Origin of the sequence: Lentisphaera marina (genome assembly GCF_028745505.1) — a bacterium.
GTDB lineage: Bacteria > Verrucomicrobiota > Lentisphaeria > Lentisphaerales > Lentisphaeraceae > Lentisphaera > Lentisphaera marina.
The window spans coordinates 634,388-692,058 of the sequence record NZ_JAQZZL010000001.1; the positions used below are offsets into that span (position 1 = coordinate 634,388).

42 protein-coding genes and 2 pseudogenes (2 of these 44 running past the window's edge) are annotated in these 57,671 nt (G+C 42.1%); 12 read left to right on the forward strand and 32 right to left on the reverse strand.

Features of this window, described 5'->3' with window-relative positions; genetic code table 11:
* On the forward strand, positions 1-74 hold the 3' portion of the coding sequence (locus PQO01_RS02775) for a protein kinase domain-containing protein (RefSeq protein WP_274312519.1). The gene continues 1,972 nt to the left of window position 1, outside the view; the window shows 74 of its 2,046 coding nt (coding positions 1,973-2,046); the start codon falls outside the window, past its left edge; the stop codon is at positions 72-74.
* A 483-nt stretch (positions 75-557) separates the two neighbouring features.
* On the opposite strand, the gene PQO01_RS02780 is transcribed toward PQO01_RS02775, so the two are convergent.
* The 20 genes from PQO01_RS02780 to PQO01_RS02875 all read right to left on the reverse strand — a co-directional run bounded on the left by PQO01_RS02780 (position 558) and on the right by PQO01_RS02875 (position 28,684).
* Positions 558-2,069: a DUF1501 domain-containing protein gene (locus PQO01_RS02780; RefSeq protein ID WP_274312520.1), complete on the reverse strand. Its 1,512-nt coding sequence runs from the start codon at positions 2,067-2,069 to the stop codon at positions 558-560.
* 14 nt (positions 2,070-2,083) lie between these two features.
* Complete coding sequence (locus PQO01_RS02785) at positions 2,084-4,804, reverse strand: PSD1 and planctomycete cytochrome C domain-containing protein (RefSeq protein WP_274312521.1); 2,721 nt, start codon at positions 4,802-4,804, stop codon at positions 2,084-2,086.
* A 15-nt stretch (positions 4,805-4,819) separates the two neighbouring features.
* Positions 4,820-7,315: a 3-keto-alpha-glucoside-1,2-lyase-like domain-containing protein gene (locus tag PQO01_RS02790; protein ID WP_274312522.1), complete on the reverse strand. Its 2,496-nt coding sequence runs from the start codon at positions 7,313-7,315 to the stop codon at positions 4,820-4,822.
* 9 nt (positions 7,316-7,324) lie between these two features.
* Positions 7,325-8,536 (reverse strand): c-type cytochrome, encoded by a 1,212-nt coding sequence (locus PQO01_RS02795; RefSeq protein WP_274312523.1) that lies wholly within the window; start codon positions 8,534-8,536, stop codon positions 7,325-7,327.
* Positions 8,537-8,617: 81 nt separating this feature from the next.
* Positions 8,618-10,681: a serine/threonine protein kinase gene (locus tag PQO01_RS02800; RefSeq protein ID WP_274312524.1), complete on the reverse strand. Its 2,064-nt coding sequence runs from the start codon at positions 10,679-10,681 to the stop codon at positions 8,618-8,620.
* Position 10,682: 1 nt separating this feature from the next.
* On the reverse strand, positions 10,683-11,285 hold the full coding sequence (locus PQO01_RS02805) for an RNA polymerase sigma factor (RefSeq protein ID WP_274312525.1): 603 nt from the start codon (positions 11,283-11,285) through the stop codon (positions 10,683-10,685).
* Between the two features lie 159 nt (positions 11,286-11,444).
* Positions 11,445-13,487, reverse strand: a complete 2,043-nt coding sequence (locus tag PQO01_RS02810) for a protein kinase domain-containing protein (RefSeq protein ID WP_274312526.1) — start codon at positions 13,485-13,487, stop codon at positions 11,445-11,447.
* 7 nt (positions 13,488-13,494) lie between these two features.
* A complete protein-coding gene (locus PQO01_RS02815) occupies positions 13,495-14,100 on the reverse strand; it encodes an RNA polymerase sigma factor (RefSeq protein WP_274312527.1) in 606 nt (201 codons plus the stop codon).
* A 147-nt stretch (positions 14,101-14,247) separates the two neighbouring features.
* Positions 14,248-15,003: a type II secretion system protein gene (locus tag PQO01_RS02820; RefSeq protein WP_274312528.1), complete on the reverse strand. Its 756-nt coding sequence runs from the start codon at positions 15,001-15,003 to the stop codon at positions 14,248-14,250.
* A 273-nt stretch (positions 15,004-15,276) separates the two neighbouring features.
* The gene (locus tag PQO01_RS02825) at positions 15,277-16,026 is read right to left on the reverse strand and encodes a type II secretion system protein (RefSeq protein ID WP_274312529.1); all 750 of its coding nucleotides are present in this window, start codon (positions 16,024-16,026) and stop codon (positions 15,277-15,279) included.
* 88 nt (positions 16,027-16,114) lie between these two features.
* On the reverse strand, positions 16,115-17,533 hold the full coding sequence (locus tag PQO01_RS02830; protein ID WP_274312530.1) for a DUF7133 domain-containing protein: 1,419 nt from the start codon (positions 17,531-17,533) through the stop codon (positions 16,115-16,117).
* Positions 17,533-18,819 carry a c-type cytochrome gene (locus tag PQO01_RS02835; RefSeq protein ID WP_274312531.1) on the reverse strand — a complete coding sequence of 429 codons (1,287 nt, stop codon included), beginning with the start codon at positions 18,817-18,819 and terminating at the stop codon, positions 17,533-17,535. Before PQO01_RS02835 ends, PQO01_RS02830 begins: the two co-directional genes overlap by 1 nt.
* A 7-nt stretch (positions 18,820-18,826) precedes the next feature.
* A complete protein-coding gene (locus tag PQO01_RS02840; RefSeq protein WP_274312532.1) occupies positions 18,827-19,858 on the reverse strand; it encodes a 3-keto-disaccharide hydrolase in 1,032 nt (343 codons plus the stop codon).
* A 145-nt stretch (positions 19,859-20,003) separates the two neighbouring features.
* A complete protein-coding gene (locus PQO01_RS02845) occupies positions 20,004-20,762 on the reverse strand; it encodes an AraC family transcriptional regulator (RefSeq protein WP_274312533.1) in 759 nt (252 codons plus the stop codon).
* 126 nt (positions 20,763-20,888) lie between these two features.
* A complete protein-coding gene (araD, locus tag PQO01_RS02850; protein ID WP_274312534.1) occupies positions 20,889-21,578 on the reverse strand; it encodes an L-ribulose-5-phosphate 4-epimerase AraD in 690 nt (229 codons plus the stop codon).
* Positions 21,571-23,244 (reverse strand): ribulokinase, encoded by a 1,674-nt coding sequence (locus PQO01_RS02855; protein WP_274312535.1) that lies wholly within the window; start codon positions 23,242-23,244, stop codon positions 21,571-21,573. Before PQO01_RS02855 ends, araD begins: the two co-directional genes overlap by 8 nt.
* 100 nt (positions 23,245-23,344) lie before the next feature.
* Positions 23,345-24,598 carry a hypothetical protein gene (locus tag PQO01_RS02860; protein WP_274312536.1) on the reverse strand — a complete coding sequence of 418 codons (1,254 nt, stop codon included), beginning with the start codon at positions 24,596-24,598 and terminating at the stop codon, positions 23,345-23,347.
* Positions 24,599-24,607: 9 nt separating this feature from the next.
* Positions 24,608-26,791 (reverse strand): DUF6797 domain-containing protein, encoded by a 2,184-nt coding sequence (locus tag PQO01_RS02865; RefSeq protein WP_274312537.1) that lies wholly within the window; start codon positions 26,789-26,791, stop codon positions 24,608-24,610.
* On the reverse strand, positions 26,694-27,770 hold the full coding sequence (locus PQO01_RS02870) for a hypothetical protein (protein ID WP_274312538.1): 1,077 nt from the start codon (positions 27,768-27,770) through the stop codon (positions 26,694-26,696). The genes PQO01_RS02865 and PQO01_RS02870 overlap by 98 nt, the downstream gene beginning before the upstream one ends.
* A 161-nt stretch (positions 27,771-27,931) precedes the next feature.
* On the reverse strand, positions 27,932-28,684 hold the full coding sequence (locus tag PQO01_RS02875; RefSeq protein ID WP_274312539.1) for a DUF1559 family PulG-like putative transporter: 753 nt from the start codon (positions 28,682-28,684) through the stop codon (positions 27,932-27,934).
* Positions 28,685-28,976: 292 nt separating this feature from the next.
* Here PQO01_RS02875 and PQO01_RS02880 point away from each other — a divergent pair, with 292 nt between their 5' ends.
* Positions 28,977-30,053 (forward strand): TIM barrel protein, encoded by a 1,077-nt coding sequence (locus PQO01_RS02880; RefSeq protein ID WP_274312540.1) that lies wholly within the window; start codon positions 28,977-28,979, stop codon positions 30,051-30,053.
* 174 nt (positions 30,054-30,227) lie between these two features.
* A complete protein-coding gene (locus PQO01_RS02885; RefSeq protein WP_274312541.1) occupies positions 30,228-31,649 on the forward strand; it encodes a sulfatase family protein in 1,422 nt (473 codons plus the stop codon).
* Positions 31,650-31,658: 9 nt separating this feature from the next.
* On the opposite strand, the gene PQO01_RS02890 is transcribed toward PQO01_RS02885, so the two are convergent.
* A complete protein-coding gene (locus PQO01_RS02890) occupies positions 31,659-33,527 on the reverse strand; it encodes an alpha-L-fucosidase (RefSeq protein WP_274312542.1) in 1,869 nt (622 codons plus the stop codon).
* Positions 33,528-33,741: 214 nt separating this feature from the next.
* On the opposite strand from PQO01_RS02890, the gene PQO01_RS02895 reads away from it, so the two are divergent.
* Complete coding sequence (locus PQO01_RS02895; RefSeq protein WP_274312543.1) at positions 33,742-35,250, forward strand: alpha-L-fucosidase; 1,509 nt, start codon at positions 33,742-33,744, stop codon at positions 35,248-35,250.
* Between the two features lie 53 nt (positions 35,251-35,303).
* On the opposite strand, the gene PQO01_RS02900 is transcribed toward PQO01_RS02895, so the two are convergent.
* The 3 genes from PQO01_RS02900 to PQO01_RS02910 form a co-directional block, all read right to left on the reverse strand.
* Positions 35,304-38,066, reverse strand: coding sequence for a DUF1588 domain-containing protein (locus PQO01_RS02900; protein ID WP_274312544.1), 2,763 nt, complete (start codon positions 38,064-38,066; stop codon positions 35,304-35,306).
* A 92-nt stretch (positions 38,067-38,158) separates the two neighbouring features.
* The gene (locus tag PQO01_RS02905; protein WP_274312545.1) at positions 38,159-39,397 is read right to left on the reverse strand and encodes a DUF1552 domain-containing protein; all 1,239 of its coding nucleotides are present in this window, start codon (positions 39,395-39,397) and stop codon (positions 38,159-38,161) included.
* Positions 39,398-39,471: 74 nt separating this feature from the next.
* Complete coding sequence (locus PQO01_RS02910) at positions 39,472-40,275, reverse strand: glycerophosphodiester phosphodiesterase (protein WP_274312546.1); 804 nt, start codon at positions 40,273-40,275, stop codon at positions 39,472-39,474.
* Positions 40,276-40,579: 304 nt separating this feature from the next.
* Here PQO01_RS02910 and PQO01_RS02915 point away from each other — a divergent pair, with 304 nt between their 5' ends.
* From PQO01_RS02915 to PQO01_RS02930, 4 genes are all read left to right on the forward strand, one after another.
* Positions 40,580-40,795: a TA system antitoxin ParD family protein gene (locus PQO01_RS02915; RefSeq protein WP_274312547.1), complete on the forward strand. Its 216-nt coding sequence runs from the start codon at positions 40,580-40,582 to the stop codon at positions 40,793-40,795.
* Complete coding sequence (locus PQO01_RS02920; RefSeq protein ID WP_274312548.1) at positions 40,792-41,064, forward strand: type II toxin-antitoxin system RelE/ParE family toxin; 273 nt, start codon at positions 40,792-40,794, stop codon at positions 41,062-41,064. The genes PQO01_RS02915 and PQO01_RS02920 overlap by 4 nt, the downstream gene beginning before the upstream one ends.
* 474 nt (positions 41,065-41,538) lie before the next feature.
* On the forward strand, positions 41,539-43,059 hold the full coding sequence (locus PQO01_RS02925) for a sulfatase family protein (protein WP_274312549.1): 1,521 nt from the start codon (positions 41,539-41,541) through the stop codon (positions 43,057-43,059).
* 274 nt (positions 43,060-43,333) lie between these two features.
* Positions 43,334-45,805, forward strand: a complete 2,472-nt coding sequence (locus PQO01_RS02930; RefSeq protein WP_274312550.1) for an SUMF1/EgtB/PvdO family nonheme iron enzyme — start codon at positions 43,334-43,336, stop codon at positions 45,803-45,805.
* Here PQO01_RS02930 and PQO01_RS02935 read toward each other — a convergent pair.
* The 8 genes and pseudogenes from PQO01_RS02935 to PQO01_RS02970 form a co-directional block, all read right to left on the reverse strand.
* Positions 45,794-46,861 carry a sialate O-acetylesterase gene (locus PQO01_RS02935; protein WP_274312551.1) on the reverse strand — a complete coding sequence of 356 codons (1,068 nt, stop codon included), beginning with the start codon at positions 46,859-46,861 and terminating at the stop codon, positions 45,794-45,796. The two genes, PQO01_RS02930 and PQO01_RS02935, sit on opposite strands and share 12 nt — an antisense overlap.
* A 472-nt stretch (positions 46,862-47,333) precedes the next feature.
* The gene (locus tag PQO01_RS02940; RefSeq protein WP_274312552.1) at positions 47,334-48,416 is read right to left on the reverse strand and encodes a GntR family transcriptional regulator; all 1,083 of its coding nucleotides are present in this window, start codon (positions 48,414-48,416) and stop codon (positions 47,334-47,336) included.
* Positions 48,409-49,476 carry a GntR family transcriptional regulator gene (locus tag PQO01_RS02945; RefSeq protein ID WP_274312553.1) on the reverse strand — a complete coding sequence of 356 codons (1,068 nt, stop codon included), beginning with the start codon at positions 49,474-49,476 and terminating at the stop codon, positions 48,409-48,411. Before PQO01_RS02945 ends, PQO01_RS02940 begins: the two co-directional genes overlap by 8 nt.
* A 223-nt stretch (positions 49,477-49,699) precedes the next feature.
* Positions 49,700-51,331 (reverse strand): sulfatase, encoded by a 1,632-nt coding sequence (locus PQO01_RS02950; protein WP_337994445.1) that lies wholly within the window; start codon positions 51,329-51,331, stop codon positions 49,700-49,702.
* Positions 51,332-51,512: 181 nt separating this feature from the next.
* Positions 51,513-51,959, reverse strand: a pseudogene (locus PQO01_RS02955) (transposase); the annotation flags it as partial.
* A 233-nt stretch (positions 51,960-52,192) separates the two neighbouring features.
* Positions 52,193-53,512, reverse strand: a complete 1,320-nt coding sequence (locus PQO01_RS02960; RefSeq protein ID WP_274311999.1) for an IS1380 family transposase — start codon at positions 53,510-53,512, stop codon at positions 52,193-52,195.
* An 86-nt stretch (positions 53,513-53,598) separates the two neighbouring features.
* Positions 53,599-54,261 (reverse strand): transposase, encoded by a 663-nt coding sequence (locus PQO01_RS02965; protein WP_274312554.1) that lies wholly within the window; start codon positions 54,259-54,261, stop codon positions 53,599-53,601.
* Between the two features lie 133 nt (positions 54,262-54,394).
* Positions 54,395-55,804, reverse strand: a complete 1,410-nt coding sequence (locus PQO01_RS02970; protein ID WP_274312555.1) for an MFS transporter — start codon at positions 55,802-55,804, stop codon at positions 54,395-54,397.
* A gap of 258 nt (positions 55,805-56,062) precedes the next feature.
* Between PQO01_RS02970 and PQO01_RS21585 the strand changes: the two are divergent.
* The 4 genes and pseudogenes from PQO01_RS21585 to PQO01_RS02985 all read left to right on the forward strand — a co-directional run.
* A pseudogene (locus PQO01_RS21585) lies at positions 56,063-56,233 on the forward strand (type II secretion system protein); the annotation flags it as partial.
* 15 nt (positions 56,234-56,248) lie between these two features.
* Positions 56,249-56,845 carry a hypothetical protein gene (locus tag PQO01_RS02975; protein WP_274312556.1) on the forward strand — a complete coding sequence of 199 codons (597 nt, stop codon included), beginning with the start codon at positions 56,249-56,251 and terminating at the stop codon, positions 56,843-56,845.
* 29 nt (positions 56,846-56,874) lie between these two features.
* On the forward strand, positions 56,875-57,459 hold the full coding sequence (locus tag PQO01_RS02980; protein ID WP_274312557.1) for a hypothetical protein: 585 nt from the start codon (positions 56,875-56,877) through the stop codon (positions 57,457-57,459).
* 72 nt (positions 57,460-57,531) lie between these two features.
* Positions 57,532-57,671, forward strand: the 5' end (the start) of a protein-coding gene (locus PQO01_RS02985) for a hypothetical protein (protein ID WP_274312558.1). 769 nt of this gene lie beyond the right edge of the window; 140 of the gene's 909 nt are visible here — the first part of the coding sequence; the start codon lies at positions 57,532-57,534; its stop codon lies beyond the right edge, outside the window.

The following is a 57,671-nucleotide window of genomic DNA, read 5'->3' on the forward strand; positions in this document are numbered from 1 at the left end:
TTCACAAAGGGCAATTAACAAAAAGCGAGCTTTATCACCTTCCGAAAACAATTAAACTAATAGAAGTCGATTAATCTAAAGACAAGATGAATTGAGTGGCGCTTCCATCTCCCCAGTTAATAAGGTGCTCAGTATATGTTATGTCTGGTATTCATCAAACCTGCCTGAGTTAATGATTTAAGGAATGAGTCAACCAAATTGGCTAAAATTTTCCGCGTTGGAGGTCATCTATCACAATAAAAAAAATCTAAGTATTTTACCAAGTTCGGTATCATCAATATTCTTATCGCCGGCCTTTTCTTGATAATGCTAATAGCAGTGGTTTTGATGCTATCAAAGATGGATCATAAATGTGTCATGGTTTCACCATGAGAATTGGTTCATCCATTATTCCTGGGATTTACATACCAGGCTAGCATGTACCATGGCCTTGCCATGAATGCATTTTACAAATTAATAATCAATCCCACAGGGATGAAACATATTAGCCCCACGTGTGAACGTGGGGTGTAAATATGAACAAAAATAGGTGTGCCTTAAGGTACACAACATGTTTTTTAAGAAATGATGTCGTTAATCACGTGGCCGTGTACATCGGTGAGGCGGAAGTCGCGGCCTTGATAGCGGTAGGTGAGCTTTTTGTGGTCAATTCCGAGAAGATGTAGGATGGTGGCGTTTCGATCGTGGATGTGCATGGTTCCGGGGACCCATTTTTCATCTTTGCTGGGCTGAGGTTTAAGGATATTCCCGTCGGCATCGGTGATGTTGTAGCCATAGTCATCGGTTCGACCATAAGTGATGCCGGGTTTGATACCGCCACCGGCCATCCAAGTGGTGAAGCAACGGGGGTGATGATCGCGGCCGTAGGTATCTTTTGTGAGGGTTCCTTGGCAATAGGCTGTCCGACCGAATTCTCCGCCCCAGACAATGAGAGTTTCATCCAGCATGCCTCTTTGTTTGAGGTCCATGATGAGGCCATAGCAGGCGCGATCGATATCACGGCATTGATCTTCATGCTCGGCAGGAAGTCGCCCATGAGCATCCCAGCCACGGTGGAAAATTTGTATGTTGCGAACTCCGCGTTCGGCGAGACGACGGGCATTGAGACAGGAGGCAGCAAAGGTGCCAGGCTCGCGGGCATCTTCTCCGTAGAGTTTGTAGGTGTGTTCTGATTCCTGTGAGATATCCATCAGTTCCGGCACGGCAGTTTGCATACGGTAGGCCATTTCGTGCTGACGAATTCTTGCGAGCACCGCATCATCACCATAAGCTTTGTAGTGCTCTTGATTAATTTTCGCGAGAGAATCCAATTGCTTACGGCGCGTGGCGCGGTTGAGTCCTTTAGGATTATTGAGATAGAGAACGGGATCTTTTTCACTGCGGAGGAGCACGCCTTGATGATCGGAAGGCATAAAGCCACTGCCCCAAAGACGGCCGAATAGGCTTTGTTCGGCGTGTTTACTCTTGGCGTGCATGACGATGTAACCAGGTAGGTCCTTGTTCGCACTACCCAGGCCATAACTGAGCCAAGCGCCAAGACTGGGACGTCCGGGGATTTGGCTACCGGTTTGGATGTAGGTAATGGCTGGATCGTGATTGATAGCCTCGGTGAAAGTACTATTGACTATGCACATCTCTTTGACGGCCTTGGCGGTGTTCGGCAGCAGTGAGCTGACGTAAACGCCATCTTGATTATTTTCGTACTTGGTGAATTCGTATTTACTGGGGCATACGGGGAAGCTTTTTTGTCCAGCGGTCATACCTGTGACGCGCTGGCCATCGCGAATTTCTGCTGGTAGTTCTTTGCCAAACATGTCCCGCATCTTGGGTTTGTAGTCCCAGGTATCGTGATGACTGGGGCCACCACTCATAAACAAGTAGATAACGGTTTTGGCTTTGGCTTTGTGGTGAATGCCGCCATTGAGTTCGGGGCGACGTTGAAAGTTGGGATTTTCTGCTGCCGCTAAATCCGCCATAGCCATGGTTCCGAGCCCTAGGGCGGTTTTACCAAAGAGTTGACGACGGGTCATATTTAAGTCGAGTTCGCGGAGTGGGTCATTGTGTATCATATCTTATCTCCTAATTAATAGACCAAGAGGGCGAGGTCAGAGGCCAACAGGGTGGCGGCGAGCTGGGACCAAGCGGCTTGTTCGATGGTATTGATTGTTGAATCGTTGGCAGAATCACCTACGGCAAGGATATCTTTAGCTTTTGCGGGTGTCGCTTTAAACTCAGTTTTTAGATCTTTTAAAAGCTCAAGGCAGACCTGCTTTTCGTGGGAACTGGCGGAACGACTGGCGAGTAGCGTGAAGATGAGGTCGAGGCGTTCTTCATCGCTTTGCTTCTCATTAATGAGTCGCTCGGCGAGTTTACGCGACATCTCAATGCGCATGGTTTCGTTGAAGAGGGCAAGTGATTGTAGCGGAGTATTTGAGCGATTGCGTTTGACGCAACTAACTTCGCGATCGGGAGCGTCGAAGAGGCTCATCATGGGGTGGGGGCTAGTTCGCTTCCAGTAAACGTAGAGGCTTTTGCGGTAGAGTTTTTTACCCTTATCGCGTTCATAAATTTTGGTGTTACTACTGGGGTGAGCCATGGCCAGCCACATGCCTGCGGGCTGATAGGGCTTCACACCTTCGCCACCCATTTGCTTGTCTAGGAGCTGACTGGACCAAAGGCCGATATCGCGAATGATTTCGGCATCCATGCGATAGGATGGCCCACGGGCAAAGAGTTTGTTTTCCGGATCATTGATATCTTTTCTAAAAGCCGATGACTGACGGAAGGTTTTTGACATGAGCATCTTTTTGAGGGTCTTTTTCAGGTCCCAGTTATCTTTATGGAATTCCAAGGCAAGGAAATCGAGGAGTTCTGGATGAGTGGGGTGATCGCCCTGAAGGCCAAAATCCTCGGGGGAACGCACAAGGCCATAGGCAAATACGCGTTGCCAGATGCGATTCACCAGAACACGCGCAACGGTGGGATGCTCGGGAGAAGTGAGCCATTGAGCCAGGCCGAGGCGATTCTTCGGAGCACTGTCAGGCATTTTTCCAAAGATCGCAGGGACGTCGGCTTCAAGAGCTTCACCTTTTGGCATATTGTATTCGCCTCGATCAAGCAAGTACGTAGGACGAACTTTACCTTCTTTAGCTACCATAGTCGTAGCAAAGCGATGCTCAATTTTCTCAAAGGGAGTTTGAGGGACGAGGTGCATGCCAGTGGAGAACTTGAAGCGCTTGAGATCAATGGCGTGGGTGGCGATATGGAGCTCAATTTTTAGTTTGTCACCGGCTTGTGTATTGAGTCGCTCTGCTAAAGTGAGAGTCGCATTATGATTAAAACTCTTAGTGAGGTCAATGCGCCAACCGGGATTAGACTTTTTCTTGAGAATATTATCTACATTAAAGCGATTGTGAGAAGAGGTGCCGGATATAGAATCGAACTCGAGTTCTTTTTCTTTTCCATCATTGAAAAGAAATGTGGCTTTAATTTTTTTAATATAAAATTGTTTGGTCTTTGGATTGTCATTTTTTAGCTGCTTATCATTGAGGATTTCCAACTTTAAGCCATCAACTTGTTTATCGAGCTGACTCATTTCAAATGTATAAGTTTGATACTTGGCCTTGGGAGTGGCCGTCTTGCTGTTTTGAGTTTCAATTGCAGTAAAAACGGGCTTGCGGGAAGTTTTGCCCTGGGCTCGGAGTTTGTTCCATGCCTTCCAGTCATGGATATTGGAAGGGGCTTTTACAACAGGTGCATAATCATAGCGATTGCCATCTACCGGAGATTCAGCCGTATTATTGAAGAAGGCCATGAGCTTGAAGTACTCATCGTGGTAGATGGGGTCGTATTTATGGGTGTGACAGCGAACGCATTGCATGCTAGTGCCGAGTAGCACTGTACCGAGGTTCTCGACTCGATCAAAATTGTTTTTGGCCTGAAACTCCTCGGGGATGGCACCGCCTTCTCCGGTGGTGGGATTCATGCGGATAAAGCCCGTGGCCACCTGCTGTTCAAGGCTAGGATTGGGAAGTAAGTCACCCGCCAGTTGCCAGGTGATGAAGTCTTTCATTGAGAGGTTTTCGTTTAAGGCCATGATTACCCAGTCGCGGTAGGGGTAGATGGCGCGGCGATTATCCAGGTGCAGGCCATGGGTGTCGCCATAGCGGATGGCATCGAGCCAGTAACGAGCCTGATGCTCACCATAACTTGAGGATGCTAGGAGACGATCCAAATAGCTTTCGTAAGCTCGGGGACCTTGGTCATTTAAAAAAGTATTGAGTTCATCGATTGAGGGTGGTAGGCCTCTAAGCGTTAGAGAGGCGCGGCGAGCTAAAGTCCTCTTATCGGCCTCTGGAGCAAAAGTTTTTCCTTTTGGGAATTCGGCTTTAATGAATTCGTCAATGTTTTTGTGCTCACGATCTTTTATAGGCGGGACATAGGCCCAATGTTTTGCGTACTTCGCACCGCCCTTGATCCACTGAGTCAGGATTTCGCGTTCTTCTTTTGTGAGCTGCTTCTCCGCATCTTTTGGGGGCATGGGATCGTCTTCGTCAAACATGCGATAGATGACTTCGCTTTCCTCAAGATTATCGGGATCAATGGCTTTGTAACCGTCGAGATCTTTGGTGGCATGTTCAAAGCTGTCGAGACGTATGTCCTTTTTCTTGGCATCAGGGCCATGACAGGCAAAGCATTTATCGGATAAAATGGGTAGGACTTCTTTGGCAAAATCAGGTTTTTTGGCATGTGCGGAAAGAGCTACACAAGAAATAATAAAAATTGTGATGGAGGATTGATACATTTTTCTTCTTTGGGATTATTTATCTTTATGGTCAATTTGACGGTCTTTGTTTTTGTCTAGGCCGGGGAATTGATCACTATAGATTTTACGATGCTCTTCGCGGTCCAAGCTCTGGCTCTTGTCCTTGTCAGCACCTCTGAAAGCACCTTCGTGGGGGAATTCTTCCGGACTTAGTTTGCCATCTTTATTTTTGTCGTCGTGATTAAATTGCTTAGTCCAAAAGCCAAGAAATTCTTTTTCAGTTATGACTTCATTGGCGTTGCTATCCATCATGCTCACCATATGACGGTTGAGCACTGTAATAGGCTTGATTATTTTGACATTATGATTGATCTCGGTTTCGCTTTTAAAGCTGCTTCTGAAGACCTCTAGGCTTTTGTCGTAATCGACATTGGGGACAATCCACATATTGCGAAAGAAGACATCTGAGCCCTTGTGATCCTGAATCATGAGCGGGCGTTTACCGTGTGCTTGATAAGCTTTATTCACCTGTCCGTAGAACCAAGCATCGTTGTGAATCAGTTCACCATTGTGGAAAATAGTGGCGCGCATGGGTTCCACAAGTTTTCCGTCATTATCGAAAATGGGAGCTTTCATCAAGATGTCGTAGCTCTGCCATTGTCCCGGAGGTCGACTAGCGTTGACTAGTGGCGGAGCCTGACCCCAGATGGAGCCACAGCTACCATCTGCAGTGGTGGGGTTTTTGTATGAATTCATGACCTGAATTTCATAGCCCGACATGAGGAAGATACCCGAGTTGCCATAGAGCTGACCGACGGATTTTGGATCATCGGATTTAGCCGCCATAAATTCGATGTGAATTCGTGCGTCACCGTAGGCATCTTTAGTAGCAAAGTTACCCTTGCCACGTTTCCAAAGACCCTTGGTTTCGGTTTCCCAATTGGGGTTAGACCACTTTGCGTCATCTAGTATGGTGGCATTTTTAGGTGTTTGAACTGCGGTTTCCGCAAAACTTTTTGGAGTGACGACTGCGGGGGCAGGGCGACGGCCATCATTTTTTCTCCAGCCGGCTCCGGGGATGAGGGGCTTAAGGCGCTTTGGCTTTTTTTGCGAAGTCAGCAAATTGTTGACGGTGTAAAAGATCGAGCGATTAAGAAGTTTTTTGTTATTTGCGGAGTTCATTTCTGGAAAGTTGATTTCGTAGACTTTATGCTTTTCTAAGGCAACTTTTATCTCGAGTACTTTCTTATCCTTGGAGAGCTTCATGGATTGAACTGGAAGATTTTTTTCATCTACACGATCAGAGCCATAGATGGCTGAATAATTGTAATGCCAGCTCTTCACTGCAGGGGTGACTTTTTTAGTCAAAGGCTCAGTGAAAGTAATTTTAAAACCATCTTTAGTTATATTGACTTCATAGATTTCAAAGGGAATTGTTTTGCCATCCCAAGACACTTTTTGCAGGGCAGTTCTCTTGCCACCCTGACTGCGCCAGCCACGACCAACTTGAGCCGTCCAAAGATTGCCATCTTTATCAAATTCCATTTTAACCGTTCCTGACTGCGTTCCCTTGAGAAACTGCACACACCAGCCCTGATAAGCCCCACCAACTTCTTCAATACCGCAGCGAATGAGGTTGGAGACTGATTGGTCACCGATGAAGAATTGATCTTTGAAAAAGCCAAACTTACCCTTGGTCGTATCCCACACGGGACTACCTGGCGAGTTAGAGATGTATGTGCGTGGTAGCCATATGGTGGGCATGGTACGAATTTTAGCAAAGTCCTCGTTTTTCATACTGAGGATTTTTTCTTCGCTGTAATCCGGGCGAGCAGCTAAACTGCCTGGATGGCCGTAAAACTTACCTTCTTGAACATGAAATAGGGCGCAGTCAGGCATCCAATCACCCTGATTATCCGTGATAAAAAGTTCATCCTGAGGGCTCATGCCGATACCACAGGGCGAGCGAAATCCACTGGCAATGGGATGGAAGTGACCTTGGCGATCAGAGCGGTAGACCCAGCCTCGGTAGGGCGCTGTGTAAACCATGACGCCGTGTTCACCAGGACGACCGGCGCGGACTTCTAGGCCTTTGCCGTCCACTTTGCGGGCGCTGAGGTTGAGGGAGGCGTACTTCCGACCCAAAGAATCAACCACTGGACCGAAATGATATTCGTGGTAACCCTTGGTATAACCGAAGTCAGCAGTAACGGTCTCAAATAAATCGGCTTTGCCGTCAGCGTTGGTGTCTTTGACGCGGGTGAGTTCGGGTTTTTGGGCTAGGTAATAGGCCTCTTCTTTTTTATCATAATAAATGCCATTGGGCTCCATGAGGTCTTCGGCAAAAAGGTGCCATTTCCCCTTAGTATATTCCCAGATTTGTCCTTCCCAGGTACAGATGGCAATAGTATCGTCATTCTTTTCACATACACCCAGAAGTGAAATAGAACCCTTGGGAAGAGTAATAGTATCCAGTTTGTAACCATCCGGGATTTGAGCAAAAACTGGAGTGCAAAGCACAGATAAAACGGTGAGTAAAAACTTTTTCATCATGGACTCCTAATTAAAATCTATTTTAAAATTGCTGTTAGTTTTGGGGCTACCGGTCATTTCGTGGACGAGTTCAAAGCCAGGAATGGCTTCTTTTGATTCACCTTTAAGTGAAAAACCTGTAGCTCCCAAAGGTGAAATAGTGACCTTGTGTTCTTTGCCGCCAATAGCAGTTTTGATAAGAACAGATCCGCCTTTTGATTGATAGGAGAGCATTTTAATTTTGTGCTTCGTATTGTAGCCGTGAAAATTCGAGGGGAGTTCTTGACCCATTATACTAGAAGGCAATGCACTTCTTGCATTGAGTGATGGCGTTTGATCTACGAAGGAGTTTTTCCATACTTTTTCAATCTTGCCACTATAGGGATTGTAGGCCACAAGAACTTTATTTGGCAGCAAGCACAAAAGCGTTCGCGGCGATATATCATGAACGTATTTGCGAATGACTTTGGCTTCAGCTCCGGCGCGAACCATTTTGGGTTCGGAACCTTCAAGGCTCTTGCCCATCAGAGTGAAATGACCTTTGCCTTCTTGAGTCATAGTCGCATGAAACTTGAGGGAGTGCTGCATTTTTTCATCGTGAAGGATTTCGATTTTGTGAACACCCTTGGTGAGTTTGAAGTCCTGAGCCTTGTTGAGAGATTTATTATTTTCATCCTGAAAGAGAACTTCTTTGCCGTTGATGTAAACCGCCGTGCGGCCAGCTTTACGAATACGCAGGCCGTATACACCATCTTCTTGGATGTAGAGATCGGCTTTTAAATGGGCGACGGCATCGTAACGGTTCTTAAAGTAGATGAGGTTTTCTTTGATTGATTTCTGCTCAAGTGATTCCACTGTTTTGAGGAGGTCGAGACTGAGCTTTTTCCCTTTGAAATGAGCTTTAGGGTAAGAGGACAACGCGAGTGAGCGCAGGCCTTTTTGCTTTGAAAGAATGAAGTCACGAGCTGCTTTTAAATCGTCTTCTTTAAAGAGCTGTTTGTAGGGAGCCATCTCTGTATTGGGAATGCCCTCCGATATGCTGTGTAAAACAGCATGCGGTGAATCGCCGTGTTTCCAGAAATCGTCGATGAGACTGGGACCAATACCACCATTCATATCTAGGCCGTGACAGATGTGGCAGACCTGTTTATATATTTCTTCGCCGCGCTTAATGGAATCGGCTACTAGAGTTTGGCAGAGAGTCCCAAGACTTATAAAAGTAAAGAGAAATTTTTTCATAAAATGCCTTTGTATTGAATTAGATTTTTTACTTCTAAAATTCTATACAAGATCAAAAGCCGAGGCGTTACAAAAAAATTATTATTGCGGTTTTTTATGAATGATAATTTCAATATTAGAGGGTATTTGAGCCATTTCTCTTTTGGAAAACTGCCCCTCATGTAAATGAAGTTTTTTGAGTTTAGTCAGTAAAGCGATTTCCTGACTATTGACGATTAGAGTGTGTTGAATATGTAGTTCCTCAATGGGCAGGTCCGTGATAGGCTTGATGTGAAATAGTGTATTGCCAGAGAGCTTGAGGACCTTTACTTTTTTAGATGGGAAAGTCTGCAGTTCAATGATTTTTGTGTTACTTAGGTCAGCTGCTTCAAGTGGCATAGCTCTCAAACCGATAGAGTTATAGATAGCGGTGTTGGACAAATCGATTGATTTAGCCGGAAAATTCATCAGACATAAATGGGAAGATAACCAAAGATTATTAGAGACGTCCAAATGACCGGTGGATTTATTGAAGTAGAAGTTGAGTAAGGCAGCTTTTTTAGGGCCGTGATTTAAAGTAATGACACCCTTACAAAACTTAATTCTATCATCGATATCAAGGTTCTGAAAGGCTTTGTAATGAATGATTTTGAAGTAGATATGACCATTATTGAGGGGTTTGAAATCTGTGAGTAAGTTAAGGTATTGGGAAATATTTAGGGCTGTGGAATCATCGGCTTTGATCTGACTGTATTTCAAGGCCAATTTTGTCATGGGATGTGTCGATGAATAAGCGGCTTTTTCATGCACTTTTAAAAAAGCTTGATATTCTTCTCTGATAAAATGGTTGTTAGCTTTGACGCGCCAGGCTTTTTGTAAATTTGGGTTACGATTGACTGCGTTGTCCGCAAAGCGCAGGCTCTCATCAAATTTACAGATATCAAAAGCATCTATGGCTCTTTCCAGAAACAAAGGGGCCGCATCGACGCCCATTTGTTTATTAAATTCCTGCTCGAGTTTGAGTTTTTCCTTGAGTTGGACTTCATTTTCTTTGGCAAGTTTAAGGTTATTGGACAGGGCTAGCAATGCGGTCGCTAGGATAAGTAAAGTGAAAATAGCCAAGGTGCTAAAAGCTTTGTGTCGCAAGAGTAAGAGTTTTAAGGCTTTGGCAAAAGAAGCTTCCTCTGCATCGGGCATAAAACCATTGCGATAAGCCAAAATATCTTTCTGTAAGTCCTGCACATTTGCATAGCGATCTTCGGGCTGTAGAGCCATCGCTTTTAAACACACGGCCTCAAGTGATATGGGGATTTGGGAATTGAGAGAAGTCGGTATGGGGAATTGGCATCGTGCCGTTTTGTCTAAAATCTCATCAATTGATTTGCCTTTAAAGGGTTTCTCTAGGCTTAGAAGAGCATAAAGCAGTGTGCCCAAAGAAAAAATATCGGTGTGAAAACCTTTGCGCATTTTAAGTTTGCTCGTTTGCTCGGGTGCCATATAGCCCGGCGAGCCCTTGACCGTTCCATGTATGGTATGATTTTCAATGTCGTGGTCCAATACTGAGCAGTATTCTAGGAGCAACTCGTCGCAGCAGGAGGCTTCCACATCGGCTAGCCCCCAGTCACAAAGCACTACGTCACCGTAACTACTTATACGAATATTATCTGGCTTGATATCTAAGTGAACCACTCCGACTGAGTGTGCGTAGGCAATAGCATCGCAGACTTTTAAAAAGATATCTAGGCGATTATTGAGCCCAGAGAATTCATTTTGTTTACCGGATTTTAGTTCATCTATGACTTCACTGAGTGACTGCCCGGCAATAAACTTCATCGTGAACCAAGGCTTATCTTGGTCGAGTCCGATATTATATACTGGAACTATATTGGGATGCTGAAGTGCCGCATTGAGCTTGGCTTCGCGTAAAAAGACTTCGACTTTTTGTGGGTCGCTACCATCTTTTAAAGTAGCCATGGCAACGCGACGATTAGTTTTGCGATTGTAGCAAAGATCAATACGCTTGAGGCCCCCTTCACTATAAAACTTAAAATCGGAGTAGACATCTTCAGTATTTTTGAGGGATTCACTTAGATTGGTCTCGGAACTATCGAAGGCCTCATCAAAAATATCCCCTAGTCCATCAGCGAAATTATTTTCGGGTGACATTTTAGCTTTCCAATTCAGAGTTGAGGCGAATAATTTCTTTGTGCATGGCTTTGCGAACGCGCATCTTGAAAACGCGCACCGAACTCTCGGATAGATCAAACTGATTTGCGAGTTCCGCATTGGAAATTTCATCTTTGACTGATGCCTCAAACACTCTTTGTGTTTGTTCTGAGAATTTGTTTTTTAAATTATCCCAGGCCAATTGGGCTATGTGATTCTTCCATTCGCGTTCGGAAATGATGTTGACTTCCGCCTCGGTCATGAGCTCTAATTTACCAATTATATCATCGTAATTGACATTGCTCTTGGAGTTTCTACTGGCTTTACTTTTAAAAAAATTGAAGACCGTATTGCGGATCATGACTCCCAACCATGTACGGAAGCGGCACTTATACTTTTCACGATCGTATTTAGAAATGTTTTTCCAGATCTTAACCAAAACATCTTGCATGAGCTCTTCAGAATCCTGAGAGCCTACATTAAAGCGACGAATAATTACAAAAATGTAGGGACTATAGTAGTGGACGAACTCTTCCCAGTTTTTCTCATCACGGGAATTTTGAAGCTTTTTTAAAAGTGTATAGCGCGTGTTGTTATCGGTCATATCATTTTTTAGGCTTAAAATTAAAGGAGAGACTCTAGGCAGAAGAATAGTAGTCTAATTATACATCGAATTTAATAGGTACTTACAAAAAAAACGATTTTTTATAAACTAAGAAGTGACTGATTATATTTCCAAGCAAAGCGAAAATTCTTTGAAAACTTATTTCTCGATGAGTTCTATATCTGGTCGCAACCATTTTAGCTGTGCTCTAGAAAATTGTTTTTTCTTGATAGTGATTTGTTTTAGCGTGGGGATTTTTGGAACGAAATTGAGGTATTTTATGGGGGTGTAACTAATGTCCAAACTGATAAGAGGATATTGTTCCAAGGGGTCAAGATTGTGAATAATATTTCCCGAAATATTAAGTGACTTTAGGTTTTTGCACTTCAAAGATTTAAGCTCAACAATTTGGGTATTACTTATATCTAGGTACTCGAGGTGATGACTCATAAAATTATTGCCATGATTAATTGAGGTATAGGAGGCATTAATTTTTTTGGCTGGAAAATTCCGTAAACAAAGTGCGATTTTAATCCATGGATTATTGGAGATATCCAAACTTTGAGTTTGAGGGTCGTAATTAAAGTTAAAAGCGTCTTGTGCCGTTCTTTTGTTCCTAAGGCCTATGACGTATTGGCAAAACTCAAGCCGTTCATCTAGAGAGATATCGCTGTAAATAATATTGTGAAGCAGTAAAGAAAAAGTTGTCATATCTTTAAAGCTGTGTAATCGCCTTAATAAATCGAGGCGCACTTCTTGTCGGGAATCAGTCGCTTCCGCTAATAAGGCTATTTTAGCTAAGTTGATCAAGCGACCTTTACTAACACCAGCTTTTGCTAGAGAATCAAGGCATTCTTGGTAATCTTCCATCGCAAAATTAAACTTAGCTTTTAATTCCCAGGCGGGCTTCATTTGATTGTCGCGTTCTAAGGCTTCCTTACAAAAACGTAGACCAGTTTGAAAGTCAAAAACTTTTAGGCTTTCCTCGGCACGCTCAAAAAAGAGAGGTGCAGAATCTTTCCCTCTCTGTAGGTAGAGATCCTGTTCCAACAGTAATTTTTCATTTTCCTTTTCAACAAACTGCTTAGAGAGGTCCAGATTGTGAACAAATACTAGAGCTAAAATTATCATTAGAGATAGTAGACTCATGACTAAGCCACTTCTCAATTTGTGGCGGTAAACCATCAGTTTGAGAAGTTTCAAAAAGGAGGCGTTTTCTGCGTAAGTTGCAAAACCATTGCGGTAGGCGTCGATATCTTTTTGTAAGTCTTCTACCGTTTGGTAGCGGTCTTCGGGCTTGAGCTGCATGGCCTTGAGGCAAACGGCTTCTAGAGAATCAGGAAGATCTGTTTGTAGTTTGGAGGGTTTGATGAAATCACATTTAGCCGTTGTATCAATGATGTCTTGAATATCGAAGCCTTTGAAGGGCTTGTCTAAAGTCAGTAAGCTATAGAGCAGGGTGCCAAGAGAAAAAATATCGGTGTGACGCCCTTTTCGAATTTTGACTAGAGATGTTTGTTCTGGCGCCATATAACCTGGAGTACCCTTCACAGATCCATCCAGCGTTTGATTGTTGAGGTCATGCTCGAGAATTGTACAGAACTCCAGTAGCTTTTCATCACAGGAAGTGGCCTCGATATCGGCTAAGCCCCAGTCACACAGAACGACATCACCATAATTACTGATGCGTATATTGTCGGGTTTTATATCTAGGTGCAATACTCCCAATGAGTGAGCATAGGCAATGGCGTCGCAAACTTTCATAAAAATATCGAGTCTATGACTGAGGGAGAAATTTGAGTTGTGATCTTCAAGATTTTTTGTTTCGGAAATAATATCAGCCAGAGATTTCCCTGCAATAAATTTCATGGCAAACCAAGGTTTCTCTTCCTCTATGCCCATTTCGTAGATGGGCACAATATTGGGATGCTGTAGGGCAGCATTTATTTTTGCTTCGCGTAAAAAAGCTTCTACTTTTTGAGAATTGGAAATATCTTTGAGTGTGGCCATCGCAACGCGCCTCCCCGTGCGGCGATCAGTGCAAAGAAAAATTTGTTTAATGCCACCTTCGCTGTAGGCATCATAATCGACAAAATTGTCACCCTCAAATTGCAGGGAATTAATGAGTGTGTTGTCCCCGGTCTCAAAGGCCTCGACAAAGAGCTCATTTATATCATCAAAAAAATGCTCCTCTTCCCGCATAAGTTCCTTACCAGCTGAGTTCTGAATTGAGGCGAACGATTTCTTTGGAGAGGGCTTTTTTAACACGCATTTTATAGACGCGAACACTCGCTTCTGCAAGCTCATATTTTTCGGCTATCAGAGAATTACTCATATCGCTTTTGAGTGTTTCTTCAAAGATTTGTCTATTGATGGTACTCAGTTCATCTTTGATGTTTTTCCAGGCGAGATTAGCAATGTAGTTTTGCCATTCTTTTTCAGCTATTTTATCAACTTCTGCTTCGTTGACTAAATCCATTTGCTCCAGGGCATCATTATAGCAGACATTTTGTTTGGAGTTCCGAACGGATTTTGATTTGAGGAAGTTAAAGACTGTATTGCGAATCACGCTACATAGCCAAGTGCGGAATTTACTTCTTTGTGCAGCTGGATCATAAGTACGGATTCCTTTCCATACTTTTATGAGCACATCTTGCATGAGGTCTTCGGAGTCCTCTATGTCGACTCTGAAGTTTCTGATGATTACATAAATGTAGCCAGAGTAGTACTCGACAAATTCTTCCCAAGAATTTTCATTTTTTGGGTCTTTGATTTTTTGTAGCAGTGTGTAGCGCGTATTATCAGTGTTTTTCACAGTTTAGTCTTTGTTTAAGTAAAAGTATTTTTCAATATACCGTTTACAGATTTCAAAACAATTTTCTTCTTATTTGAACTATGATACAAGTGACTGACCCTTGCTGTTACAAAGGGTTTTAAAAATACTCATTAATTTGCATGGAATTTATTTCATCGTGTCCCAATAAGTCCCATATACAGCTGAATTGGGGTTGGAATCCAAATCAATAAAAGTACCATCGCTTTTTTGTAGAGTTTGAAAGATTGTCATGGGGTCGGCATGACCATCGGCCATGAGGTAATTAGTTTTAGCTCCATGGTGACCAGAGTTACCCAAGATATCAAATTCAACCCCAGTCAATTTTTGATACTGCCCTTTGGCATAGTACTTATCATCGGCACCACCGAGGCGGACGTATAGCCTTTCGGTAAAAGCAATTCCACTTGAAGGGGAGCTAATCTCAGTCATTTTGCGACCATGAACTCCACGGCGACGGTGCCTATTACCCCCAGTACTAACCCATTGACTAATGACATAGTCACGAGGAAAAGCGTCATTGAAGAATGGGTGATCAGGGGTGGCAGGATTTGTGGGGCAGGTATAAAGGTCGGCACTCCCTTGGTAAGTATCTGAAGATAAATAGGAGGCAGATCTTTCAGTATCTGTGAGTGTCTCTCTTCCATCATAGCCAGATAAATGGTCATCATACGAAACGCCACCAGAATATATGCCAGGGAATTTATGGTCATTGTCCCCTGAAAAGGAAAAGCTACTAATGCCAATCTGCTTTAGATTACTCATACAGATAACCCTTCTTGCTTCACTTCGGACTCGGGCTAACTGCGGAAGTAATAAACTTGCCAAAATTGCGATAACCGCAATGACCACCAATAATTCAACAAGTGAAAATTTTTTCTTCATACCAAGCTCCGAGAGTAGTGTTTTCATAAAAACATTTTAAATAGTTCACTAGTTTAAGTATAGGATATCAATTGAGAATTAAATTGAATTATACAGTCAATGTTTTGTATTAAATATATATGGTTACAGTTGTTTATGTGTTAAAATTGGTGATGATTGTGGTTCATCTAGTCTTGTCAGTTTGTTTTATTAACTGGCAAGGGATAAATGTCGCTTGTTACAAAAAAATGAGATAATTTTAATTTAGTTTATTTATTGGTGTTTTAACCGCTTTTAACGGCCTGCATCCCACATGGTATTACGAGCATCAGAAGATGAAGGAATTTGGTCTAAAAGTGTGCCATAATAATTTAGAACTTGAGCATGACCGTCTGTAAACAAATAATTGAATTTTTCAAAATGGGGGAGTGGGTTTGTTGAAGTGGGGTTAGTTTGCATGCTGTAATGAGTTCCAGCAGTAATACTGCCCCAATGCACGCCCATGCGATTATTTTTATGGAATTGCTCACTAAGAAGAATTGTACTAGAAGGAGAACTCAAAGAATTTATTGCTCTAGAGATTTTTACATTATCATTTTGACCTCCAGATATGCCTGGATTTGATTTTTCAACATTAGCATTAGCGGTTCTATAAGCAGATATCCCATATGAACGTTTTGGGTTACCATTTCTACCCGCAATAGTATCTTCAGGACATAAATATAAAGGGTTGATTTGGTCAACTGTATTCATGGAAGTTGTCATTTCTGAATACGTCATACTATCACGACCATCATAACCTGCAATGAGGTCATCCCAACTGATGATATCGCCTCCATTTCTCCTAGTGTAAGGGAATTGACCGATATTATCGTCGGAGGTATACATCGTAAGAGAAATACCAAGTTGCTTGAGTTGGTTCAAACACGTAACTTGTCTTGCCTTAGCTCTCGCCTTACTTAGGCTCGGTAAGAGCAAGCTGGCGAGAATGCCGATAATGGCGACGACAACCAGTAGCTCAATCAGTGTAAATTTTTGCTTCATATTATTCATCCTTGTCAGTGGTTTTTAATAACTGACAAGGAATCAAATGAGCTGTTACATAAAATATGAAATCATTTGATTGATTTGATTAATCTAAAAGATTTACGATGGTGTAATAGGCTTTTGTGTTGCCGAGTTTTTCGCCTTTAGAATTGCTGATTCCGCTAAAATCCAGGCAATAAACTTTTTCTTTGACGAGGGGGCATTCGATGGTCAATGTTTTACCATCGGTGGCTAGTTTTACGGAACTCGCATTAATGTCTTCCAGGTCACTTTTTGGTGCGCCATATTTTCTGGAGTACTCATACCACCAGCGGGAGATCTTGCTCTGATCAATTGATTTTTCATCGATTTTTTCGGTGAACTGAACAGTGAAGCCGGACTTGGTGAGTTTTACATCGAGGATCTCAAAGGGAATGGTCTTTTTATCCCAGACGACTTTTTGTAGGCCAAAAGTTTTGGTGCCTCGTGCGGTCCAGCCACGGCTGGTTTGACCACTCCAGAGATCGCCATTTTTATCGAATTTGAGGCGGATATTGCCGCATTGAAGACCTGAGATAAAGTCGATGACACAACCTTGGTAGCGGCCTTTTACTTTCTGCAGGGTGACGCGGAAAATATTGGAGCGCGTTTGATCGCCAACGAAAAACTGATCCTTGAAGGGGCCGAATTTTCCCGAGCTATCAATCCATTCGGGGTTGCCGGGAGAGTTGGCAACTTCTTCTTGGGGAATGTAAACGACGGGAAGAGTGCGGAGCTTATCAAATTCTTCGTCAGTCATTTTTTTGAGTTTTTCTGGAGTGAAGTCATCGCGATCTTGAAGTGAAATGGGGTGACCATAAAACTTACCGGGGAGGATTTGGTGCATAGTTGAGGTGGCAACGTAATCACCCTGATTATCGGTGTAAAAGATTTCGCCGGCAGGATTTCTGCCCAAGCCAGCAGGAGAACGGAGACCGGAGGCAATGGGAGTGAATTTCCCCTCAGGTGAGACTTTGTAGGCCCAGCCACGCCAATCACCTAAACTGGCCATGGCACTGAGTTTGAGGCCTTTGGCAGTTGGACCAGCGGCAGTACCGAGGGTTCCGATGTAGTTGCCGTCATTATCTTTTACACCACCAAAGTTAAATTCGTGGTAGTTATTGTGGAACTTGAACTCTCGAGTGAGTGGAATGTAAAGGTCTGCTTTGCCGTCATTATTTGAGTCGATGAGGCGCGTCATTTCCGGTTTTTGAGTCACGACAATGGAGCCATCGTCATCCAGTACTAGACCACAGGGTTCGTGAAGACCCTCGGCAAACTTGTGCCAAGTTTTATTTTTGTAAACCCAAACATCCCCGTAGCGAGTGGCGCAATACATATTGCCATCTTTATCGGTGTCGAGCCCGGTAATGTGAAAGAGAACATTCGGGGGTGTTTCGATAGTTTGAATGCTATAGCCTTTTGGACTGGCGATAGAGCTCATAGCTAGAGTGAGTAATAGGAGTGAGGAGATGAAGTATTTCATTATTTTTTCTCCTTTACGGGAATTGCGATGGTGAACTGATTTTGTTTATCGGGGCTAGGAATAAAGCTATTGCCCTTAATTGTGCCATCCTTTGAACTCACTTTTAAACCCTCGGGGATAAGTAAACTCAAGCTCTTATTATTAGGGTTTTCTAGAGTGTAGGTAAGTAGTAGTGACTCGGCATTGAGCTTGCTACTAATTTCAAGTTTGGCTTTAGCATCACTAAAGATGAATTTAGGCTGAGGATAGGACGAATAGCCGCGATAAGTCATTTTTATATCTTGTTGATTGATTTGGGCTTTGATGGCATCTCCAAGTTTAATCTGAGTCTTAGCAAGGGGGATTGAGTCGTGTTGGCCACGCTCATTGATATTGGGGCCAATATCAAGAGATTTTCCTTCCCAAAAGGCCGTGATTTTGGCATTGTTTGGATCAATAATATAAGTCGTGCGGTCAGCGTGATTAATGGCAATGCTCTCTGCAGCATAATTTTTTATGCGTTTGCGAATGATTTTAAAGGAATCACCGGCTTCAACAATGTGGGCTTTATTGATGGAGCGACGATAGGAGTCAATAGCTAAGGGGATTCTAACTTTGCCAATGAGATCCATATTGAAGCTTGCAAAGCGGAAAATTTTGATAAAGCGCAATTCAAAATCATGGGCTCCTGCACTGAGTTGTAGAGATTCTTTAAAGCGTTTACGTTTGTCGAGTGTAAGAGGAACTTTCTCACCGTCAATAAAGAGTTCAAAACCCTCGCTTTGACGGAACATACCTACGAGCTTGAATGAACCCGCAGCATGTTCAGGAATAAGTAATTTTCCTTTATAGGACATGGCGAATTGATCGACTTCGGGCAATTGAAAGTTGGGGTAGGGGAGTTGAGCCTTTCCAGTTTTACTGGGTGTAGCGCTGTCCCAGTTTATGCTAGTTTCCATATTCACATCGTGATAAATTTTGTATTCTAAATCCCTGAGTCCTTCCTGGCGCGACATAATAAAGTTGGTGATATCTTGAATTTGATCGTCATTGTAGAGCGCACCAAAGGCAATCATCCCTTTATCGGGAAAACCATCTTTGATTGTTTTGGAAATATCCTGTGGAGTACTACCGTGGATCCATTCGTGATCTTTTAGGTTGAAGCCGACACCGCCTTCTAGGTCTTTTCCATGACAGGAAAAGCAGATGTTATCATAGAGTGCCTTGCCGCGATTGACTGAATCATTATCAAAGGCAAAGAGTGAACTTGCTGTTAGCAAAAGAGATGGAAGTAAAGTTTTTATCATGATGAACCTACTTTTTGATTAGCCAGATATTGCGGTATTGAATTTTATTGCCGTGCCCCTGTAGACGAAAGGGACCAGGTTTACCCTCGGGAGTTTTGCGGTGTCCGCCAGTTTGCGCAGGAATTTCTGTTTTGTCGTGGACTAGAACGCCATTGTGCTTAACCGTGATGTAAGCACTTTTTATTTTTTTACCGTCTTTAAAAACGGAGTTCGTAAAGTCTATATCATAGGTTTGCCAGGTGAGGGGTGGGTAACACATATTGATGCGAGGTGGGGCTGTTTTATAAATACCACCACATTCACTATGGATGCCATCAAGTCCAAAGGAATCGAGAATTTGTAGCTCGTAATCCCAAACATTATAGATGCCGCTATTACCGCGCTTAGCGCCGCGGTAAGAAGGCATGTAGGGCGTCATGAACTCTACGTGAAGGTGATAATTATTGAATTTTTCTTTTGTGTAGAGATCCTTCGCATCAGTGTGAAGTGAGCGAGTTTCTTTATCTATTCTCCCACGAGTAAATGCATCAATATTACTCCCATCAAATAAAATAGTGGCGCCGTCGGGTGCTTTTGTCCCCATAGTAGGACTCGAGCGATGAACTTTTTTAAGTTCGTGACTTTCATCCTTGAGTGTAATAGTAAAAGTATTTTCATTGATTTTACCTGAGCCCTGAGTGTGTCCCGTTGGAGGGAATTTTTTCACAGGAGTAAAGAGCTCTGGCTTTGGAGCATAGTACTTTTTTGGGCCCTTTTTAGGGGATGTGAATGTTACAGTTTGTCCTTGTTGAACGCCATTCATGATAGTTTTATTTTTTTCGTCCCAACCATTACCTGGAAGACCTCCGGGATAGATGACTGCAGAGAATGAATCATCTCCTAAAGCAATAATTTGAGCGCCGTAAGACTCGCCTTGGTATTCACCTTGAATTTGGTAGTCTGCTAAGGTTTTAGCAAGCTTTGGGTTTGTCCAAACAGTTTGTTCATCTGCGAGTAAATTTAGGCTGAGTATCGTCAGCAAAAGAGTAATGAACTTCATGAGTTTTCCTTAATATTAATTCAGTATACTCATTTAAGACAAGTAAATGAATACTCATGTTACAAGTCCTTTAAAAATACTGGATTTAAATTCTTCTCAAGTCAGAGTGAGAAGAGAGGAAAATTCCTATGGGTTGATTGATGCCTTATTGATGAAATTTCTTTCTATAAGCCTTAGGAGTAACCCCAGCCAACTTTTTAAATTCACGGGTCATATGGCTTTGATCAGAGAAGCCACAGTCAAAAGCAATGGAGCTCAAGGGCTGAGCAGATTCTATGAGTAAGCGAGTGGCCATTTTATAGCGAACTTCTTTGATATAAGCGCCAGGAGTAAGGCCGAATTGCTTTTTAAAGCGGCGTAGAAAAGTACTGACCGACATGCAGGCTTCTTGAGCTAAATCTTCTATTTTGATGGTTTTATTAAAATCCCGTTCAATGATATCTAGGACGGGCTGAAATTCCTGTAGGGGACTAAGTGCATCAAGTGTTTTCACACTATCGCGAGTAATGCCAATTAAACCAATGATTTTGCCATTTCTATCTATGACGGGGAGTTTAGTGGAGACGTGTAAACTAACTACACCATCTCCTGAACTTACGGGTTCACTTATTTCACAAACTTTTTCCCCTGCAAAAATTCGTGCATCATCCATCTCGTAGCGAACGGCCAGCTCACGGCTGACCATATCGTAGTCGGTTAAGCCAATAATATCTTCTAATTTATCATAACCGAATAACTTGAGAAAGGCTTTATTGGCTTTGATAAAGCGACCTTGGCAGTCCTTAACAAAAAAATAAGTGTCACTCATATATTCAAAAAGCTGCGAGACACAAAAGGGCTCTGCGCTATCTAAAAAGTCCTTAGCGTATTGAATTTTCTCTGTACTGCTCATCGTCATGAACATAAGTTGACTCTTAATTTGGGAATTAAAACCTCTGAAGAATGAGAGCATGAAAATTTATTTCAAAACTTTAATCTACATACTTATTTCTCGACTTATTTTCTTGCGATGAGCGTTGATAGATAATTCTTATTGACCGTAATAGGCATCTGAGCCGTGTTTGCGTTGGTAGTGTTTTTTTAAGATATGAGCAGGTATAACGGGGAGTTCTTGACTTTGCAGACTTCGCACCGCCATTTCCGCGCAAGATTCCAAGGCGACACTATTTTTGAATGATTCCATGGGCGTTTTTCCCCAAGTGAAAGGAGCATGATAATGAAGTAGAGCGGCGGGAACTTCGAGTGCTTTTATTTCATGTTGATTAAAATGTTCGACAATGACTTTGCCGGTATTTTTCTCATAATCATCTTCGACTTCGTCTTCATTTAAGGCCCGAATTAATGGAACACTTCCACAAAAGTGATCGGCGTGAGTCGTCCCTGAACAAGGAAGTTCACGGCCGTGCTGACATAAAGTTGTGGCAAATAAACTATGGGTATGGGTGATGCCCCCTAATTCAGGGAAAGCACGATAAAGGTAAAGGTGAGTAGCAGTATCCGAAGAAGGCTTGAGTGAGCCCTCAATAATATTGCCCTCTAAATCGAGTACGACTAAATCATCTACAGTCATTTCTTTATATGAAACTCCGCTAGGTTTGATGACGACATGACCGCTTTCACGTTCAATGCCACTAACGTTACCCCAAGTGAGTTTAACTAAACCACTGGACTCGAGAAGCTTATTGGCTTTTAAAACATCTTCTTTAAGTTGCTCAAGCATGGTGAGCTTCTTTTTGAATCTGAATTAGTCTTTTCATGACTCCAAATAAATCATCTTGGCTACCTGCAACACCAAAGGCTTCGTAGAGCTGGCTATAAAGTGCATAGAGTTGTTCATATGTTTTTACTTCTGTGCTTTCAGGTAGGTATTCACGACGACAATCATTGGTCATTTGTTTTTGTAGCTCAAGGACAGCCATATTTTTACTTGCGGCCGCCGCAAAAATGCCCGCGCCAAGGGCACAAGTTTGTTCGCTATCGGCGATGCGCACTGGGCGATTAAAGACATTGGCATATATCTGCATCATCAATTCGTTTTTTTGAGCTAAGCCACCACAGCAAATGATTTCTTTCACTGCAGTTCCAGACTCTTCCAATCGTTCAATAATTTTGAGGGCGCCAAATGCCGTGGCCTCAATCAAGGCACGGTAAATTTCATGTACTTTTGTGTGCAGGCTCTGACCTAGCATTAAGCCACTGAGCTGCATATCGACTAAGGTACAGCGATTGCCATTATTCCAATCTAAAGATAGTAAGCCACTTTGACCCGCAGACATTGCCGCGGCTTGCGCAGTCATGTTTTTAAAGACCTCATCACGGTTTTTTCCGTATTCATTTGTTCCCAAATGATTGACTAACCACAAGAAAAGGTCTCCCACCGCGGATTGACCCGCCTCAATTCCTATAAAACCAGGAATCACAGAGCCTTCAACGAGGCCGCATACGCCAGCAATGGGCTGCTTCGACTTTGAAATCATCAGGTCACAAGTGCTCGTTCCAACAATCTTTACTAAACTGCCTTCCTTAATACCTGCACCAACAGCACCCATGTGAGCATCAAATGCTCCCACGGCAATGACCGTGCCGGTTTTTAGGCCCGTGCGTTCGGCCCATTCTTCACAAACGTAACCCGCAATCTGATCAGACTCTAAGGCCTCATCATAGAGTCGATCTCGTAAATCACTCAAAGCAGGATCTAATTCATTTAAAAATTCTTTGTCTGGTAAGCCTCCCCATTCATTTGCATACATGGCTTTGTGTCCAGCTGCACAAATACTGCGCTTTATAGCCTTGGGCTCGCGAATTCCAGCTAAACTTGCGGGTAAAAAATCACAGAGTTCAACAAAGCTATGAGCTTTCGCATAAGTAGCTGGATCGATATTTTTTAGACGCAAAATTTTGGCCCAAAACCACTCACTTGAATAAGTCCCACCACAGCGCTCGAGATATTGCGGACGAAGTATTTTGGCTTTTTCACTTATTAAATTCGCTTCTTGGTGTGATGTGTGATCCTTCCACAACCAAGCTTGAGCGTTGAGATTTTCTTTGTCTTCTAGACCTAATGCTTGCGCATTGTGATCAATGGGAATGACGGTACTTCCAGTTGTCGCACAGGTGAGCGCAATGACGGCCTCACTGCGAAAGTCACTAAGATGAATTTTTGCTTGTTCGATGACAGATGAAATAATGAATTCCAAACCATCCAGATAATCGGCAGGACTTTGGCGTGCCAGATGGGGTGCCTTTGCACTCAAAAGTACGCCTTGTTCTCCACTGGGGTAATTATAAACGGCAGAGAAGAGTTCATCTTTCGCGCCCACTTCAATAAGTACAGAGCGACAAGAGTTGGTGCCATAATCTAAACCAATCACATATTCTTTCATCATTAATTCACCATCATATTAAATATCATAAATTAATCATATAATTATAATTATATTGTCTATTTAGTTCAATTTTTTGAATATAATCGTCATCGGTTTTTGTTTATAGTTGGTGAATAGTGTTATTAATTTCGAAATTAAAAGCCTCACCTTCACTTGTTTTGAGCTTAGCTTTGATCGACATACACCGACTCGGTTTTAAATTAGGACAAGTTAAGCTGAGCGTTTTTTTGTCTTGGCTCAGGGTGATCTTTGTGATATTCACTTGCTGCACGTTTTTATGTGGTGAACCATAACTTTTAGTTCGTTCAATATGCCATGACTTGATTTCAATATCCGATTCAGAAACTTGGCCTAGTGATTCAGGGAAATCCAAGATGATTTGCTTGTCAGCAGTTCTAAGTCCCGTGGGCATGAAGAGCTTTTTATTCGTATATCGAACGCGATAAAAACCGCCAAATTGACGTTTATTAGATGCCCAGGAGAACATGCCTAGGGAGTAGAGTTGGCCATCAATGGGATTGAAGCGGCCACGCATAATTCCTGTTAGGAAATCCATGTTGGGGACTTTTACCTGTCCGCCTTGCTTTTGTCCATTTTTTTCCTCTATAAGATTGAGGAAAATCTGGCCCATGCCATAAGATAATTCTAATAACTCACCATTTAGAGGACCCCAACGTTTTGAATCTACCCACATGAGTTCGCCGGGAGAGCGATTGAACTTGTTGGTCAACCAGATCATGGGTTCTTTCATGTCTGAATCAGCACTGCTTTTTGCCTTGTGATAGCCCATGAAATTACCATAAAAGCCACCGGCTTGGACCCAGTTGATGCGGTTTTTTGGAGTCCAGTGCCCCTCTTGATCAGTGACAAAAAAGCTACCATCATCATTGACGCAAACGCCATTGGCGGCTCTAAAGCCGTTGGCAATGATTTCGGTTTTTGCGCCATCCGCAGAAACTTTCAATAAGGTACCATGGTGGGGAACTAGGCCTTCTTTTGCGTGCATCGCAGATTTAGCATAGTAGAAGTTTCCCTCTTTGTCAGTTTGTAGACCCATAGCAAATTCGTGGTAGTGCTCGGTAACCTGGTGATCGTTGTTGAAATTTTCGTAATAGTCAATAGCACCATCATTATTGAGATCGTTTAGAATAGTAATTTGATCGCGACAACCCACATAGATTTTCCCTTTAAAAACTTTTAAGCCTAAGGGCTGATAGAGACCAGTGGCAATACGCGTCCAGGTAACTGAACCTGATTTTTGTTGGACTTTATCGACTCGCCAAACTTCGCCTTCCCAGGTACAAACGAGGGCACTTTCCCCATTGTTAATAAAGTCAATGCCAGTAAGACGCATCCAGCTTTTTCAAGGGTTATTTTGAGGGAGTAGGAATTCATCTTTAACATAAGCGAAGTTATCATCCGCGCGCTTGATTTCACCTGTGATTTGTTGTTTCCATGTATTAGGGCCGCCAACTGTATATGATTGAAGATCTAATTTCATATTTGCGAATTCCGCAATTTTGATGTCCTCTCTACTGAGTAGAATGGCGCCTTTAAATTCATTTTGTCCGACAGGAATTTTAAGATAATGAAAACCAGCTTTTTGATAAAGTTGGAATTGGCCGGAAGAAATGACCTGACATTTTAAGGAATCGGGGGCTAGTCGGTGGACGAGCTCTTTTTGAATATTGCTTACATTTAATGTACGTTGAAGAGTCTGGCTATTTTGATCCCATTTTACATAATCAAGCACCTGTGATTCTCCTACGGTGTAGTGATTAATTCGTTTGTCACCAAAGTGGTAAAGTCCTTTGTAATGCGCCCACTTTCTTGGTAAAGGTCCATACCTGCGCTTATCTTTAGCCAGAAAGCGAGTGTCATCCCAAGAGCCGTTTTCAGGATTTGCCCACCCGGGACCTTGGGGGTTGGCGTAAAGCAATTCTCCTTTTATCGCAGGGTGGGTTCCGTGTGATCCGTCGAAGGCTATACTCCTCCAATCGATGAAATCTTTTCCTTCCCAGACACCGGCTAATTGTAGAGTGTCTTCGTCAAAAATCGCCCATCTATTACCCTTGGAAACTCCGCCATCACCTTGATCCAGGCGACTCACAATCCCCTTTTTTACAATATTATTTTTCTCCAATTCCAGTGTCATGCTTAAGCTATCACCAAAATTCATGTCTAGGTAGGGTTTTGCTGGAGTCTTTTTAACTACTTTAGTCTTAGAAATAACTGGCTTTGGAAGTTGATCGAGGTATTCGGGGGTGATCTTAAAGTACTGAGAATCATTTCTACCAAAAATTTGAGTTTCGCGTATGTAGTTGATGACATCCATTTTTTGCTGATCAGTCATCCAGGCCTGAGGTAGCATTTGGCCGTAACCATGGGTGAGAGTATTATAGATACTTAAGGGATCAGAGCCATTTTTAAACTGCCCTTCATGGAATTTGATTGCGGTTGGTAAGGCGCCATCTTTTGAGGTGTCGCCATGACAGGTGATGCATAAACCATTATAGACTTTTTGCCCCCGTTTCATACTTAATTCGCTCCAAGAGGAAATTTCTTTTTTTAGGTCACTACTAGGACGTGGACGAATTTGTATATTAGCGAAATGAAGATCGCCACTTTGAGTCTGGAAAGTGATTTTTTCACTTGCGGTTGGCTTATCATTTTTCCAGGAGATATCGCATTTATTAACAAAATTTTGAAAGCTTAAGCTCTTGGGATTTGGCAATAGTTTTTGAGAAAAGGCGACTTGCTGAATAGCTCCAGAAAAGGCGCCACCAAAGTTATCCGCCGCTTCTCCAATTTTGAAGACGAAGCTTTCTTGGTCGGGAGCTGAAAAGTTTTTGCGCTCAGCTAACTTTTGACCATCAGCATAGAGTGTCACAGTACCATTTTGATTGCTGACTACAACACTATGCCATTTGCCATCATTAAAATTTTTGCCAGCTCTTATTTCTCCTAGCCAGCCGATATCGTAAACTAGCTCTCCATCTTCGAGATAAAGAGCTTTGCCTTTGGGGATCCAGCGACCTTCGGCATTACATTTAGAGAAGATCGTACCGTTTTTTGTCGTCTTAAAGCGGGTGAAGAAAGTGAAATCTTTTTTGCCACTTAGATCAATTCTTTTACTCACTTCTGGAGAGAAATGATGGGGGAGATTTTGGCTTGATTTGAGCGTGAAATTTTTGCTTTCTTTAGCATCAAGCCAAAGCCTAACTTTGCCTGAATTACCTTCAGCTTTTTGAAAGTCAACTTTTACTGAATGCCATTTTCCAGCTTGCGTGAGCCTGGGTAAGTCGACACTAAATTCAGAGTTTAATTGCAGTAGAACTTCACTAGGCGTGTGAGTCTTTTCACTCGCGTAATCAAAAGTGAGTTCATAATTTTTATATTTTTGATCAAAAGAAAAATGCTTCTCATTTGAGATGACTTTCTCTGAAAGTTTACTTGCTCCTAGAACTAGTTTTTTTTTGAGCCGGGATTTCCACGACTTTTTCTGAAGGTGTAGGGCGGAATGGCCATTTGGGAGACTTCGGAACATCAGGGTAATAAGGTGATTGACCTAAAGCAAAAGTTGTAGTGTTTAGCTTTCTTTGGCTCCATACTTTACGATCGAAGCCATAGAAAGAAGGGTAGAAGGGGTCAACATAATCCACCGTAGCTTTTTTGGGAACATCTTGGCCCAGTAGAAAATATGTGGCATTGATTAGCATGCGACGCAGGTCTTCGTTAACGAAATCCACGGAACCTCCCATTGTTGTGGTGAAAGTGAGTCCCGCTTTACCAGCTTTAACTTGATAAGGGTGAAGCCAAGCCAGTGGCTGCATGGGCTTGTTTTGTTTGCCATTTACATTTTTTGAACTTGGAGAGAGGTTTTCTGTAACGGCTCCGCGCATCAGAATAGTATCTTTATCAGTGAGGTTACGGACGCCGTAAACATCACTTGGACCAAAGACATCTTTAACGCTGTTAAGAATGGGGTGAGACGCATTTTGAGTTTCTATTACACCTCGAGAGCCTTGACCTTTGTGGCGGCCATGATGGCTAACCCAGCCTTCGCCGATGATTTTTGGGCCAAATTGATCTAAAGTGAGATCCTCAGTCAATTTATCTTTACCCTTAAAACCATGAGTTGAGGTACGAATGCCAATGATCGGCTTGCCGTCGCGCAAGAATTTAGCGATGATTTTTCGGTCGGCTTCATTGGGACGTCTAAAACGTGTGCCAATGATCATGAGATCTGCCTCGTTGAGGTAGTGCCAGCCTTTAACATTTGTTTGCGCATTGGGGTCAATGTACTGATTTGTCTTGTCCCAAGGGAATAAAACGACGCAGTTAAAGCCATGATGCTTGGCTAAGATTTTTCCCAGCATGGGCATACTTTCTTCTGTTCGGTATTCTTCATCGCCTGCGACAAGAACGATGGTTTTAGCTCCTTGCTGACCTTGGAACTGTAATACATTTTGGTCGGCGGAGGCTAGTAATGAAAACAGTAATAAAAAACTTAATCTAATCATCATAATTGTTATAAACCTTTTTAGAATTAATTATTCATCACTATAAGTGATTTATGTACGAATAATTGAATAATTAATTCATTTTTTATAACAAAAACTTTAGGATTTTATTCCTAAATAAATAGTTAGTGCAAGTCTCTAAAGACCTTCTTAAAGAACGTGATTTATTGATTTGAGTCCCACATGGAGCCAATACTCCAACCAGGGTCTGCCATTGATCCACTTGAGGTCATTAGGGTTTGCCAAAAAGTCATTGTTTTGACACTGCCATCAACCATGTTGAAGTTTGAGCCGTCAAGACCTTCATGATTAAGTGTTTTATTTTGGAACCATCCAGGATACATCAGAGAGTCACCACCATGACCAATAATTCTAGCAGCAGATGAAATCTCTACCATGGCAATGGTTCTGGTCGTATTATTAATTGCAGTAACTTTTTGGGCTTTAGTACTAGCTCCACTTAAGGCAACACCTCGTGCCCAACCCGTCAAGTTACCGTGACCATTAATGGCCCTAAAAGTTAAGCTATAACTTGCTGTGAGTACATCTGTGCCGGTCCAATGGACGCGTTGAATATCATCGCTAGGACAAGCGTAGGAGCCACTGTTATGGCCATCTGATTTAAATAAAACGGGGTACTCAAGTTCAGATCTAGTAGCTTGGCGGCGACCATCGTAGGGGTTGAGTAAGTCATCCCATGAATAATGATTTGGGTTGGCGGTGCGTGAGTAGGGATAAACACCGTCGTGATCTTCATGATACATGAACATAGCTATATTAAGTTGCTTCATGTTATTTTTACAAGTTGCCATTTTTGCCTTATCTCTAGCTGTGGCTAAACTCGGTAAAAGAAAAGAACCCAAAATACCAATGATGGCTATTACGACGAGTAGCTCTATTAAACTGAATTTTTTCATTTTAACCTCACTATATTAAGTATTTTAATTCTTAAACAATTTATTTTTTCTGTTGATACAAACTTTTAATTTTTTTGTGAAATTTTTAGAACTTCTATACTTTGAAATATACTACAAATAGTAGTCAAATGCAATTTTTCTGTTAATTTGATGTTTATAAACAATGTTTATATATACATATTTGTATATATGACTTGTGTGGTTTCTCTCAGGATTAACAAAAAAATGACTTTATTCTTCTATAGCTATGATCTTCATGACTTTAGTGTAGGGTATAATTACGGAGACCTTTATGACTTACCCCGAGCTTCCAGCTGCAACTTTAGCTGAGTCCCATAAAAACCTTGCTCAGGAGCGTAAGATTAGTAATTTATTACTGCTCTTTCTAGACTTTTATATTTCAGAAGAAGACTTTTGCGAACTAAGCAAAAATAATTTTGAACATAGCAATTTAGTGGAGACCATTAATGACTTAAATCATTATGGATACCAAGTCCAAATGCCGAAGACTGCCGATGAATACAGATCGGTAATTTATCCGGCACTCATGGATGCTCACGCCAAGGCAGGATATTATGGTGTACAAATCCCCGCAGGGGGAATACCCTTCGATGAAAACGGAAATCTGACTGATAAAGCCGTGAGGCTGATTCAAGAGCAAGTCAAAATCATTAAAGAGGCAGGCTTAAATATTTCTACAGTGGGTGGCTCTTGGGATAGCGATTGGACGCAATGCATAAAGCCTCAAGCTCAGGCGGCTAAAATCATGGATTCAGACTTTCTCTTCGGACCTTTCTCAACACCCTTTTTACTCTTTCCAGAAGGAGTCTATGGTCAGGCTGCAGCAAAATGGATAAAAAATCAGCACGAGAACTTTAGGCAAAAATTCAGAGAAGAAATCGGTCCTTATTTGCAGTCTTTGGGAGTGCGCTTGTGTGAAGAACCCTTACAACGCTTTGAACGCATGCCAGCACATTTACGTGAATGTAGTGAACTCGCTTTAAAGGAAGGTATGGATGGATTCAGTGTGATGATTGATACCTGTCATGAATTTGCCGATGGTGCAGGGCCGGAAGCGTACAGAACTTATGTGAAGCAATTGATAGATGCTGGAAAATTGAATGGGGCGCACATTTCCGCTCTTCATCGAGGTAAGATTTATGAATCCTGGTTTAACGAGCAGTTTTTCAAAGACTTCTTCAAGCCCTTGTTTGAACAGGGCTTTACTGGTGAAATTGCCATCGAGACTTTTGATGCGACTCAGCCCGTTGTGGAAGTCGCAAAAATTAACCGAGAGAAATTTAAGCACCCCGTTGGCGTTATGATCAATCAACTGCACTACGCCTGTGAGATGATCAAGGATTTATAAAAGCTTAGAACCCCTTAATTAAGGGAAGTTAAGCTTCCTTAGTCGCCTAGTTCAGGGTTAGAAACACCTTGCTATGAGAATTCGAGAGGAAGCGAATTCCTTTTTCAGAAAAAATGGGTGTAACAAAAATGGAATGACTTTGTATCTTATTCTAAACAAGAATAAGGAAATTTTTTGAATCATTTTTTTAGGCTTTTATTTGCTCTCATCCTAATGAGTTTAGATCTTTTTGCGGCGGGAAAAACAAATGTTATTATCTTTTTGGCAGATGATATGGGCTATGGCGACTGCGGAGCATTTAATCCCCAATCTCAGATTAAAACCCCTCATATTAATCGGCTTGCGAAAGAGGGTATGAGCTTTGTTGATGCGCATTCGGCTTCTGTGACTTGTACGCCATCACGTTATGGCTTGCTTACGGGAATTAATCCCATGCGAACGGGGGTGTTTAATACCTTACTGAAGACAGGACGTCCGATTATTGATGTCGATGAAATGACAATCGCAGATTTATTTAAATCTGAGGATTACCAGACTTGGATGGTGGGCAAGTGGCATTTGGGTTTTCAAGTTAAAAGCAAGGCACGTGATCTCACACAGGCTTTACAGGGCGGGCCCTTGGATCGTGGTTTTGATTATTTTTATGGCCTAGCATCATCTGCGAGTTCATCACCACTTTATTTTATTAGGGGAAAACGAGTTGAGAAGCTTCCGACTCTTCATGTGGAAACCGACAAATTTCTTGCATCGGGTAAAAAATTGACAGTAAAAAATCAGCTTCCACAAGGGCTGAAATTAGAGAATATTAGTCCCAAACTCTGTGCAGATGCGGTGGGCTTGATTGAACAATATGCGAAGTCCGCAAGAGAAAAGCCCTTTTTCCTCTATTATGCTTCAATAGCTCCCCATCAACCTTGGGTGCCAAGTGATAAATTTAAAGATAAGAGTGGATTAGGTATTTATGCGGACTTCGTCATGCAAATTGATGATGAATTGGGGCAAATCAATCAAGCACTTAAAAATGCCGATTTAGATGATAATACCTTATTAATTTTCACGAGTGATAATGGCACGGGACCAGGTGCGCACCATCTGATGGCAGAGAAGGGGCATTATTCTTCAGGGGAACTACGAGGTTTGAAAGCTAGTTCCTATGAAGGAGGGCATCGTGTTCCTTTTATTGCTAAATGGCCGGGAAAGATTGAGGCTGATTCAAAAAATCAGTCAATCATTAATGGCACGGACTGTTTTGCGACTTTCGCAGAATTATTGGGAGTTGACCTCAAAGCAAAACACTCTCAAGTCACTCCTGATAGCTTTAGTTTTTACAAAGGCTTACTAGATAAAGCTTACGAGTACAAAGGTCTTCCCATGGTGGTGCGTAATAGCATTCGCATGGGGGATTGGAAGCTCATTTCTACTCGTGGCAAAAAGCCATTTGATTCACTACAAATGAACGATTTTGAGCTCTACAATCTCTCCTCAGACCTCGCCGAAAGAGACGATTTAAAATCATCTCACCCCGAGCGAGTTCAAGAAATGCATAAAAGCTTAAAAAGCTTTATGGATCAAAGAGAGTTGAAAGCGAGCAAATAAAAATTTCTGTTATTTAACAGGAGGGCCAAAAGCATTGATCATGTTAATGGATATGGAGCGGTCAGCTTTTAGGTATTTAATGCGTAAAGCATCACAGAGGTAGGCTTTATCCAAAACGATACCATGTTCAACACCAATGGCTTCTTCTTGATGGACTTTTATCCATTGACCATTGACGCATAATTCAACGGCAAAAGCGGTATCGGGACCTGGGTTTTTCCCATAGGAACCCTTGGCAATTTCGATTTGTCCAATATTGGCAGCTTTCAGAAATTCTAATTCAATCCAAGGTGATTTATCATTGATGGCGGGCTGCCAAGCACTGCGAACGAGGGTGCCTTCCGAGAAAGTTTTGGGATCACCTGCAACGACATTGGCCGCTGCCATTTTGCTCGAGCGTTCACTCGAGGCACTGACCTTAGCACCCATAGTGTAAGAATGTTTTTCTGCAGTAAACACAACGGGAACTTCTGATGCTTGACGATCGAGTTCCAGAGCAATAATTGTATCATAATCGTGTTGGTCTTCCTTGGCGATTTTCACTTTAAGAACACCTGATTTCTGCTCTACTTCAACATTCCCACCTGTGAGTGCTCGTGCTGAAACAATTTGGGCATCAAGAGCCGGTAGGCTTAAAGTATCGCCCGTAAGTGTACCGAGAATATGCAGATAGACAGTCTTATCTTTACGTGTTGCGGTACCCCAAGGGCCCGGAGCATAGGGACCACCGCGAGTGCCAAAAATACTTTCGCCATATTTTTTATTCCATGCGCCAATTTCCCGATAACGTTCAGCGTGGTTTTTAACGATGCGACCATCGGCTTGTGGGCCCGTATTAAGTAGTAAGTTACCGCCACTACCATTACAACGAACGAGGAGTGTAATACAGTCGGCGATGGGCATAGCTATGCTATCGCCAGCCCAGCCCCAAGCTCCGCCAATAACCGTGCAAGTCTCCCAGGCGCGATTGATTTGGAAGCGTCCCACTTCTCGTTCTGCGGTATCATAATCACCCATGCGCCAATTTCTTGGAGCAAAGCGCGGGTTAGAAAGAATATTGGGTTGAATTTCGCGAGCCATTTTTAGAAGTTCAGCAGAATTCCAGTTATTAGGATTTTGTCCCAAGCCATCCCACCAGAGGGTATAAATGTCGCCGTAATTAGTCAAGATTTCTTTAACTTGTCCATGAGTAAAATCATTGATAAAAGAGTCGTATTTTTCCTGATCTTTGCCAAATTCGCCATATCCCGGATGATACCAATCAGGCTGAGAGTAGTACCAGCCAAGTTTCATGTCGTATTTTTTACAGGCATCCGCTAGCTCTTTCATGACATCGCGTTTGAAGGGAGTATTCATGATCTTGTGCTCAGAGAGTTTGGTATCCCACATTGCGAAGCCCGCATGGTGCTTTGCAGTAAAAACGATATAGCGAGCACCTGCGTCTTTGAAAAGCTTAACCCATTCTTCGGCATCGAAATTTGTGGGATTAAAAGTTTCGCGAGCACCATCGTATTCAGCTGCGGGGACACCTTTCTTTTGTTGATGTTCAGGACGTCGTGTTTTTTCTCGACGTCCCCAGCTCATGGGTACTGGTAATTGCGAGGAGTGATCCCAATGGATGAATACGCCGAAGGCATCATCTTGGAATTGCTCAACAAGTTCTTGTGGTGCCAGTAGGCTCGCTTGGAGTTCTGGCTTTAAACTCGCTGTGTATTCTAAGGTATCTTTAGGAGCAAGATAGGGTGTGACAATACCGTCGTCATGCATCTGCTCATTATGGCTTTTATGGACTTTTTTCTTAGCGTCTTTGGCCTCAACTTGTGTCGTCGAGCTGAGTAATAGGCTAGTTAAAATTAAAGAAGAGATGAATTTATTCATGGGCTAATAATTTCCGTATAGTTGTTGTTTCTCTAACAATTACCGAGTGGGATTCATTTTTGACAGCATTGATCAATAAGTTGATAAAAAGTCTTTGTGTGAGCGGAATTTTAAGTTTAAATCACAAATCTGTAACAGCGGAATTTTTATTTCGCTTTCCTTGAAAGACAAAGCTCATAATCAATTAAGTCACAAGTAAAGGAATGTATTACAGATGAAAAAATCGATCAAGAAAAACTGTTTGTTAATGGGACTCAAAACTAGCCTGATGATGAGTACTTTAATGAGTACAAATACTTCAGCAAGTGGAGTCAATGGCTCGGGTATCCCAGGTTCAGAGGAGATGTTAGAGCTCGAGGCAAAATGGAAACCCCTAAATCATTCGGCAGCCAAGCAACGCGGACGGGAGCGCTTTAATGACAATAAATACGGCATGTTTATTCATTGGGGGCTCTATTCACAGTGTGGTGGAGTATGGAAAGGCGAAAAGATGGAAGAGGGACCTGGAACAGGACCGCGAGTAGCTGAATGGATTATGCGTCGCAAGGAAATTCCCCGTGAGGAATACGCTAAGCTCGCCAAGACTTTCAACCCGGTAAACTTCGATGCGGACGAATGGGTCGCCATTGCTAAAGCGGCAGGTATGAAATACATGGTGATCACCTCAAAACACCATGATGGTTTTGCTTTATTTGACTCGAAAGTGAGTGATTTTAATGTGGTCAAAGCAACCCCTTTTAAACGAGATATCATCCGTGAACTCGAAGAAGCCTGTCGCAAGGGAGGACTTGCTTTTGGAGTGTATTATTCTCATGCTTTGGATTGGCGCGATGGTGGAGATTCGGGTATGAAAGATTATGCCTACCACGAGAAGCCTCAAAAAAAGTTATTCGTCAATCACTTTGACCCCTCGCCCGTTAAATTTGATGATTATATTGCGAACAAATCCTTGCCACAAGTTAGAGAATTGGTCAATAATTATGACCTCAAAGAAATATGGCTCGATACGCCAATTTATATTCCCCCATCTTATAGTTTTGAATTTTATAAAACCATCTATGCAGCAAATCCAGAAACCTTGGTGTCTCAAAGAATCGGCAATGGATTCGGGGATATCGGAACTCCAGGAGATAACGTTATTCCTGATGAAGCAAGTGAAAATACCTGGGAAGGTATTGCGACAACGAACAATTCATGGGGCTACAAATCCTATGATAAGGATTGGAAATCACCTAAAGAAACCCTGTATTGGTTAGTGGAAAACGTTAGTAAGGGCGGCAATTTTTTACTTAATGTTGGTCCTGATGGGAGTGGGACAATTCCCGCTAAATCAGTGGAAAACTTAAAGGCGGTAGGGCAGTGGTTGAAAATTAATGGCGAGGCAATTTATGGCACCAAGCCTTGGATAAAAAATCACGAAGGACCAAGTGACCTAAAAATGAAAGGCACCCATCATCGTAGTAAAGAAAAATTTGATTTTGTCTTTTCAGAAAATGACTTCTGGTTTACCAAAAAAGACGAAAAAGTGTATGTCATTGCCATGACTAAACCTCAAAATAATGTGGCGTTTATAAAATCACTCGAAGCAATAGATATCAAAGCCATTCGCCTCTTGGGACAGGATGATGAAGTGAAGTGGACGCAGAAAAATGGTGCTCTAGAAGTCAGACTACCCAAGTTCAAAACAGCAGGAATTGGTTACGCTTTAGAAATCAGTTTATAAACAGATCGTAAAAAATCTCACCAAAGAACCTATATTTTTAAGTCCGCAAAGTTTTACTTCTTAGTAAACAGTGGGCTCAAGGCAATTTCGCGAATCATATCTCGCATGCGGTATTGCTTGTCTTTGAGCTTGTTTAGTATGGCTTCTACTTCATTGCTATCTGAAAATTCGATAGTTCTTCCGAGCCCGTAGGCTAGGGTCGATTCCACTAATTCTTTGGCTAAGTCAGCTTCGTATTTGAGCAAAGATTTTTTTAAGTCCTGAACCTTAGAAAAGCTATCACCACTTGGTAGGGGCCCTGAGGGGTCGATGGTCACTTGTTCTTTACCCACAAGTTCGCTATCACGCCAACGTCCTATGGTATCGAAATTTTCGAGGCCGAAGCCGATGACATCCATTTTTTCATGGCAACTAGCACAAGCCGCTTTTTGTTGATGAAGTTTGACCATTTCTCGATTCGTTTTAGGCTCATCAGTAGCTTCGCTCAGTTCTGGAACATTGGGAGGAGGAGGTGCCGGCTTATCGTGAAGCAATTTATCCATGATTAGGGCACCCCGAATCACCGGAGAGGAACGCTCACCATTAGATCCAGCAATCAAAAATGCGGCCTGGCTCATGAGTCCCCCACGCGGTGAATCTGCGGGTAAGGTCACTTTTACAAAGCGATCATCCTTGGGAGTGACCCCAGGAATGCCGTAGTGGGCGGCGAGAGCCGAGTTAATGGTTACAAAATCGGAGTCAATAAAATTACGAGCAGGAAGGTTTTCTTTAATTAATGTACTGAAAAACTCGCGTATTTCGCGACTTGCGGCATGACGCACACCACAGTTGAAATGAGGCTGATCTTCGACATCAATAGTGATGGCATTAAAGCGATCAAATTCTGCCCATTGACTAATGAAGCCATCGTGGAAAGCCTTAGCTTTTGGGCTCGAAAGTAATCGATCAAGTTGTGCGGCGCGAATCTCAGGGTTTGCGAGTTTCGCAGCGTAGAGTTCATCATCAGGTGGTGTACTCCAAATGAAATAAGACATGCGTATCGCTAGTTCACGATTGGATAGCGCGGGAGCTTTGCTAGGTTTTGAATCGGCCTCTTGTAGGTAGAGAAAGGAAGGGGAACTTAGAATAAGTGCCAAGACTTCGCTCATGGAATCTACATAAGGACTGCCCTCGGCGCGCAGTTCGTGGAAACGACTTTGTAAACCTTTGAGAAAAGCGGGATTAGCTTTTTTTCGTCGAAAGGCTTCATAAGCAAATTTTTCGATTAAGTCAGCAGCATTTTCATCCTTCATATATTGACTGAGTTTAGCGGGACCATCTGCGGTCATAATCGCTTCGAAGAAGGATTTTTTCTCCGGGTAATAGGGGCCATCGAGTTCAAGCCAATCGATCCATAGGGCATTGTAAGGGTCTAGACTTCCTTGTAGGCGCTTGAGGTGATTATTCCCCAAGTTAATGTTTCCCCAAGTACTAGGAGGCAGATTTTCGCTCACTGAAAGCATCATACCATAGCGACCCATGGATTGGCGAAGACGAACTTCTACGGTTTCCGGCTTCTCTACTGTGCCTCGTAAGCCAAGGGTAGCGCGGGTTCCATTTGAATCTTGTACAAGCGCCACACGTCGCATGGCTAGGGGATTACCGACAATTCCACCGTGAATTCGCAGTATATATTCGGCTCGAATATCGGTGTGCCGTGAGATATGTGTCTTTGGTCTGACAGGAGTGATGTAGAGCCCACTCTCCACTTTTGGGTAGGCCATAGTGCGATCCATCCAAGCTTTCCTATGGGCCAACATGCCCTTCCAGAACTTAAACTCACCTTCGTCTGCAAACCCCATTTCTTGCCAAGTTTTCCCCTCCTCAAGCATTTTTTTCTTGGCGGCCATTTGGGCACGTTCTTTGGCGATCTTTTCCACGATTCCCTTTTCGGGTTCAACTCGTTGCGTGCTTGGGGCTGTGCGCGGTTTTATACTATGGCGAAAGGCCTCTTTCATGATTTCGCGACTAAGCTTAAGGTATTTGTCGAAATGCTGAGAGGTAAAAAACTGTTCGTCACCCACCGTATCAAAATTTTCAATTTCGCCATCTTCAGGAATCACCTCTAGGGGGACATCGAAGCCAAATAGATGTTTAATAGTGTTGGAATACTCGCGTTGATTGAGTCGTCTCATCTTAATTTCTCCGCCGTGATCGGCGAGCCGGCGACGAGCCGTATGAAGCCCTTTAGTTAAAGAAGCCAGAGTGCTAATTAACTCTTTGTTTTGAGCTTGGCGAGCTTTCTTAGGGGGCATTTCACCACTGTTGATTTGGTCGAGTATATCCTGCCAGAGTTGAGCACTGTCATTATTAGTAATTTTCCATTCGATTGTATCAAAGCGTAATTGTCCCTTTTGCTTTTTGGGGCCATGGCATTCTATACAGTATTTTTTTAGGAAGGGCTCTAACTGTTCACGGGGCATTTGAATGAACGCGTGGGAATCAAGGGATTTCGATGGGGACTCTGCTAGATCGACTTGTTTGTTTTTCGAGACCATAAAGTAAATAGCTCCCGCAGATAATAGCAGGATAAGAAAGGTGAGCGGAGCAGCGTAAGATTTTGATCTTTTTTTTCTAGGGCTTCTTGCTCTCGTAGAAGAAGCTGTTGAGACTCTGATTTTTGTACCCGTTTTTTTAGTGGGAATTACTTCTGCCTCAGGATATTGATTTTCTACCGTGTACTTATGATCACAGAGTGGGCACTCCACGCGCCTGCCGACGAGATCACCATCATATTCGAATAAACCCTGACAGCAAGGACATGAATATTTAGACATAAGTTTTTTCACCTAAATCATTTCTTAGAAATAAGTGATTCGAGTTGCTGAACTGAGCAGTGAGTAGGTAAGTTTTCATAATTGTAGATTTTTCAAACCAAAAGTTCTGGGATTGTACCTGTACTATGGCTGAAGCTGTCGATATTTAAGCCAGCTTCTTGCATGATGGTCAACCAGTAATTAGCGAGAGGTGTATCCTCTTCAGGGAGAATGATGTGTTCACCACGGCGCATCTTTTTCATGCCTCCACCCGCGAGAATGGCTGGGAGGTTTTTTAATTCGTGGCCAGAACGAATATTTGTTCCGTAGCTAACGATACAATTATCAAATAAGCGACTGCCATCGCTATCTTTGGCTTGTTTTAGACGATCTAAAAAATGACTTAAGAGTGCCGAGCACTTCTTGTCGCGTTCACGCGAGGCGACAATACGTGGCTTTGAAAAACCATAATGACTCAGTGAATGGGCTTTGATTTTTATACCCATGCCAGAAATCAAATCGCATACAGGCAGACGGTAGCTCATGACGCGAGTCGCATCCGTTTGTAGTGCAATGATCATCATATCATACATCAAACGGATGGCTTCTTCACCAGAGAGATCTTCATTTGGAGGAGCGTAAGGAGCTTTGGGCTTAGCTATGTCGGCCCATTTTGCCTGACGCTCCAGGCCTTTTTCAACATGACGGAGGCCAGTGAAATATTCATCCAGTTTCTCTTGGTCATTTTTACTGAGGATATTTTGCATACCACTCGCATCAAGACGCACGAGATCGAGGACACTTTGTTTTTTCTTTAAGCGATTGCTTATAGCTTCACGGGAATCATTTGGGCTGGCAAATAGAGTGTAGTACAAGTCGAGTGGACGATTGATTCCTGGGATTGGATTACCCTCATCATCCCATGATAGAGAAAGTCCGCCCCCGTGTCCAGAATTAGATCCACCATCGATTTCTTTTGCAGATAAAGTTAGGGAAGAAAAACGTGTATCAGTACCGAGATGTCGCGCTAGTAATTGGTCACAAGAAATCGAGTTGTGAAAGCGTTTGCCAGGTGTACCTGCCACATTGGCTCCCGTCAGGTAAGATAGGCTCCCACCATGAGGGTTTGTGGCCCCAAGATTGGTCAAGTTTGTCACCATGGTGAGGTCATTTTGGTGCGCTTTTAAAGGAGCAAGGCCCTCGGTCATTCCAATTTTAGCAAAGCGACCGGCTTCTTTCGGATAGAAGCTATCTTTTGTAAAACCAAAACCTCCCCCGAGAAAGATGACTCTTTTCGGAGGACTTTCCCTTGGAACGGCGCTCGCAAAGCTCTCTAAGAAAGGCAGCGCCATGAGGCCACCTCCTACTGAGCGCAGAAAGGAGCGCCGACTTAGTGAATCTGTAAAAAACGGGCTCATCTTATGATTTACTTAGCTTGCATTAACTTGAGATTAATTTTATCGGGTAGGTCAGTGGTGATGGAGTCGATTTTCCAATTGATAAATTTCTTAGCGTGGCGGGCATCATTAATGGTCCAGACATGGCAATCTGTCCCCTGTTTTTTAAGGCTCTGAATTATCTCTTGATTCAATTGATTATATGAGGAACTGAAGCCGTCGATTTGGCAGCTTTTGATCGTTTTTAAAATGGAATCTAAAGAGGGTTTCATTTTACCTCTTTTATCTTTCTTGAGACTACAAAGCCAAGAAGTGTATAAATGTGGGGCCTTCTTTTTAACGTCGAGAAGAATTTTTTCTTTAAACCCAATGACAGCAATTTGTTCAGGCTGCAGAGAACTCAGTTTGATTGCTTTTAGGAGGGGATCAACCGTTTCGGGGCCTGATTTGATCTCGATAAAAATCTTTTTCCCCTTGGGAATAGTGGCAAAGACTTCTTCTATGGTGGGAATTCGAGTTCCCTTGAATTGCTCACCTTTAAATAATCCCACATCAATTTTTTTGAGTTCACTTAGAGTGGATTTTACGATGGTTAAATTCTTATTACCAGTTTTTTTGGTATTGGCATCGTGAATACAGACAAGATGACCATCCTTACTGAGCCGAAAGTCGGCTTCAATGGCATCGGCCCCCTGTTTCCACGCCAACTCAAAAGCAGGCAGGGTATTCTCTGGGGCCTGTTTCGAGGCACCACGATGTGCCACAATGAGTGGCTCCGCGAGCAGGGTGAATTGCAGTAAAAGTGTAATGGTGCAAAATAAGTTTTTAATCATGAGGTAATTGTCTTTCTCTTAGTCAGTTAACATTAATACGACAGAGAGATTTCACTTCTTAACAAATTTTGATTTTTTATGTTCAATCTCCTCAACTAGTAAACAAGTTTTAAAAAGCATTGCTACATGTTTCTTGGGATATTATTTTTCATCATGTGTGGATAGTCTTGTTCTTATATTTTCAATATTAAAATCCTAAGTTCACAGTTCAAAAAAGTAATAAAATACCAGAGTGAAACCAAAGGTTGCATAATGAAACTTTTGGGCTTATGTTTTAGGTAAATTAAGATATAAGGAGAATATCATGGCAAACGCACATGCAATCAAGGTTTCAGACAAGATGTATATGGATGCTAAGAACTTTGCAAAAGCTGAACATAGATCTACATCAAAACAGTTGCAGTACTGGGCCACCATAGGTAAAATCTGCTTAGAAAATCCTGACCTTCCAGCTTCTTTTATCAAAGACCTACTTGTATCACAGCATGAAGAATCAGTAGAATTTGATCTAACTAGATGACGTACAAGCCTCTATTCAAACCAAGCTTCATTAAGAAATATAAAAAGCTAACAAAGCAAGAACAGCTTGCTGTTACTGAAGCGGTTGATTTGCTGTGTGTTACACCTACTTTAGGTCAACAGAAGAAAGGTGATTTGGCTCATTTATGGGTTTATAAATTTAAGTTTAATAAGCGTCAATATTTATTGGCCTATGAATACGATCCCGTGGCTATGACCATTCATGCCGTGGGCTTCCATGAGAATTTCTATCGAGATCTCAAAAAATAATACGATTGACCAGTTAACAGTGAAAACTTACATCGCAGAGCGATATCACTTTAAATAGTCCCACATGTAATGTGGGCTTAGGAGGATTAAAAAAATGTGTGCCTTTAGGTACACTACTTCCATAGCCTTCTAAGTTCCATACCTAAAGGCATGTGTATGGTTCTCGCTTCGTTTGCCTTAGGGCTTTGCCCTAAGCTATTTAAAGTTTAATGGTTTCACCATAATTTATATATCCTAAAATAGGTGTACCCAATAATTTGTCTTGGCAGGAATAATGTTTTGTGATTCACTCTGGCAGAGAAAATGATTATAGCGTTCCTACGCATCCGCAGTCACAAATTAAAAATACTCTCTTCATGTTGTCAAAAAAACCTTTTTGACTTGCGTACATAAAGGGGAAGGCCACTTGAACTTATGACTGAGTTTCAGATGGGCTTAAAATTTTTATAAACACCAAAAGGGACAGCCTAAATAATGAAATTTTTAATAAGTTTACTTCTCCTTTCCATTTACTTTGGCCACGCTTCAGAAAGACCAAATTTCCTGTTTATTTTAGTGGATGATCAGTCACCTTTTGACCTGAAGATTTACGATGAAAAATCTCCACTTGAAACGCCAACAATAGATCGCCTGGCGGCTGAGGGGATTGTTTTTGATGCAGCTCATCATATGGGATCCAATCAGGGAGCAGTATGTAACCCTTCACGGCATATGATCATGTCGGGGCGCAATGTGTGGAACCTGCCCCACGGAGCTATACTCAAGTTACCGGCATCTATTAATCGTGAAAAGCGGCAGCGCATGTGCCCGCCTAATTTAGCTGACTTTACCTTGCCCGCAGTTTTTAATCGAGCAGGTTATATAACGATGCGAACTTGTAAACAAGGTAATAGTTACCCAGCGGCCAACGCAAAATTTACTATTCGTCATGATGCCACAAAACGGGGAGGTACCGCTGAATCCGGGAGTGCCTGGCATTGTGAACAGGTGCTGAATTTTTTAAATCAGCGTGAAACAAAAACAGCCAAAAAGCCCTTCTTGATTTATTATGGTTTTTCGCATCCTCATGATGATCGTGAAGGTACCCCTGAATTATTAAAAAAGTATGGTGCCTATAATCATCGTGACAAGAATACGCCACCGGTGCTTAATCCGGAATGGCCAACGCCAAAATTGCCTTTTAACTACTTAGCTGAACATCCCTTTCATCATGGTCACCCGGGATTGCGAGATGAGGTGTCGGCACCTGGTATTTGGAGACGCCGTGATGAGGCAACGATTCGCAATGAATTGGGACGTGAGTTTGCCTGTAGTGAAAATATCGACATACAAATTGATCGTGTTCTCAAGAAGTTAGAACTCATGGGAGAATTGGATAATACCTACATTGTTTACACATCTGATCATGGTATCGCCATAGGGCGCCATGGCTTGCAAGGAAAGCAGAACCTTTATGAGCATACTTTTCGAGTGCCTTTCATCGTTAAAGGACCAGGAATTTCTGCGGGGAAACGCGTAAAAGGAAATATTTATCTTACGGATATTCTGAGTACTTTTTGTGATTTAGCCAATATCCCAATTCCAAAAACAAATCAGGGGAAATCATTTAAAAAAGTATTAGAGGGAAGTGAAGATACGGTTAGAGATGCATTATTTGGCGTTTACGCAGGGGGCACAAAACCGGGAATGCGTTGCGTCAAAAAGGGTGATTGGAAGCTCATCAAGTACGATGTTTTAGATGGAAAAGTGCGGAAAACACAACTCTTTAATTTGGCTGATAATCCAGATGAATTACTCAGCTATCACCACGAGCCAGGAATCATCCAACTCACTGGAAATATGCCCAAAAACACACAAGTGAACCTAGCCGGTAATCCACAATACGCTGAAAAGCTCAAAGAAATGGAAGCTCTTTTACTGGAGCAGATGCGTAAACACGACGATCCCTATCGCTTATGGAATCAGCCTGACGAAGGCTTGGTAAGAAAGAAATAGGTCGGTCTGATTGTAGATCATACAAGAAGAGCCGAAGCTATTTTTACTTAAGTAACTCTTCTATGCCCTTGCACATGCCGTGCCGACCTTCATATGATTTTGTGACTGTGAAAAAATATTGATTTATAGTGGCAACTTTGAATTTAAATCTGAGCTTAAGGTAATATTTGACGTATTGATTATATAATCTACTGAAATAGGACAAAATAATTGGTTTAGATGGGCGTTTTATTTTGTAAGTCAATAAGTAATGATTTCTAAATTCAGGTCAGATATGATAGATAAGTTTTATAAATACCCCGCTTTTGTCGCTATGATTAGCTTTATGTATCTTGGTGCCCTTACACTTAGAGCGGAGGAGATAAATCTCAGCTCTCAAGGACAGGTATTGGAGCAGCAATATCATCAGGAACTTATAAGCTTACAAAGTGAGCTCCTAAAAAAAGTTATGAAAGTGAAATCTGCTTCCCAGCGAGCAAGTATCATAAAGAGCAGTGAGCTAGATGCTAAGCTGGCAAAATTTGTCGTTCTACATGAAGCAAGTCCCAAAACTTTAGCGAGCTTTGCGCAGCAGAGTGCGGAGCACGCAAAGTTGATCAGTGGCTTACTTCAGGACAACGAACTGATGGTTCAAATGCTCATTGCGGATGGCGCAAAACAGCCACATATAGGCAGAAGTTTAGGTGTGTCGCAATATGGGCCAGCAATCAAAATTTACAGGGGCATTCAAAAGGCCAACGGACTAGCTAATGAAGGTTTGTTTCAGCGTTTGGCACTCGCTATTAGTTTGGAGCACGCTGTCCCCATTGTGCAGGTCAACCCTGAATCAGCGGTCAATGCACCTGAGTTTGTGGATCCGCTGAAACGTTATCAGCATTATGAGAAGGCTTATTTGGATGGTGAGTTAGATACAAATTTTAGAAATCTAAGTGTTTGGGAATTGCGCATGGTCGTCAATGGTGACGAACCGAATGATGTCCTGACCTGGGGGCGCAAGACATTGCGCAATTATCGTCCCGATCACGTGACAAAAAGTGCTGAAGGCTGGCGCTATGTTGGCATTGTGACCAGTGACGTTAATTATGGTTCAGGGGATGTGAAGTATGATTTACCTGACTTGCAAAAGTATCAAAATATCTTAATGAATGGCGGAGTCTGTGGACGTCGGGCATTTTTTGGACGCTTCATTCTTAGGGCTTTTGGCGTTCCAACGATTGCCCGGCCAAGTCGTGGTCATGGTGCGTTAGCACGATATACAAGCGAAGGCTGGACAGTTTGTCTCGGTGGTGGCTGGGGAGCTGGTTGGACTAAGACTCTTTATGTTAAAGACAAAGATTTCCTCGCCAGCTCTCAGGCAAGAAAAGATCAAGAAGCCTTTCTTCAAGTTAAACGCGCACAGTGGATCGGAAGTGTCTTAGGTGAAAAAACCATTTATGGAGAACACGATAAAAATGAGCCGGGCGTATGGAATGACTTAGCCCTCAAAAAGCAAAGTGAAATCATTCAGGACTTAAAGTCAAAACCCTTGAAAGCTTTGGGAGCTAATTTGGGCGAGGCGGATGGCAAGTCATATGAAAAAGGCAGTAGCCCCCAATTAGCACAACTTGATCGAAAGATAAAGTACAATAGCGATGGCAGTATTTTGATTGCCGCAGCGGCTTATAATCAGGATGGGGCTAAAGGCGTGACAAGTATGAAGAGCTTTGATGGTGGTTCACAGATCTTTTTACCGCGATTTGATTTACAGGGAAAAACTCTGTTGCGAGGTGGGTCATGGAAAGGAGATGCCAAGGCCTGTTCTTCGGGTTGGCGTTTGCCGAGCAGTGGCTATGGTCAGTATGAAAACTGGGGTTTCAGGGCTGCTATGACTCATAGTGGAGGGTTAGCGCCAAAAGAGTTAAGTATCAAAATTAATGATGAAGTCAGTATCGACTTTGTGTACATAAAACCTGGCTCTTTTACTATGGGTGGTGAAAGTAAAACTGATAGCAAGTGGACTTGTGTTGAGCTACCTAAGCATCAGGTAAACATCACGAAAGGATTTTATCTTGGGAAATACGAAATTACCCAGTCTCAGTTTGAGGCTGTTATGGCGTATAACCCGAGCCGATCCACAAAAGGCCTTAATTATCCCGTGGATAATGTTTCCTGGAAAGAAGCACTAAAATTTTGCGAAAATATTTCTTTAAAAAGTAAAAAGAAAATACGCCTGCCAAGTGAAGCGGAATGGGAGTACGCTGCTCGAGTTGGTAGTTCAGGTAAATGGTTCTTTGGCAAAGATGCAACGCAATTAGATCAATACGCCTGGAATAAAAATAATGCTGGGAAAAAATCTCATGAAGTGGGACAGAAAAAACCGAACCCTTGGGGATTATACGATGTCTATGGCAATGTTTTGGAAAGAGTGGCAGATATCTATGATAAAAACTATTATGCAGAGAGTCCACAGAATGATCCCAAAGGGCCTCAGCAGGAATTGAAAACTCAGTTTGAATATGAAATAGAAGTCACAAAATCCGGCGTGTATTCATTGACGAGTATGATTGTGACCAACAAGCATAGCCAAATACTTTCTCTTGAGCTTAATCAGCAAAGGCATGACATATTTTTACCTTTCACTCTCGGAGAATGGCAGGAGACTTCACCTATTAAAGTGAAATTAAATCACGGTAAAAATACACTGAGATTTTACCGCAATTCACCTCCTCAAAAGGGCGTGGCCATTAAATCTTTTTTACTTCAATAATTCTTCCATGGCTTTGCCCATGGCGAGGCCAACGTTCATGTAAGTTTTTGCATTGCCGCCATAGTGACTATTGGAGGCCCCACCCATGCTAAGCGGATGGCTATAAACTGTGGCCGCATCACCCTTGAATTCAGTATTTTTCTCTAAGGCAAACATGGCGTCGATAATAAGCTTTTCATTTCCTTTGGCACTGTCTTTGTTTGTTTGACCAAGGGTTGCTACAACCATTTTTGCCTTTGGACTAGCAAAGTCTTTGCGTAAGGATTTAAACAAATTCACGAGGTTCTGTTCATACTTGATGGCGTGACCAGTGTTGTAGCGGTCTTTATCTCCCTGCCACCAAAAGAAGCCGGCGACTTCGTAGCTCTTGGCGCCAGGATAATACTTTTCAAGATTATTAAGAACGTTTTTAGCTCTAGCTACGTCGCCGTCATACTGCAGTCCGGCTTGCCATTTAATGGCTTTGGGTTCAGTACCTTTCACCCAGCGATCGGGGCTTTGACCATAACCAGCGTAGACAAAAGTCTTCATTTGCTTGGACTTTTTGTCTTTATCTTCGAACTCGTAAGAAGGACTACCTGGAGGAAGTAAATCCCAACCTAGGCTACGGTTACCAATACAGCTTTTGAGTATGAGAACAGGATCGTCATACAAGTTGCCCATGTAATGACCGATACCAATTTCCGGGCCGATTTTACCGTTCTTTATCGTCATGAATTCATTTCTTTTGACACCACCTCGACCTTTTGGTCCTCCACTACCCATGGTAAAAACATTGCGAACGTCCTGGCGCGTTACCCAGCTACCTTTGTCGTCTTGAAGAAATGGATAGAGTCCCTCTTTTTTGACAGCGTAGTCAAGACAACCATCTTTGCCACCGGAGATCTTGCCAAAGCCGAGCATATTAGATTGGCCCATGAGAATAAACACTTTAACGGGCTTGGACATGTCGATAGCTTTACCTTTTGGATCAAGCAGATCATTAGCTTGGAGTGATAAGCTCGAGATTAATAAGATACTTAATATGGAGTAGAAAATTTTCGATACATTTCCCATGCGTGGTGCCTCTTAAGATTTTTATATTTATAGTGTATAGCTTTGTATAATAAAGAATTACGAAGTATGGACTTAAATATTTTATATTACTTAGATCTTTGACGACATTTTGACGAAAAAATTATAGGATATGTGCAAAATCTCCCAAACTTATGAACTGAGTATTTCGTATAAGGTCCTTATCATAAAATATGTCATGGTTTCACCATGAGAATCGTTTTTTATATCATATTCCCTGGGGTTCACACCCCAGGCTAGAAGGTTTCATGGCGATGCCATGTAAAACGAATCCCAAAGGGATGGCTCAACAAAATCGTAGAGGAATAGAACGACTCCGATGTGAGAGCTATACCAAAATTGATTATAATTAAAGCCACCAAATTAAGCGCTGGCTACAAAAGGCAAAAGTAGCGGTGCCTTGTTACGGGTTCAGGAATTCAACTAATTCTTAAAAAGAAGCGCTGATTAAAGATTAGCGATATACGAGCTCTGGGATAATATAATCGAGTTGCTTGTGTTCTGGACCCTCAATTTCGATGACTCTGAGTTGGTGGGCAAGTGCAAAGGCAATTTTTTCTGGATCAGGAAATAAGCTAGTGAGTTTATTGTTACTTGCGATTTCACTATTGTCAGGACAAAAAATAAGCGAACAAGTTTTATCTACACTGGCTAAACTTGAGATGAGGAATTGTGCATCTTTATCAGAGAGCGCAAAGTAGGCATCGCCTTCTTGGTGATCTTCGGCAACTTGTATCCATTGATCAATCATTTGATTGTAGTCAATAGGAAGGATGAGTTCTTGGATTTCACTAAGATTCCTCCCTTTTTCCAGCCACACTTTTTTAAAGCCGGTAACGCGAAAACTAAATTGCTCATGCCAGTAATCTGGATAGTTCTGGCTAACACCAATGAGTTTCATGCGCTTTATATTTTGATGATGGTGAGCAATGATGTGAGTAGCTAAAAGCTCTCCACCACAGACATTATCTATGCGCACACCGACCGGAAGGTGAAGATTAATAGGACTAAGACAAGACGTTACTATCTTATTTTGTTTTTGAAAATAGTCAAAGACCTCAGGTTTCCAGTCAGCATCACCCGCTAAAATAATAGCATCAAAAGCATCAAAAGATTTTTTGAGAATTTCATGTTGATCAAAGTAAATTTGGTAGTCGACTTCGAGGTTAAAGCTTTTTTTATGCTTCTCGAATGCTTGATAAATGCGACCAACAAAGTCATTCCCCAGGCCCTCTTTATTTTTTTCGCCAATAAAGCAAAGTTTGATAGGTTCACCAGTATCAAGGCTATTGGGGACAAATTTGGGATTGGCTTTGTAGCGCCCGCTAGTCATGGGGTAGATATAGTTCTCTTCATAAAGTCTTTTTAGGAGAGTCGAAATCGTTTGTCGCGAGATACTATACTGTTCGCCAAGAGTCCTTACAGGAGGGATTGGCTTGTTGGTCGGGAAAGCTCCTGTAGCAATACTCTCTTTGAGTGATAGTAAGATGCTATCAGACTGAATTTGAACTGATTGGAAGACTTTATCTTTAGGCATTTAAATCACTCCCGAGAAGATTTTGTGGTGAGTTTCGTGTGATGACTTTGCCCGGGATGATACTTGGAGCTAAATCATCTTGGCGACGCAATTGCTGAATGAGAGCCGTGCAAAAGGCTTTTATATCTGAGCCTATACTTGAGACTGATAATTCGTCAAGGCTAGGGTGCTGATCAGCGATGGCGACGACGGCCTGAGGGAACCATTGTTCTTGTTTAGCTAAAACATTGTGAAGTTCGGGCAGGTAATCGGGAGAGAAGAGAATAAAAGCGTGCTTGTCATCGCTATCTTGAAGCTCATTTTTAAAGCTAGCTAATCGTTGAAACAGGTCTTTTTCCACCGCAATAGTTTTTATGTTGCGCTCCAGTTTACCGGCGCGCAACCAAGCTTTTAGCAGACCTAAATAATAGAGTTGCTCGATAGATGAGTTTTCATTGCTAGATCTGACCACAACAAGTTTAGTGAAATGATCGCCACAGACTTGTTGGCCAGCTAATTCTCCATAGTGGAAATAATCAATTCTGACTAAGGGTGAATAGGGCGTGCCGAGGGCTGGATTGAGGGCGACATTGGCAATTTCCTGAGTCTTTAATTGTGGCTGGATTTTTTGAGCCCAAGGAGCAGCCAGAATAGTGGCGTTATAGCCGGAAAAATCTTTCACAGAAGCATTGTATTCAGCTGGTTGAGCGCTGAGTGAGCTGGTGATTTTAAGACCTTCTTGATGTTCACAGAGATACTGAAATATTTTCGCTTCAAGGGGATCTTCCAAGTAGCCCTTGCCCTGACTAGCAAAGAGTAGATTTAGAGGCGCATCTCCTTTATTTCCAAAAATAAAGCGGGGGTGAACTTTGTAGCGACCCATCTCGTTACTGATCAAGTATTGCTCTTCGCAGAGTTGACTTACGGCATTCCAGATAGTGTGGCGTGAGCTACCAATGGCAGTCGCTAATGTTCGCAGGGGTGGTAGTAGTCCCGCGGTAGAAAAATCACCTTTAATAATACGTTCTTTGATGATCTGACTGACGTCTTTTTGGCCGAGGCGTTTTTTAGGTGTAGGCATAGGTAGAACTCTTTCATTAGCTGTGCTTATAAATTAGTTAATAATAGCTTAGCTATCAATGCTGATTTCATTATAAAACCCAGATTAGCGTAAAACAATAATGACAAAGCCATTTTTTGTCAAAAAATGTCTATCTTAAATTTAAATACAGCTCTATTCAAGGGTGCGAGAAGCCGGTGGCTAAGAAGCACGAGTCTGATATGGAGGGCTTTAGTAAGGCTGCTTACTCGCTTGTTTTGATTCTTGAGGTCCTTCCTAATGGCCAAGGTGATTGATGTTCAATGAAAATGTTTTTGAATGGTCGAGCTTTTGGGAGCTGAGCTTTATAATTGGGATTGCTGATTGGTATATAGCGCGTCTCTACCGTGCTGTTGATCCAGTGATTGAGTTTTTTGAAGAGTTGCTTGATGCGTTCTGGCTCTTGTTGCGATAGGTTGTTTGCTTCTGCTAAATCGGATTTCAAATTATAGAGCTCGAGGCCACCCTCCCAGTTTAAAATGAGTTTCCAATCACCTTGGCGAATAGCCGAGCGTGGTGCAGTGAGTGCGCCTTTTGTTAGGCCGACTTGAACATAAAAGGGGTAATGCCAGTAAAAGCTATCTCGTGAGTAGGCTTTGCTTTGGGGATCAGATAGCAGGGGTACGAGCGATTGTCCATCGCCATAAGTCTTATATGAATCTAAACTTTGACCACTTAAATCGAGCAGGGTGGGGAAGATATCGTTGATGTCGACAGCACGATTACAGGTTTTTGCGGTGTACTTGCTTGGATACCAAATAAAGAGCGGGACGCGAATGCCGCCTTCATAGAGCAGGGCTTTTTCGCCTTTGAGTGGAGTGTTATTAGTAATTGTTGCCTTGCCATTTTCGTCTGGGTGAACGATGCCACCATTATCGGACATGAAAATAATAATAGTGTTGTCGAGTTGATTAGATTCTTTTAAAGTCTGTATCATGGCACCGACGCAATCGTCCATCGCTTTTAGCATGCCGGCATAAGTTGGGTTGCTCTGCTGATTCCAGCCGCGAGTCTTTTTTTGAGCAAAATGTTTAATGTCGGCTTTTTTGGCTTGTAGAGGAGTGTGAACCGCAAATTGACAGAAGTAGAGTAAGAAGGGCTTGTCAGCTTTTTGATTTTGTTTGATGTATTGGCAGGCTTGCTCGGCGAGGTCGTCGGTGAGGTAGTCCTTGCCGGTTGCAGTCCCGCTTTTTCCTTGATGAAGTTCACTTTGCGCCATTTTTTCGTGCTGTTTTATCTTGCGATCCCAGCGTTTTCGCCAGTTAAAATAGGGTGAGCCACCGGCATCAAACCAAGCAATTTCTTCAAAACCCTGATCGGCAGGTGCAAAGCCTTTTGAGCCGTGACCACCCAGGTGCCATTTGCCGATAAAGGCCGATTTATACTCTGTCATAGCTTCCGCAAAAGTGACTTCGTCCAAGGGTAGAGCAATATTTGTCATTCCTTGAGTCAGCGGCCATGGAGCTCGATCAGTTTTGTGGAAAAAGCCATCTTGTGCAGCAAAACCAGTAGGGGGTGTTTGTCCTTGGTTATAATGGGTTTTGTATTGTCCTGGGGTAGCGGTCATAAAGCCATGTCTTGAGGAATGTTTCCCGGTGATTATACTCGAGCGACTCGGGGAGCATAAGTTAGAAGCATAGGCCTGGGTGAACATGACCCCTTGATCGACTAATTGATCAATGTGGGGAGTCTCGTAAAAAAGTTCAGATCTATCGATATTTTTGATTTTACTGGCATAGGCAGCCAAGTCCATGTAGCCTAAGTCATCTGCTAGAATGAATATAATATTGGGCTTTGTCGATGATTCTTTTGCTACAAGCTGATTGGCGCATAGAATAAAAAGAAAAAGATATACAAGTGATCCTTTTGCAAAAGTCCTGAATTAGAGTGATTAAAAAGTTCATCCAGGATAAATCTTAAGATCTCGCTCACATGTATCTCGAAATTGGATACATGTGAGTATAAACAAGCCAAAAATGGACGCAAGTTGATCATGACGTATAGTTTTATGTTAGTTGCTAAATAGTCTTGAAGAGTTGGTTTGCTGTTATTGCAATAATGCCAAACATTAGATGAGTCATGACTTTTGCATGTCCTCGTACTCTGATCATCCTACCACCATAGTTGTCTTTTAAGTTCGAAAAGACTCTTTCAACAGATGACCGCTGTTTGTACCGTTCTTTTTCAGGCGGGTCAAAAATCTTTTTCTCCCCAGTTTTTCTAGGATTGTGATCAATAATAGATTTATGTCCTAAAAGATGGCTGAATTTATGGATAGAAGGTGAATCATAGGCTGCATCCATTAAATCATATAAATTAGTTATGCGTTGTGCGCTAATCTGTGCTAAAGGGATTGCCGCTTGGCTGTCGTGTAAAGACGCTGAACTCAATAGGCCTGCGACTGGTATATCTCCATCAATACAATCTAAGTGAAGCTTGTAGCCTTTCCATGAAACTTTATAACCATCCTGAATCCGTGATCAGGTTTTGAGATTCATGAGATAATGGTTTGGTCGAGTAATTCTTAGATCGTTTTTATCCCAGATTGTGAGATGTCCTTATTTCTTAAGCCTATCGCTCGTGATCAGGTGTCTAAGGATAGTAAATATAGCAATTTCTAAGGCAATTCACCCAACTTGGACAGAGTAAAGCACAAAACTCAATAAAAGAGCTTTGCAATAAACTTCTTATTAGTGGATTAAAGGCTAAATGATATTTTTTGATACAGCTTAAACCAAGGGCTATGTCGACCAAACTTGAGAGTTTCATCTCCTGCGTGCTTTACGTGTTTACAAGCGGTTAAAATCAAGTCACGTATCACGCACCGTAGGCGGCGTCGTTGGGCTTTGATTTTAATTGGAGCCAAAGATTTATTATGGATAAGGTGATTACCAATGACTCTGAGCACATTAAAAGCGAGCATAGCGCAGTGCAAAAAGAATTGATTCGCTTTAAATTTCCCTGAGGGTAAACGCTCTACATTCATATCGCTCTTCAATTCGCTATGGAACTGCTCACTGGTTCCATGATCGTGATAAAGTTCGATCACATCCTCGGCTTCTAAAGGTAAATTCGTCCAATAGGTCTCCACTTCGATTTCTGGCATCAAAAGTCGATTGCCATCTTGATCTTCGAGTCGTTCCGTAACTTTAAAAATAACAGGAACCACTTTATGTTCTTCATTGTTTCCAGGATGTTTGTGATGGAGTTCACCGACAAAGACACTCTTACCATCTCGAGATTTAAGCTGTCGCCCTAAACGCCGTGCGTTGGATAGCCACTGTTCTTTAGATTCCTTTCTAAGGTTCCGTTTAATCAGAAAATATTGATCATCAGGAAGGTGTCCGAAATTAACCTCAGCATCGTGAGCGGAATCTAAACGAAGTAGTACGGGGTGCTTAAGCTTTAATTTTTTGATCATAGTAAAGCTGTCATCTAAGAACTCTGGCATCCCTTTTTGTGCATGCTGTGAACCTGGACGCAGCTCATTATTTAGCATAAAGCCCTCAGTTCCAAGGTAGGCAAACATGGGAGAAAATCCGTCATGATTTTTATATGTCCAACTCACATTTTCTTTATGGCTACCGGAGTTATCCATGGGTGATACATCCATATCGAGTGGAATAAAATTCATCCCCCCTTTTGATATATTACCTATACACTGTTTTTTGAGCAGGTTTGTATTCGCTGATTTTAAATGCACTTCATGCTCAGAAGACATGATTTCTAGTCGTTGACGCAAACGTTCCTCGGATGGAACTTTGTTTAATCCAAGTGATTTCATAAAGACTTCGTTTTCACGAAACTGACTAATATCTGTGAAGCGTTCACGCCCCTGAATCAGTAACCCCACCTGTGATTTGAAAATATCTAGATCTTGAAAGATATGATTGGCCTTGTGATCTGTATTGAACTCATCGTCAATTTCACTTTGTTGAAGGACTTGGCCACCTAAAAATATTCCGCCAATACTGTGAAGGGAATCATTGCCTGTGTCGAGTTTAAATGCTTTATTCATGAGAAAACCTGTTGGGTGATTTTGGTGTCGTAACTTAAATTACTATAAACCAACAGGTTTTCTTGTTTTTAAGCTGTTTTTTAAGATCAGCTCACGGATTCAGGACCATTACTGTTTTTCTTTGTCCCTTTATTACAGTGCGTTGGGAGCTCTTTTAAGTTTTCTTCAAGTGACCGGTCGACCTGCTTTTCCACTACGGTTTTTTCTTTAATTCGGATCTCACCTTTTTTAGGCCGCCCTCGTTTCTTAGGGGCTTTAGGCTCAGCCCCTGGTTCAGACATGACTTTTTCTCTAGCTTCAATTGCTGAAGAATCTCTACTAATGTGCGGTACTAAGGTGTCTCCACAATGTTTTACCACTAAGAATTCATGGATTCTTTGGCAGAGCTGAGAGGCGGTGATTTCTGCAAATACTCTAGAAAAAGTACTTTCATGAGGAAGCTGTTTTGCAAATTCCCAACCACATAAACGACGTATCTTTGTACTTGATTTGAGAAAGTCTATAAAAGATCTTGTTGTATCGAAGTTATAAACGGATTTGGCTATGTAAGCTTTCACTATATTAAAATGATCTTTCGGAGGTCGCCCAAATCCACACCATTCAAATTCATGGCTGAACTGATCAAGCTCAGTTATTGTGCAGATGCGAACAAACTCTTTCTCTTTCTTAGTTAATTCTCCGCCTAAAAGTTCTTCTAAGCCTGGAAATAAATACTTTTCTATGGTATCCCATAAGCCGGGTAGATTCATGTTTTTTCTCTTTTTGTTTTGGTAACTATTGAGATAACATGTTTCTACTTTTATTCAGCTTGTTTTATGACTTTTGCAAAAGGCTCAAGTGGTATTTTATTTACAGTGGAAGTCTGGGGCATGATGAGTTTCCTTAAGTTAATGGATTAGCTGAATTTCTAGTATCTAGAAGACGCCGGGTTTCTGCTGATTTAGCTCGAGTGATGGGGTAAAAAATAAAAATGATAATGCCGGCAACTAAACCGCTGGCTTGAATTATGATAAAAAGCCTATAGAGGGTGCTCGCCACTGCTACATCAACACCTTGTGAGGCATCGCTTAGGCCAGTAGATCTGATAACTAATCCACCTAAAAGTCCCGTAAGTGCAACACCTGATTTGAGCGCTAAGCTTTTGACTCCACCAAACATGCCTTCTCGACGCCTGCCAGTGCGTAACTCGTCTTCGTCACAGATATCTGCGGTCATCGAGTCGATGAGTAGCCAGCAAGCTTGTTGACCCATGCCATAAAAGAAAAAAGAAATAGCTTGAGGATGGAATTTAAAGCCCCAGAATTCATGGACTTGGTAGCCTGCTTGCATCGTGAAAATCATGGAGCCCACCGAAATGAGTGTTAAAGATAGGCCAATGATCATGGTCTCTTTCTTTCCTGTCTTAGCTGATATAATGGTGGCGAGGCGAAGGCCTAGGTAAGCACCTACAACGGCAAACATGCCAGCGAGTGCGGAAACCTCTGCCGCTAATTTTTTATTGCCGTCAAAAACGTGATAGATATTGACGTAAAGAGCTAAGGCTCCAGAAGTGAGTAAGCCTGTAATAATAATAAGGTAGCCGCTGAGTAATAAGCGAAAGGGCCCCCCTTTGATCGTTTCGACAAGAGCTTTCCCGAGCTTGAGTTTTTCTTGTTTCTTTTTAGGGATATTTTCGCGACAAAGAAAAGCAGGTATTAAGCCAGTAATAAGCACTGTTACCGCGACAATGAGGCTAACCCAGCGAGCGCCTTTGAGGATGTCGCCCTCAAAAATATCGTGCTGGCACCAGGCGTATAGGTTTGGGATACAGAGGCCTGCGATCAAGCCGGAATACATACGCCAAGTCATGACCTTTGTTCGTTCATCATAATCATTACTTAATTCGAAGCCCAAGGCAGTGTATGGTATGACAAACATAGTGTAGGTCAGTGCATAGACAGTACTGATTACAGAAAAGTAGATAATCGAGGCTTCTTTGCCTGAAAAAGGTGGCATCCAAAGTAAGGGAAGTAAAATAGCGCTCAGTAGAGCTCCCATAAAAACCCACGGGCGTCTGCGGCCCCAGCGACTTCGGGTATTATCTGAAATATTTCCCATTAGAGGATCGGTTAAGGCATCAAAAAGACGGGGGAGCATTAGCGCCATACCGACCCAAACAGGATCTACACCGAGTTCAATATTATATATAGGGAAGGCAAGAACTATCAGTATTTGAAACATGAAGTTGTCGGCCCAGCCACCCATGCCCCAAGAGATGCGTGTCTTTAGGGGTACTAATTGATTTTGATTCATATCTTATCAAATTTTTATTTATTTAAATATTCATCACAATAGAGCTTATGTTATTTTTGTCAATATAAGTCATTAAACACACCGGATTATACTGTATTTCTTCTGTGGTTGAGGGCCGTGCCTCTTCTTCTTAACTATCTTTAAATTAGATATAAAGTTGTTTTGGGTAAAAAATAATGCCAAGTCTTGACATTATTCAATAGAGGTCTTATCATATAATAATTAAGACTCAATCAAGAAATGTAAGAGGGTAATAAAATGCAGAAGCGCTTTACTTTAATCGAGATCCTGGTTGTAGTAGCAATCATAGGTATACTTGCGTCACTATTACTTCCGACGCTAGGCAGTGCTAGGGAGAAGGCTAGGCGTGCTGTTTGTAAGTCTAATCTAAGACAGATTGGTGTAGCCACTGTAATGTATACTAGTGATAATGATGGGTTTTATATGACTCAGCTTAATGATGTGTCCTGGGATGATAAGTTAAGTACTTATGATTCACGGAACTTAACAAGTATCCAAATGAATAAACCAGAGAATAACTTTGGTACGGTAACGGGAACTTCTGCTGATATGCATAAACTCTACACCTGCCCATTTGATGATGTGTCGAGGGTGGGGTCGCGTTTCACCAGGTCTTATACTCCCAACGCTTACACTACAGAGGGATGGGCTAATATCTGGAGAGGGATAGCGGGAGGTGAGGATGAATCACGACAAATAAGCTCTGTTTCGGCCCCAGCTAAAAGTATAGCTTTTTTTGAATTCCAAGATCAGTATAATGGGGTCGGTGGTACTGATAATAATAGAAATAGGCACTCGGCATATATGCTTGCGATAGTTATAAATTCGGGCTTAGAATATACTAAGCATGCTTATGAATCGTCGAATTATCTGATGATAGACGGCCATGTTTCCTTTATGACGTACAGAAATAGTGTAGATGTCCATTCTCAACGAACGGGCTATCGCACAGCGAGTAATCCTTACAGCGTGGGTCTTGGTAGTAATAACCTCATAGGTACTTACTGGGATTGTAATTAAATTCAAAATAATAAAATAAAGAGAGTAATATGAAAAAATGTATAGTTACAATATTGATCAGTCTTGTGGTTTCTTTCACAGTTTCGGCAGAACTCATTAAAGATGGGAAATTTTTAGAGCAGAGTGCATACTGGAAGCTTGATAAAGGTAGTGAATATAAAAATATAGAGCCCCAGTTTCAAAAATCCTTTCGGATAAAAACTACACAGAAATCAGAACGTCAATACTTGATGTTGGGCACAGTTGTACAGGCAAAAGATGGTGTGGCTTATCGCTTGAATTTCAGTCTGAGGGCGAAAGGAAAAGGAGATCTTTGGGTCGCTTTAAGAACAGCTTGGAAAAAGCCGAAACCAGTTACGAAACATAAAAGAGAAAGTATAGGTTTAATTGCTAAATTTTCATACCAGCCTCAATGGCAAAATTACGAGGCGTATTTTATTTCTGGAAAGAATCCGGATTTAGCCATTTTTAATAAAAAATTGTTTTTATTATTAGGTGAATTCAATGGAGAAGTAGAGTTCAAAGATGTTTCTCTCAAAGAGATCCCTTCTATACCACCAGAGATTAAAGTAGGTAAAAATGGACATCTAGCTATAGTTAATATGAGTATTTAATAAATGGATCAAAATTTATGAACTTTAGTTACGTTGGCCATTTATTTAAATCAGTAGAAAAAGGAAGTTAATTTGAAACAGTACTTAATAGTCATTGCATTATTCCTCTGTAGTTATTCTGCTTTAGCTGAATCGAAAAATGTAAAGAATCCTTGGGCTTATCTAGATAATGGCACGGTGCGTATTGGTATTGACCGCTCACGCGGCGGCTG

What these genes read in the sequence shown, in the direction of transcription:
- PQO01_RS02905 (WP_274312545.1), bottom strand. Translation starts at nt 39,397, where the DNA reads ATGGCGCTGCCTTTCTTAGAGAGCTTTGCGAGCGCCGTTCCAAGGGAA.
- PQO01_RS02960 (WP_274311999.1), bottom strand. Translation starts at nt 53,512, where the DNA reads ATGAATAAAGCATTTAAACTCGACACAGGCAATGATTCCCTTCACAGT.
- PQO01_RS02930 (WP_274312550.1), top strand. Translation starts at nt 43,334, where the DNA reads ATGATAGATAAGTTTTATAAATACCCCGCTTTTGTCGCTATGATTAGC.
- PQO01_RS02900 (WP_274312544.1), bottom strand. Translation starts at nt 38,066, where the DNA reads ATGTCTAAATATTCATGTCCTTGCTGTCAGGGTTTATTCGAATATGAT.
- PQO01_RS02970 (WP_274312555.1), bottom strand. Translation starts at nt 55,804, where the DNA reads ATGAATCAAAATCAATTAGTACCCCTAAAGACACGCATCTCTTGGGGC.
- PQO01_RS02870 (WP_274312538.1), bottom strand. Translation starts at nt 27,770, where the DNA reads ATGATGATTAGATTAAGTTTTTTATTACTGTTTTCATTACTAGCCTCC.
- PQO01_RS02890 (WP_274312542.1), bottom strand. Translation starts at nt 33,527, where the DNA reads ATGAATAAATTCATCTCTTCTTTAATTTTAACTAGCCTATTACTCAGC.
- PQO01_RS02830 (WP_274312530.1), bottom strand. Translation starts at nt 17,533, where the DNA reads ATGAAATACTTCATCTCCTCACTCCTATTACTCACTCTAGCTATGAGC.
- PQO01_RS02945 (WP_274312553.1), bottom strand. Translation starts at nt 49,476, where the DNA reads ATGCCTACACCTAAAAAACGCCTCGGCCAAAAAGACGTCAGTCAGATC.
- PQO01_RS02980 (WP_274312557.1), top strand. Translation starts at nt 56,875, where the DNA reads ATGAAAAAATGTATAGTTACAATATTGATCAGTCTTGTGGTTTCTTTC.
- PQO01_RS02795 (WP_274312523.1), bottom strand. Translation starts at nt 8,536, where the DNA reads ATGAAAAAATTTCTCTTTACTTTTATAAGTCTTGGGACTCTCTGCCAA.
- PQO01_RS02785 (WP_274312521.1), bottom strand. Translation starts at nt 4,804, where the DNA reads ATGTATCAATCCTCCATCACAATTTTTATTATTTCTTGTGTAGCTCTT.
- PQO01_RS02860 (WP_274312536.1), bottom strand. Translation starts at nt 24,598, where the DNA reads ATGCGTCTTACTGGCATTGACTTTATTAACAATGGGGAAAGTGCCCTC.
- PQO01_RS02940 (WP_274312552.1), bottom strand. Translation starts at nt 48,416, where the DNA reads ATGCCTAAAGATAAAGTCTTCCAATCAGTTCAAATTCAGTCTGATAGC.
- PQO01_RS02790 (WP_274312522.1), bottom strand. Translation starts at nt 7,315, where the DNA reads ATGAAAAAGTTTTTACTCACCGTTTTATCTGTGCTTTGCACTCCAGTT.
- PQO01_RS02965 (WP_274312554.1), bottom strand. Translation starts at nt 54,261, where the DNA reads ATGAATCTACCCGGCTTATGGGATACCATAGAAAAGTATTTATTTCCA.
- PQO01_RS02915 (WP_274312547.1), top strand. Translation starts at nt 40,580, where the DNA reads ATGGCAAACGCACATGCAATCAAGGTTTCAGACAAGATGTATATGGAT.
- PQO01_RS02840 (WP_274312532.1), bottom strand. Translation starts at nt 19,858, where the DNA reads ATGAAGTTCATTACTCTTTTGCTGACGATACTCAGCCTAAATTTACTC.
- PQO01_RS02780 (WP_274312520.1), bottom strand. Translation starts at nt 2,069, where the DNA reads ATGATACACAATGACCCACTCCGCGAACTCGACTTAAATATGACCCGT.
- araD (WP_274312534.1), bottom strand. Translation starts at nt 21,578, where the DNA reads ATGCTTGAGCAACTTAAAGAAGATGTTTTAAAAGCCAATAAGCTTCTC.
- PQO01_RS02810 (WP_274312526.1), bottom strand. Translation starts at nt 13,487, where the DNA reads ATGCGGGAAGAGGAGCATTTTTTTGATGATATAAATGAGCTCTTTGTC.
- PQO01_RS02845 (WP_274312533.1), bottom strand. Translation starts at nt 20,762, where the DNA reads ATGTTCATGACGATGAGCAGTACAGAGAAAATTCAATACGCTAAGGAC.
- PQO01_RS02935 (WP_274312551.1), bottom strand. Translation starts at nt 46,861, where the DNA reads ATGGGAAATGTATCGAAAATTTTCTACTCCATATTAAGTATCTTATTA.
- PQO01_RS02800 (WP_274312524.1), bottom strand. Translation starts at nt 10,681, where the DNA reads ATGTCACCCGAAAATAATTTCGCTGATGGACTAGGGGATATTTTTGAT.
- PQO01_RS02925 (WP_274312549.1), top strand. Translation starts at nt 41,539, where the DNA reads ATGAAATTTTTAATAAGTTTACTTCTCCTTTCCATTTACTTTGGCCAC.
- PQO01_RS02855 (WP_274312535.1), bottom strand. Translation starts at nt 23,244, where the DNA reads ATGATGAAAGAATATGTGATTGGTTTAGATTATGGCACCAACTCTTGT.
- PQO01_RS02820 (WP_274312528.1), bottom strand. Translation starts at nt 15,003, where the DNA reads ATGAAGAAAAAATTTTCACTTGTTGAATTATTGGTGGTCATTGCGGTT.
- PQO01_RS02825 (WP_274312529.1), bottom strand. Translation starts at nt 16,026, where the DNA reads ATGAAGCAAAAATTTACACTGATTGAGCTACTGGTTGTCGTCGCCATT.
- PQO01_RS02975 (WP_274312556.1), top strand. Translation starts at nt 56,249, where the DNA reads ATGACTCAGCTTAATGATGTGTCCTGGGATGATAAGTTAAGTACTTAT.
- PQO01_RS02910 (WP_274312546.1), bottom strand. Translation starts at nt 40,275, where the DNA reads ATGATTAAAAACTTATTTTGCACCATTACACTTTTACTGCAATTCACC.
- PQO01_RS02920 (WP_274312548.1), top strand. Translation starts at nt 40,792, where the DNA reads ATGACGTACAAGCCTCTATTCAAACCAAGCTTCATTAAGAAATATAAA.
- PQO01_RS02805 (WP_274312525.1), bottom strand. Translation starts at nt 11,285, where the DNA reads ATGACCGATAACAACACGCGCTATACACTTTTAAAAAAGCTTCAAAAT.
- PQO01_RS02875 (WP_274312539.1), bottom strand. Translation starts at nt 28,684, where the DNA reads ATGAAAAAATTCAGTTTAATAGAGCTACTCGTCGTAATAGCCATCATT.
- PQO01_RS02895 (WP_274312543.1), top strand. Translation starts at nt 33,742, where the DNA reads ATGAAAAAATCGATCAAGAAAAACTGTTTGTTAATGGGACTCAAAACT.
- PQO01_RS02835 (WP_274312531.1), bottom strand. Translation starts at nt 18,819, where the DNA reads ATGATAAAAACTTTACTTCCATCTCTTTTGCTAACAGCAAGTTCACTC.
- PQO01_RS02880 (WP_274312540.1), top strand. Translation starts at nt 28,977, where the DNA reads ATGACTTACCCCGAGCTTCCAGCTGCAACTTTAGCTGAGTCCCATAAA.
- PQO01_RS02865 (WP_274312537.1), bottom strand. Translation starts at nt 26,791, where the DNA reads ATGTTCCGAAGTCTCCCAAATGGCCATTCCGCCCTACACCTTCAGAAA.